57 protein-coding genes (1 of these 57 only partly in view) are annotated in these 55,419 nt (G+C 69.9%); 26 read left to right on the top strand and 31 right to left on the bottom strand.

Features of this window, described 5'->3' with window-relative positions; translation table 11 throughout:
- Positions 1–596, bottom strand: partial view of a glycoside hydrolase family 16 protein gene (locus BC793_RS35625; protein WP_146246599.1) — the 5' end (the start) only. Its footprint begins 742 nt before the window's first position; 596 of the gene's 1,338 nt are visible here — the first part of the coding sequence; it begins with the start codon at positions 594–596; its stop codon lies off the left edge, out of view.
- A gap of 190 nt (positions 597–786) precedes the next feature.
- Between BC793_RS35625 and BC793_RS35620 the strand changes: the two genes are divergently transcribed.
- Positions 787–2,631 carry an AfsR/SARP family transcriptional regulator gene (locus tag BC793_RS35620; RefSeq protein WP_158319475.1) on the top strand — a complete coding sequence of 615 codons (1,845 nt, stop codon included), beginning with the start codon at positions 787–789 and terminating at the stop codon, positions 2,629–2,631.
- Between the two features lie 22 nt (positions 2,632–2,653).
- Here BC793_RS35620 and BC793_RS35615 read toward each other — a convergent pair whose 3' ends face one another.
- Positions 2,654–3,298 (bottom strand): SDR family oxidoreductase, encoded by a 645-nt coding sequence (locus tag BC793_RS35615; protein WP_109600642.1) that lies wholly within the window; start codon positions 3,296–3,298, stop codon positions 2,654–2,656.
- A gap of 199 nt (positions 3,299–3,497) precedes the next feature.
- On the opposite strand from BC793_RS35615, the gene BC793_RS35610 reads away from it, so the two are divergent.
- On the top strand, positions 3,498–3,740 hold the full coding sequence (locus BC793_RS35610) for a DUF5708 family protein (RefSeq protein WP_109600640.1): 243 nt from the start codon (positions 3,498–3,500) through the stop codon (positions 3,738–3,740).
- A gap of 19 nt (positions 3,741–3,759) precedes the next feature.
- On the opposite strand, the gene BC793_RS35605 is transcribed toward BC793_RS35610, so the two are convergent.
- From BC793_RS35605 to BC793_RS35585, 5 genes are all read right to left on the bottom strand, one after another.
- The gene (locus BC793_RS35605; RefSeq protein ID WP_146246598.1) at positions 3,760–4,113 is read right to left on the bottom strand and encodes a hypothetical protein; all 354 of its coding nucleotides are present in this window, start codon (positions 4,111–4,113) and stop codon (positions 3,760–3,762) included.
- A gap of 69 nt (positions 4,114–4,182) precedes the next feature.
- Positions 4,183–5,001 (bottom strand): nitroreductase family protein, encoded by an 819-nt coding sequence (locus BC793_RS35600; RefSeq protein ID WP_109600818.1) that lies wholly within the window; start codon positions 4,999–5,001, stop codon positions 4,183–4,185.
- Positions 5,001–5,354, bottom strand: a complete 354-nt coding sequence (locus tag BC793_RS35595) for a hypothetical protein (RefSeq protein ID WP_109600636.1) — start codon at positions 5,352–5,354, stop codon at positions 5,001–5,003. Before BC793_RS35595 ends, BC793_RS35600 begins: the two co-directional genes overlap by 1 nt.
- Positions 5,351–6,055 (bottom strand): class I SAM-dependent methyltransferase, encoded by a 705-nt coding sequence (locus tag BC793_RS35590; RefSeq protein ID WP_109600816.1) that lies wholly within the window; start codon positions 6,053–6,055, stop codon positions 5,351–5,353. Before BC793_RS35590 ends, BC793_RS35595 begins: the two co-directional genes overlap by 4 nt.
- 135 nt (positions 6,056–6,190) lie before the next feature.
- Complete coding sequence (locus tag BC793_RS35585; RefSeq protein WP_109600634.1) at positions 6,191–6,451, bottom strand: hypothetical protein; 261 nt, start codon at positions 6,449–6,451, stop codon at positions 6,191–6,193.
- Positions 6,452–6,599: 148 nt separating this feature from the next.
- Between BC793_RS35585 and BC793_RS35580 the strand changes: the two genes are divergently transcribed.
- From BC793_RS35580 to BC793_RS35570, 3 genes are all read left to right on the top strand, one after another.
- Positions 6,600–7,148 carry a M57 family metalloprotease gene (locus BC793_RS35580; protein WP_109600632.1) on the top strand — a complete coding sequence of 183 codons (549 nt, stop codon included), beginning with the start codon at positions 6,600–6,602 and terminating at the stop codon, positions 7,146–7,148.
- Positions 7,149–7,251: 103 nt separating this feature from the next.
- On the top strand, positions 7,252–7,608 hold the full coding sequence (locus tag BC793_RS35575) for a DUF1330 domain-containing protein (protein WP_109600630.1): 357 nt from the start codon (positions 7,252–7,254) through the stop codon (positions 7,606–7,608).
- 86 nt (positions 7,609–7,694) lie between these two features.
- Positions 7,695–8,828 carry a chymotrypsin family serine protease gene (locus BC793_RS35570; RefSeq protein ID WP_146246597.1) on the top strand — a complete coding sequence of 378 codons (1,134 nt, stop codon included), beginning with the start codon at positions 7,695–7,697 and terminating at the stop codon, positions 8,826–8,828.
- A 75-nt stretch (positions 8,829–8,903) separates the two neighbouring features.
- On the opposite strand, the gene BC793_RS49140 is transcribed toward BC793_RS35570, so the two are convergent.
- On the bottom strand, positions 8,904–9,095 hold the full coding sequence (locus BC793_RS49140) for a hypothetical protein (RefSeq protein WP_146246596.1): 192 nt from the start codon (positions 9,093–9,095) through the stop codon (positions 8,904–8,906).
- A 2-nt stretch (positions 9,096–9,097) separates the two neighbouring features.
- Positions 9,098–9,292, bottom strand: a complete 195-nt coding sequence (locus BC793_RS50770; RefSeq protein WP_211340656.1) for a hypothetical protein — start codon at positions 9,290–9,292, stop codon at positions 9,098–9,100.
- A gap of 220 nt (positions 9,293–9,512) precedes the next feature.
- On the opposite strand from BC793_RS50770, the gene BC793_RS35565 reads away from it, so the two are divergent.
- The 3 genes from BC793_RS35565 (at position 9,513) to BC793_RS35555 (ending at position 14,064) form a co-directional block, all read left to right on the top strand.
- Positions 9,513–12,800: a CHAT domain-containing protein gene (locus BC793_RS35565; RefSeq protein ID WP_158319473.1), complete on the top strand. Its 3,288-nt coding sequence runs from the start codon at positions 9,513–9,515 to the stop codon at positions 12,798–12,800.
- Between the two features lie 78 nt (positions 12,801–12,878).
- A complete protein-coding gene (locus BC793_RS35560; protein WP_109600624.1) occupies positions 12,879–13,484 on the top strand; it encodes an RNA polymerase sigma factor in 606 nt (201 codons plus the stop codon).
- 13 nt (positions 13,485–13,497) lie between these two features.
- Positions 13,498–14,064 carry a hypothetical protein gene (locus tag BC793_RS35555; protein WP_109600622.1) on the top strand — a complete coding sequence of 189 codons (567 nt, stop codon included), beginning with the start codon at positions 13,498–13,500 and terminating at the stop codon, positions 14,062–14,064.
- Between the two features lie 43 nt (positions 14,065–14,107).
- Here the strand turns inward: BC793_RS35555 and BC793_RS52495 are convergent, their stop codons facing one another.
- A complete protein-coding gene (locus BC793_RS52495) occupies positions 14,108–14,242 on the bottom strand; it encodes a hypothetical protein (protein ID WP_275416274.1) in 135 nt (44 codons plus the stop codon).
- A 236-nt stretch (positions 14,243–14,478) separates the two neighbouring features.
- On the opposite strand from BC793_RS52495, the gene BC793_RS35550 reads away from it, so the two are divergent.
- From BC793_RS35550 to BC793_RS35530, 5 genes are all read left to right on the top strand, one after another.
- Complete coding sequence (locus BC793_RS35550; RefSeq protein ID WP_109600620.1) at positions 14,479–16,092, top strand: pectate lyase family protein; 1,614 nt, start codon at positions 14,479–14,481, stop codon at positions 16,090–16,092.
- Positions 16,093–16,299: 207 nt separating this feature from the next.
- Positions 16,300–16,674 (top strand): hypothetical protein, encoded by a 375-nt coding sequence (locus BC793_RS35545; protein ID WP_109600618.1) that lies wholly within the window; start codon positions 16,300–16,302, stop codon positions 16,672–16,674.
- Positions 16,671–16,916, top strand: a complete 246-nt coding sequence (locus BC793_RS35540) for a hypothetical protein (RefSeq protein ID WP_109600616.1) — start codon at positions 16,671–16,673, stop codon at positions 16,914–16,916. Before BC793_RS35545 ends, BC793_RS35540 begins: the two co-directional genes overlap by 4 nt.
- Before the next feature lie 9 nt (positions 16,917–16,925).
- Positions 16,926–18,428 carry a sensor histidine kinase gene (locus tag BC793_RS35535; RefSeq protein ID WP_109600614.1) on the top strand — a complete coding sequence of 501 codons (1,503 nt, stop codon included), beginning with the start codon at positions 16,926–16,928 and terminating at the stop codon, positions 18,426–18,428.
- Entirely contained in the window at positions 18,425–19,087 is a 663-nt protein-coding gene (locus BC793_RS35530) for a response regulator (RefSeq protein WP_373871276.1), read from the top strand. Before BC793_RS35535 ends, BC793_RS35530 begins: the two co-directional genes overlap by 4 nt.
- Here BC793_RS35530 and BC793_RS35525 read toward each other — a convergent pair.
- A complete protein-coding gene (locus tag BC793_RS35525; RefSeq protein ID WP_203896473.1) occupies positions 19,011–20,183 on the bottom strand; it encodes an NYN domain-containing protein in 1,173 nt (390 codons plus the stop codon). The two genes, BC793_RS35530 and BC793_RS35525, sit on opposite strands and share 77 nt — an antisense overlap.
- A 160-nt stretch (positions 20,184–20,343) precedes the next feature.
- Between BC793_RS35525 and BC793_RS35520 the strand changes: the two genes are divergently transcribed.
- The 4 genes from BC793_RS35520 to BC793_RS35505 all read left to right on the top strand — a co-directional run bounded on the left by BC793_RS35520 (position 20,344) and on the right by BC793_RS35505 (position 23,585).
- Positions 20,344–21,324 (top strand): sensor histidine kinase, encoded by a 981-nt coding sequence (locus BC793_RS35520; RefSeq protein WP_158319472.1) that lies wholly within the window; start codon positions 20,344–20,346, stop codon positions 21,322–21,324.
- Positions 21,321–21,965, top strand: a complete 645-nt coding sequence (locus BC793_RS35515; RefSeq protein WP_109600610.1) for a response regulator — start codon at positions 21,321–21,323, stop codon at positions 21,963–21,965. The genes BC793_RS35520 and BC793_RS35515 overlap by 4 nt, the downstream gene beginning before the upstream one ends.
- Positions 21,966–22,556: 591 nt before the next feature.
- On the top strand, positions 22,557–22,748 hold the full coding sequence (locus tag BC793_RS35510) for a hypothetical protein (protein ID WP_109600609.1): 192 nt from the start codon (positions 22,557–22,559) through the stop codon (positions 22,746–22,748).
- A 192-nt stretch (positions 22,749–22,940) separates the two neighbouring features.
- Positions 22,941–23,585 carry a dihydrofolate reductase family protein gene (locus tag BC793_RS35505; protein WP_109600607.1) on the top strand — a complete coding sequence of 215 codons (645 nt, stop codon included), beginning with the start codon at positions 22,941–22,943 and terminating at the stop codon, positions 23,583–23,585.
- 7 nt (positions 23,586–23,592) lie between these two features.
- Here BC793_RS35505 and BC793_RS35500 read toward each other — a convergent pair whose 3' ends face one another.
- The 6 genes from BC793_RS35500 to BC793_RS35475 form a co-directional block, all read right to left on the bottom strand.
- Entirely contained in the window at positions 23,593–23,877 is a 285-nt protein-coding gene (locus tag BC793_RS35500) for a hypothetical protein (RefSeq protein WP_239170457.1), read from the bottom strand.
- 77 nt (positions 23,878–23,954) lie between these two features.
- Positions 23,955–24,710 (bottom strand): enoyl-CoA hydratase family protein, encoded by a 756-nt coding sequence (locus BC793_RS35495; RefSeq protein WP_109600605.1) that lies wholly within the window; start codon positions 24,708–24,710, stop codon positions 23,955–23,957.
- A 14-nt stretch (positions 24,711–24,724) separates the two neighbouring features.
- Entirely contained in the window at positions 24,725–25,885 is a 1,161-nt protein-coding gene (locus BC793_RS35490) for an acyl-CoA dehydrogenase family protein (protein ID WP_109600603.1), read from the bottom strand.
- A complete protein-coding gene (locus BC793_RS35485) occupies positions 25,882–27,822 on the bottom strand; it encodes an acetyl/propionyl/methylcrotonyl-CoA carboxylase subunit alpha (RefSeq protein ID WP_109600601.1) in 1,941 nt (646 codons plus the stop codon). The genes BC793_RS35490 and BC793_RS35485 overlap by 4 nt, the downstream gene beginning before the upstream one ends.
- A 37-nt stretch (positions 27,823–27,859) precedes the next feature.
- Positions 27,860–29,395 (bottom strand): acyl-CoA carboxylase subunit beta, encoded by a 1,536-nt coding sequence (locus BC793_RS35480; RefSeq protein ID WP_109600812.1) that lies wholly within the window; start codon positions 29,393–29,395, stop codon positions 27,860–27,862.
- 50 nt (positions 29,396–29,445) lie between these two features.
- Entirely contained in the window at positions 29,446–31,158 is a 1,713-nt protein-coding gene (locus BC793_RS35475) for an acyclic terpene utilization AtuA family protein (protein ID WP_109600600.1), read from the bottom strand.
- Between the two features lie 119 nt (positions 31,159–31,277).
- Here BC793_RS35475 and BC793_RS35470 point away from each other — a divergent pair, with 119 nt between their 5' ends.
- Positions 31,278–31,928 carry a TetR/AcrR family transcriptional regulator gene (locus BC793_RS35470; RefSeq protein WP_109600598.1) on the top strand — a complete coding sequence of 217 codons (651 nt, stop codon included), beginning with the start codon at positions 31,278–31,280 and terminating at the stop codon, positions 31,926–31,928.
- A gap of 27 nt (positions 31,929–31,955) precedes the next feature.
- On the opposite strand, the gene BC793_RS35465 is transcribed toward BC793_RS35470, so the two are convergent.
- Entirely contained in the window at positions 31,956–32,393 is a 438-nt protein-coding gene (locus BC793_RS35465) for a MarR family winged helix-turn-helix transcriptional regulator (protein ID WP_203896474.1), read from the bottom strand.
- 70 nt (positions 32,394–32,463) lie between these two features.
- Between BC793_RS35465 and BC793_RS35460 the strand changes: the two genes are divergently transcribed.
- Positions 32,464–33,408: an NAD-dependent epimerase/dehydratase family protein gene (locus BC793_RS35460; RefSeq protein WP_109600594.1), complete on the top strand. Its 945-nt coding sequence runs from the start codon at positions 32,464–32,466 to the stop codon at positions 33,406–33,408.
- Positions 33,409–33,624: 216 nt separating this feature from the next.
- A complete protein-coding gene (locus BC793_RS35455) occupies positions 33,625–34,173 on the top strand; it encodes an RICIN domain-containing protein (protein ID WP_158319471.1) in 549 nt (182 codons plus the stop codon).
- 214 nt (positions 34,174–34,387) lie between these two features.
- Here BC793_RS35455 and BC793_RS35450 read toward each other — a convergent pair whose 3' ends face one another.
- The gene (locus BC793_RS35450; protein ID WP_109600590.1) at positions 34,388–35,740 is read right to left on the bottom strand and encodes a glycoside hydrolase family 6 protein; all 1,353 of its coding nucleotides are present in this window, start codon (positions 35,738–35,740) and stop codon (positions 34,388–34,390) included.
- Between the two features lie 275 nt (positions 35,741–36,015).
- Here BC793_RS35450 and BC793_RS35445 point away from each other — a divergent pair, with 275 nt between their 5' ends.
- Positions 36,016–36,789, top strand: coding sequence for a P-loop NTPase (locus BC793_RS35445; RefSeq protein WP_158319470.1), 774 nt, complete (start codon positions 36,016–36,018; stop codon positions 36,787–36,789).
- Between the two features lie 138 nt (positions 36,790–36,927).
- Here the strand turns inward: BC793_RS35445 and BC793_RS35440 are convergent, their stop codons facing one another.
- From BC793_RS35440 to BC793_RS35420, 5 genes are all read right to left on the bottom strand, one after another.
- Complete coding sequence (locus BC793_RS35440) at positions 36,928–37,926, bottom strand: HupE/UreJ family protein (protein ID WP_158319469.1); 999 nt, start codon at positions 37,924–37,926, stop codon at positions 36,928–36,930.
- A 53-nt stretch (positions 37,927–37,979) separates the two neighbouring features.
- A complete protein-coding gene (locus tag BC793_RS35435; RefSeq protein WP_109600584.1) occupies positions 37,980–38,360 on the bottom strand; it encodes a hypothetical protein in 381 nt (126 codons plus the stop codon).
- A gap of 84 nt (positions 38,361–38,444) precedes the next feature.
- Complete coding sequence (locus BC793_RS35430) at positions 38,445–39,068, bottom strand: hypothetical protein (protein ID WP_109600582.1); 624 nt, start codon at positions 39,066–39,068, stop codon at positions 38,445–38,447.
- 72 nt (positions 39,069–39,140) lie between these two features.
- Positions 39,141–39,713, bottom strand: coding sequence for an alpha/beta fold hydrolase (locus BC793_RS35425; RefSeq protein ID WP_109600581.1), 573 nt, complete (start codon positions 39,711–39,713; stop codon positions 39,141–39,143).
- A gap of 168 nt (positions 39,714–39,881) precedes the next feature.
- The gene (locus BC793_RS35420; protein WP_109600579.1) at positions 39,882–40,280 is read right to left on the bottom strand and encodes a hypothetical protein; all 399 of its coding nucleotides are present in this window, start codon (positions 40,278–40,280) and stop codon (positions 39,882–39,884) included.
- A 152-nt stretch (positions 40,281–40,432) separates the two neighbouring features.
- Here BC793_RS35420 and BC793_RS35415 point away from each other — a divergent pair, with 152 nt between their 5' ends.
- Positions 40,433–41,305, top strand: a complete 873-nt coding sequence (locus tag BC793_RS35415) for a HupE/UreJ family protein (RefSeq protein WP_109600577.1) — start codon at positions 40,433–40,435, stop codon at positions 41,303–41,305.
- A 54-nt stretch (positions 41,306–41,359) separates the two neighbouring features.
- On the opposite strand, the gene BC793_RS35410 is transcribed toward BC793_RS35415, so the two are convergent.
- Both BC793_RS35410 and BC793_RS35405 read right to left on the bottom strand, forming a co-directional pair.
- Positions 41,360–42,748 (bottom strand): sensor histidine kinase, encoded by a 1,389-nt coding sequence (locus BC793_RS35410; RefSeq protein WP_109600575.1) that lies wholly within the window; start codon positions 42,746–42,748, stop codon positions 41,360–41,362.
- Complete coding sequence (locus BC793_RS35405) at positions 42,745–43,437, bottom strand: response regulator transcription factor (protein ID WP_239170458.1); 693 nt, start codon at positions 43,435–43,437, stop codon at positions 42,745–42,747. The genes BC793_RS35410 and BC793_RS35405 overlap by 4 nt, the downstream gene beginning before the upstream one ends.
- Before the next feature lie 112 nt (positions 43,438–43,549).
- Here BC793_RS35405 and BC793_RS35400 point away from each other — a divergent pair, with 112 nt between their 5' ends.
- From BC793_RS35400 to BC793_RS35390, 3 genes are all read left to right on the top strand, one after another.
- A complete protein-coding gene (locus BC793_RS35400) occupies positions 43,550–44,248 on the top strand; it encodes an ABC transporter ATP-binding protein (RefSeq protein WP_109600810.1) in 699 nt (232 codons plus the stop codon).
- Positions 44,245–46,605: an ABC transporter permease gene (locus BC793_RS35395; protein ID WP_109600571.1), complete on the top strand. Its 2,361-nt coding sequence runs from the start codon at positions 44,245–44,247 to the stop codon at positions 46,603–46,605. The genes BC793_RS35400 and BC793_RS35395 overlap by 4 nt, the downstream gene beginning before the upstream one ends.
- Before the next feature lie 151 nt (positions 46,606–46,756).
- Complete coding sequence (locus BC793_RS35390) at positions 46,757–47,896, top strand: hypothetical protein (protein ID WP_109600569.1); 1,140 nt, start codon at positions 46,757–46,759, stop codon at positions 47,894–47,896.
- A gap of 161 nt (positions 47,897–48,057) precedes the next feature.
- Here the strand turns inward: BC793_RS35390 and cspE are convergent, their stop codons facing one another.
- From cspE to BC793_RS49890, 5 genes are all read right to left on the bottom strand, one after another.
- On the bottom strand, positions 48,058–48,261 hold the full coding sequence (gene cspE, locus BC793_RS35385; protein WP_109600809.1) for a transcription antiterminator/RNA stability regulator CspE: 204 nt from the start codon (positions 48,259–48,261) through the stop codon (positions 48,058–48,060).
- Positions 48,262–48,573: 312 nt separating this feature from the next.
- Positions 48,574–49,101 carry a flavodoxin family protein gene (locus BC793_RS35380; RefSeq protein WP_109600567.1) on the bottom strand — a complete coding sequence of 176 codons (528 nt, stop codon included), beginning with the start codon at positions 49,099–49,101 and terminating at the stop codon, positions 48,574–48,576.
- A 10-nt stretch (positions 49,102–49,111) separates the two neighbouring features.
- Positions 49,112–51,634: a GNAT family N-acetyltransferase gene (locus BC793_RS35375; RefSeq protein WP_239170459.1), complete on the bottom strand. Its 2,523-nt coding sequence runs from the start codon at positions 51,632–51,634 to the stop codon at positions 49,112–49,114.
- Positions 51,631–52,509 carry a universal stress protein gene (locus BC793_RS35370; RefSeq protein ID WP_109600564.1) on the bottom strand — a complete coding sequence of 293 codons (879 nt, stop codon included), beginning with the start codon at positions 52,507–52,509 and terminating at the stop codon, positions 51,631–51,633. Before BC793_RS35370 ends, BC793_RS35375 begins: the two co-directional genes overlap by 4 nt.
- Positions 52,510–52,683: 174 nt before the next feature.
- Positions 52,684–53,136: a universal stress protein gene (locus BC793_RS49890; protein WP_158319468.1), complete on the bottom strand. Its 453-nt coding sequence runs from the start codon at positions 53,134–53,136 to the stop codon at positions 52,684–52,686.
- A gap of 633 nt (positions 53,137–53,769) precedes the next feature.
- Here BC793_RS49890 and BC793_RS35360 point away from each other — a divergent pair.
- Complete coding sequence (locus tag BC793_RS35360; RefSeq protein ID WP_158319467.1) at positions 53,770–54,906, top strand: Gmad2 immunoglobulin-like domain-containing protein; 1,137 nt, start codon at positions 53,770–53,772, stop codon at positions 54,904–54,906.
- Positions 54,907–55,419: the final 513 nt, after the last annotated feature.

Below are 55,419 nucleotides of genomic sequence, written 5' to 3'. Positions count from 1 at the left end.
TTCTGCCCGCCCTCGCCGGCCGGCCGGTAGTCACAGGCGGTCGCGGCCCACGTCAGACCGGCCGGACCGGCGAGCCGGGCCGTCACGTTCGCACGCGTCGCACCGGTCGGTGCGGTGAAGTCGCCGGCGACCCTGGTCCACTGCTCGGCCGCGGTGACCGGCACCGGCGACTCCGCCCCGTTGACATGCCCGAGATAGCCGCCCGCGGCGTTGTACCAGTCGACCTGCATGCGGGCCTGCACCGTGGCGGTGCTGCCGGACACCCAGGTGTCCATCGCGAAGCGCCACTGCTCACCGGCCGCCACGTCCTTCTGCGGCAGGTACATCTCCGGGTTGGCGCCGTTCGCCGCCGGCTGCACGTACGCGTGGTCGGCCACCACGTGCGCTCCCACCGCGACGCGGGAACCGGCGGCGCCGGTGTTGTGCCGGCCCCACCCGGTGACGTCCCGTTCCAGCACGGGGTTGGCGCACGTTCCGATCACCGTGCCGGTGCGGGCCGCCATGGTGCCGGCCGCCACCGCCGCGGTCGCGGCGCCCACGGCGAACGCGGCGGCTGCCGCGCAGGTGGCGGTCGCCCGCCGATTCCAAGATCTCATCGCTGCTCCTGTCGTTCGTCCGGCTCCTTCTCGGTTGTAGGGGCGGCACCCGACCCGGCGCACGACCCCTGATCAGGGACGCCCCCGTCGGATTCGGGTCACCGGCCGGTCAACGCCCGGTGAAGTGGCAGGTAGGGCCGCGGTTCCGGCGCTCTAGGATTATCGACGGACGCCGATGCTAGGGGGAGATGTGGCACAGGATGAACCGGTCTTCGCGGCTCTGGGGCCGCTGACCGTGCTCGGTCCCGAGGGGACGTCGGACCTGGTGCCGCCCGGTAAACGCCGGAGCCTGCTGGCCGCGCTGCTCCGCCACCGCAACACCTGGGTGTCGAGCGACGAACTGGCCGCCGCGCTCTGGGACCGGACCGCCTATCCCAGCTCGATCAGTGGCAGCCTCAAGACCTATGTGCATCAACTGCGCAAACTGCTCCCGGACGACTCCGGCGGTGAGCGGCTGGCCGGCGGCCGGGGTGCCTACCGGCTCACCGTCCGTCCCGGCGAACTCGACATCGACCTGTTCGAGTGCCTGGTGACCGAGGGTGCCGAGGCCCTCGCCGACGGCCGTCCCGGCGACGCCGTCGCCCGGCAGCGGCGGGCCCTCGCGCTGTGGCGTGGCCTGCCCGACGACGACATCGTCGACGTCGTCGCCGCCCGGCACCTCGAGGAGACGCGGTGGACCGCCCGGTACTGCCTGGCCGACGCCCTCATCGAGCAGGGCGACCCGGGCGAGGCGATCGTCGTGCTGCGCGCGGCCCTCGGCGACGACCCGCTGCGCGAACCGGTCTGGGAGCGGCTGATGCTGGCCCAGCGCGCGGCCGGCTGGCAGGTCGACGCGCTCGCCAGCTATGAGCAGGCCCGCACCACCCTGCTGGAGAAGTTCGGCGCCGAACCCGGCCGCCGGCTCCAGGAGATCTACCGGATGCTGCTCTCCGACACCGCCGCGGCGCCGCGCGCGCCGAGGACCGCTCCGGCGGTGCCCACCGGCGAACCCGATGTCGTACGCCCGGCGCCGGCCATCCCCGCGCGACCACGGCGTACGTGGTCTCATGCCGTGTTCGCCGGCCTGCTGGTGGTGCTGCTGACTTCGCTGAGCGGATCGACGGTGCCGAGACCCGGTCCGGGCGTGCCCACGGCGACCACGACGAGCCGGCCGCGCGTGCTGTTCGGGCTGGGCCCGAACGTGATCGCGGCGGAGCGCTCACCGCTGGTGTCCTCCGGCATCGGCATGATGACCACCTGGTATCACGGCCCGAATCAGCTGAACCAGTACGAAGGCTGGCGCCAGGACGTCATCCCCCGGATCTACCGTTCCGGGCGTGCGATGCACGTCGTGGTCGCCACCTGGGAGGACGGCACCTCGATCGAGACCCCGCGCGGCCGCGCCTGCGGGCAGCCGTACCCGTTGTCGCCGGAGTTCCTCACCGACATGCGCCGTCTGGCGCGGGCCTTCGCCGGGCGGGCGGACGGGCCGCCGCTCTACATCTCGATGTTCCACGGGCTCCAGAAGCTGGCGTGCGCGAACACCGGCTACCTGGCGGACCCGGCCACCACCCTCTACTACCAGGCGCTGAAGGACCGGTACTTCGAGGTTCTGGAGCTGTTCCACGACGAGGCCCCGAACGCCAAGGTGGCGCTGAACTGGGACGGCTGGACCGCGTCGTACGACGAGCCGGACATCGGCGCCGGCCTGTCGATGTTCCAGTACTTCGTGGAGGCCATGAGCGCCTCGGACTTCCAGAGCTTCAACGCCTTCGAGAAGAAGGGCAACGCCGAGGACATCCGGCAGATGGTCGAGGTGCTCGGCGCGTACGGCCCGGTGATGTGCGCCTACTTCGGACCGCACGAGGACCGGGTCGAGGTGTACGAGACCGACCTGGAGACCACCTTCACCCCGGAGGTGCTGTCCGAGCTGGTCGCCGACGGGCTGTTCGCGTTCAGCTTCCGTGACGACGACCTGCTGCGCGCCTCACCACCCACGATGACGATGGCCGCCCAGGTGATCCGCGACTACGGCCACCAGCCGCCCCGCAGTTGACGCCGCCCGTGCCCGGCCTGCCTCATCCGTCCCGCCACTCGCCGGACGGCAGGTGTGAACCGGCCTGCGGGCCCATCAGCAGCATCCCGCCGTCCACCACGTACGACGCGCCGGTGACGTAGGCCGCGGCCGGGCCGGCGAGCATCGCGACCACCGCGGCCACCTCGTCGGCGTGGCCCGGCCGGCCCACCGGGATCCCGGGCCGGGCCACGGTGTGCGGGTCGACGTCCTCGTTGCCGGTCATCGCGGTGGCGATCTCGCCCGGTGCGACCGCGTTCACCGTGATCCCGGCCGCGGCCAGTTCCTGGGCCATCACCTTGGTGAGCAGCCCCAGTCCGCCCTTGGCCGCGCAGTACGCCCCGGATCCGACGCGCGGGGCGTGCTCGTGCACGCTGGTGATGTTGATGATGCGGCCACCGCGGCCGGCGGCCAGCATCCGGCGGGCGGCCCGCGGCAGGTCGGTCAGGTCCAGCGCGCGTACGTCGCATCGCCGCCCCGCCGCGCGTACCTTCTCGGCCGTGCTCTCCGCACCGGCCCTGTCCGACCGGTAGGTCACGCCGACGTCGAATCCGGCCTCGGCCAGCGTGATCGCGATCGCCTCGCCGATCCCCGAGTCCGAGCCGGTGACCACGGCGACCCGGTCGTAGCCGGTGTAGGGCTGGGTCATCCTCGTTCTCCTCTCGTCCGGCGGCCGCATACCCCGTCCCGGCCGAAGCACACCCGGTGCCGAACCGTTCGGACCGGCTCGGCGCCTGCTACGTCCTGATGGGGAGCCCGCCGTACATCCTTCGATGGACTCGTCCCGCCCTTCACTTTCCTTACGCTCTGTACGGCCTTGTCACCGGGAGTCCGCCAGGAGGGCATCGATGAGTTCCGCGAGGAAGTACGGCATCTCCGGGATCGGCATGATCATCGTCGGCGCGCTGCTCTGGCAGTTCGCCGGCGACATCGAGACGCCGGTCATCACCCTCCAGAAGGTCGGCCGGATTCTGGTGGTGGTCGGCGCCATCGAGCTGGTGCACGCGATCTACCTGGGCATGCGGGGCGAGAAAGCCCATGCCGGTCCGGAGGCCACAACGGACCCCTCCGGACCGCCGCCGACCGATTGACCCGCACGGGGAACAGCAGTCAGACAGGTCGGCGGGCCGGCTTCCCCCGGCGGCCGGAGGCCGGGGCAGCCGCCAGGGCGACCGCGATGGCCGTGTCGACCAGGGCGGCGGCTCGCCAGCGTGGGGAGACGACAGCGAGAGTCAACTGCTGAACCGCGTGCAGCGCGTCCACGACCGCGCCGAAGGCCACCACCCGAGGCGTCGGGGCCGCCATGGTCACCGCGGCCTGCAACAGGTGGCGCGCACCCAGAACGCGGGCGACGGTGATCGCCGCTCGCGAAGCGTCACGTCCGGCACCGGCACGGAGAAGGGCCTGTGGGGCGATCAGCAGCGCGCCGCCCCACACCACCCGTGCTGTCGTCGAGATACGCATCGTTCACCGAACCTCTCATCCCGCCGTCGGATACCCGGGCCCGGCCGCCCGAACCGCCTCGACGGGACATCACCCGGCTCCGCGGGCAGCGCCGCCGGACTGGTCCCAGCCCTCCTGCGGGGTGTCGCAGGTGCCGCGGAAGACGTACTGCGAGGGCAGCCGGCGCTGCTCGCTGGTCCAGTCGATGGGTGGCCGCCGCTGCTCCGCCGGCAGGTAGCCGAGGCGGTAGACGGCCATCAGCTCGAGTTCGTCCGGCACCCGCAGCAGGCGGGCGATCTCCTCCCAGCGTCCCGGGACCTCCATCGGGAAGGAGATGAACTGGATGCCCATGCCGAGCTCGACCGTGGTGAGCCAGACGTTCTCCATCGCCGCGCCCATGCTGAACACCGAGTAGAAGGACGACAGTTCGCCCGGCCGGTACTCGGAGCGGTCGAGCATCACGCCGAGCAGGAGCGGGGAACCGGCGACGAGTCTGCGGTTCTCCTGGCCGAGGGTCTGCGGCACGCGCATGGCGTTCATCAGCTTCTGCCCGCGTGCGGTGAACACCTGGCTGGTGAACGGGCGCAGCGGTGCGGGCAGGCGGTCGAACAGCATGCCGTCGCGACGGCGTTCCATCTCCTCCTTACTGAACCGGAAGTACGGTTTGTAACGCTCGAAGAAGGTGCCGTTGGACATCGCCTCGGTCATGCTCTCGCCGCTGATCTGCGCGATGGCCTCGATCGTCGGGCGTTCCTCCACGATGACGAATCGCCACGGCTGGCTGTTCAGCTGCGACGGGGCGCGTCCCGCGACCTCCATCAGGAGGCGCTGATGTTCCTCGGAGACCGGATCGGGCAGGAACGCACCGTTGGTGGTCCGGCGACGGCGTACCACGTCGAGAAATTCCATCAGCGACTCCTCCAAGCCAGAACCAGGGCGGTGACGTACGACGGCGCGGCTGAACCGGCGACGGTGGCATGCCGGCGCAGCTGCCCGCCGGCGTAGGGCAGTGCGGCGAGGGGGACCAGAGCCGACAGCAGCGCGAAGCCCGCCGTGCGACGTTCGACCGCGCAGGCCGCGATCCCGGCCGTGGTCAGCGATGCGGTCATCACGTACAGGGCATGGTGTACCCAGCGGATGCGGCCGTTGTCGATGGCGCCCGTGGCGACTGCCGCTCCGAAGGCGGCGTTGCCCGCATAGCTCACCGCAGCGGCGGTGACCAGGGGGACGGCCCATCGCGCGCCCGTGCGGCGGTCGCTCATCGGTGTGTGCCTTCGTGGACGAGCAGCAGGCGTTGAGGAAACATCGATTTGACCCGCCACCCCGGCGGTACGACCGCCTCCAGCTCCGGACGCCGGTAGCTGCGCCGGATGGAGAGCAGCCCGTCCTGGTGGATGAAGGACCGGCGGGCGAACGGCAGGGTGGCGACGGCATAGAGGCCGTAGCCCGCACGGCCCCGCGACAGGTCATTGTGGACGACCAGCCGGCGCGACAGCGCCTCACTGTCCGACAGCAGGGCGGCAAGAGCCCCCGCGTCCAGGTGGTGCAGAAGATGGTTGGAGACCACCACGTCGTAGTGTTCGCCGCGGGCGACCAGATCCGCGCTCGACGCCTGCTCGAAGCGGACGCCGGCCGTCGGGAGCCCGCGCACATGGCGGAGCGCCCGCTCGTCCGGGTCGATGGCCGTGACCTGCAGCATCAGCCCGTCTCGGGTGGCCCACCTCGCCAGGGCGCGGGAGATGTCGCCGCCACCGAAGCCGATGTCGAGCAGCGTGGTGGGCCGGTGGGTGTCCAGGCACGGCCGGATCCACTGCCGGTAGATGCGCCGCCAGCCCGAGACGAGCCCGTTGACGGTCCGGAACTGCCGGTAGGTGCGTTCCAGCCGGTCGGGGTCGCAGTCGGCGGCGTCCATGAACTCCTGCGCGTCGGTGTCTCGCCGGGCGAACCCCGTGCGGCTCAGCATCACCACCACCGTCGTACCTTCACGAGATGACGGCATACCCGCAATGATCAATGCGCTAACCGGCTCTCCGCTGTTCGATGATCCCGATGTGGGCCACGGCGCGGACGGCAGCGCCGAGACGAAGGAGCGCGCGGTTCACATGCGGTCGTGGGTCGGGTCGCCGTCGCCGTAGTCGATGATCCCCGAGTGCTCGTAGCCGCCCAGCCGGGTGCCGCCGCCGCGGGTCTCGAACGCGGGCGTGAACGCCGGCCCGCTGCCGCCGGACGTCGGGTGAGACCGTAAGGCGAGCAGCGCATGGACGTGAGCGCGGGCGATCAGCCGGTCGGCGTGATGGTCGTCGCTGGTGGCCTGGTCGAGGAGAGTTTCAGCGCGGGCCGCATGCTCATCAGGTGTCATCGATAGATGTTGACATCTCGGCCCGGTGTTCGCAGGCTTCGCCGCGGTGGAGGTTCCGACCGACTCCGATGTGGATGGCATGCGGTTGCGTTGATCACCGGCGGGGTATCGACCGGGCCTACCCCGACCCGGAAGGCCGTCCCCTCACGTGAAAACGCGCTCGATTCGGTACGCCAGTCTGGCGATCACGCAGGTCCTGTCCGTCGCTGCGGTGACGCTGACCGCTCCCTCCACCCCCGCCGCGGCAGCGGGTTTCGACTGGACCAGCCCACCTCGCCAGCCCCGTTCCAGTGTCGTCTACGTCGAGGAGCACGTCGGTGCGCGCTTCGACTCGGCGCTGCGCTCGTCGATCACGTTCGTCGACCGCTACACCGGTTCGGACATGCGGCTCGGTAGATGCCGCACCGGATACCGGTGCATCCGGGTCGTCGAGAGCAACGCCACCCGCGGGCACGGAGGGTGGACCACCTCGACGGCGGGGCGCGCGACGTCGGAGATCCGCCTGTCCGCGACCCTGGCCCGGAAGAACTGGAACACGCGGCGGTCCATCATCGATCACGAGCTCGGTCATGCCAACGGTGCACGGCACAACCCGAAGTGCACCTCGCGGATGTGGCCCGATTACCGGTGCCGGAACGGGCGCCTCCCGGCTCGTACGTTCACCAGGGCCGAACGGGCGGTCCTCGCCACGTGGTGAGGTGCGGCCCCGCCGCCGGTCGATGGGCTTTACCCGGCAGGTAATCGTCTCCGCCGTGCGGGGGCGGCACGATGGGGCGCACCACCGAACCGGAAGGATCGAGATGCCCGCCTACGCCGTCGCCCACCTGCACACCCCGTCGGACCACGAGGACGTGCTGCGTTATATCGAGCTGATCCAGGACACCATGGAGCCGTACGGCGGCCGTTTCCTCGTCCACGGCTCGCCCGTCGAGGTCGTGGAGGGGGAGTGGCCGGGAGCCCTGGTGATGCTGTCCTTTCCGGACACGGAGGCGGCCCATGACTGGTACGCGTCCCCGGCGTACCGGGAGATCCTGCCGCTGCGGACCGGCCACATCACCGGCGACGTGGTCCTCGTCGAAGGCGTGGGACCGGGCTACGACGCGCGGAGGACCGCCGCCGCGATGCGTACGGGGCACGGACGCCCGGCGATCAGCTGACTTCAGGAAGGTTTCCTTATAGACTGTTGTCGATTCGTCAGCGCGGCGTCTGCGGATCACCCGTCCCACCGTGGAGAGGTAACCGCATGAACCACAACAGGCGTCTGGCCGCTGCTCTCGGCATGGCCGTCGCGGTGATCATCACCGGCACCCCCGCCGCCGCCGAGCCGGCCGCCCCACCGGCGGCGCCGCAGAGGTTCGAGTTCCCCGCCGAGGCCCGCCGGCAGATCCCCCTGGTACAGGCGGCCGGAACGATCCGCCGAGCCCTCGACCAGGGCGCGAACCCCGGTTATGCCGGGATCGAGCTGCAGGACGACCGGGTCGTCCTCTGGTGGAAGGGCGCGGTGCCCGCCCCGGTCCGGCGGGCGGTCGAAACGGCCCGCCGCACCGCACCGGTCCAGATCTCGACCGCCACCCATTCGCTGCGTGAGCTGCGCGCCGCGGGTGCCAGGCTGCGCACCTCCCTGGCCGCCCAGAAGCCGCGCGTCAAGTACGCGGTGGACGGCAGCCGGGTGGTCGTCGACATCGAGGGCACCGGCTTCACCACGGCGCGGGTCCCCGAGGTGGGGGTGCCGGTCGAGGTCGTCGACCAGGGAGCCAAGGTGCTGACCAGCCGCCGCGACGACTGGCCGCAGTGGAAGGGCGGCGCCGACCAGATCAACGGCAACTCCCGCTGCACCACCGGCTTCCCGGTGCGTAACTCCTCCGCGGAGTTCATCCTGACCGCCGGGCACTGCGGCAGCAACGGCGATCAGATCCGGGACGGCGTCGGCGAGTTCATGGGTACGTTCACCGCCGACAACGACGGCCACGACATCGCGCTGGTCCACACCCCGAGCGGTGCCGACAACCTGATGTACGTGGGCGGCCTGGACAGCAACGTGGTCACCACCGTCGAAGGCTGGGACTGGGTGTTCCCGGGTGAGTACCTGTGTCAGTCCGGTGGTTCCTCGGCACGCGACACCGGCGGCCCGGTCTGCGGGCTGCGGGTCGAGAAGTTCAACACCGACTCCGGAGACGCCGTCGAGGCCCGGCAGGTCGACGGCCGTCCGGCGGTACGCGGCGGTGACAGCGGCGGCCCCGTCTTCGGCCCGTCGGCCAGCGGCAACGTCATCGCCAAGGGCATCAACAACTACACGTACGTCGGCAACAACACGATCCTGGGCTTCCAGGACTTCGGCACCGCGACCCGCGACTACGGCATCTGGATCACCGACTGAGCCGGAACAGACGGAAAGCGGCGACCCGTGTTCGCGCCTTGCGCGAACACGGGTCGCCGCCGTGACCGGAGACGGTTACGGGCCGAGCACCCCGTGCAGGACCGGGATGGCCGCGCCGGCCGTCGCCAGAGCCGCGAGGAGGGTGGCGGGCCAGCTGCCGGTTTCCATGAAGGTCAGCATCCCGACCAACATGGCGAGCATCATGGCGATCATGAGGATCATCGCCCAGCGGGTCGGCAGCGGTGCGCCGGATGACGGGGAAGCCATTCTCACGGCTCCTTTCGGGACAGAGCAGCCGCAGCCGCAAGGATGTGGGTGCGCGTAGGGCCCAGGTCGCGTGCCGCTCCAACCGTCAGCCACCTGGCTTCGGGGTGGCGCTCGTCGGCGTCGCATGCCTGACCGCTCGCCGGTGTCTTGACCCGGTACGGCATGCCGAAGGGGATCTTGCCGCGCTTCAGACTCATCGTGGGAACTGTCGTGAATGGCGCATTCATCGGCGAACCTCCTACCCGGACGACATCGTCGTCACCATCACTGTTCGGTGATAGGAAGGATGAGATCCGCACGCCCAGGGTTCGCTGACACGAAGGACGGCTCTCCACCATGACGTCCAGCACGCGCATGCCCGAGCCGACGGACTTGCCACCACCGTTGGTGGTTCAGTGCCGGGTGGCGGTGGGACGCATGGAGACGTACAAGCTCTGGGTGGCGGAACAGCCGCCACAGGCGATCGTCGATGTGTACCGCTGGGCGACCGCCCATGACCCGGTATTACTTCGAGCCATGCAGCGCCGCCAACCTACCCGCGACGCCATGATGCTGGCGGCCGAGGACGCACTGCTGCGGCACGGTGAGCCGTCCGAGACCGTCATCGGTCTGATCGTCATGGCAGCCACCTCCGGCGACCCGATAGCCATGACCTTCGGTTTCCCCACGAGCGTGACCCGGCTGCTCGGGTCGATCAGGGACGATCGTCGGCGCGCGCGGATGTACACCGATCTGGTACATGAGTTGGCGCCCTCGTTCGGGGGCGAGGCGAACCGACATGTCCGCCGGGGCGGGTGGCCCTACCTGCTCTGCACTGCCGGCTCCAACGCGTTCATCGCGCGCGACCCGGTGGCCGCCGTCCAGCACTCCGACGAAGCCTGGCGGTACGCCGAGGAGCTACCCGAAGACGTCAGGTCAGCAGGCGGGATCGTCCAGATCGTCCGCCTGTACGTCTCCGCGCTCTGCCATTGGCCGGAGCCGCGAGGGCCGGAGTGGGTCGACACCATGAACATCGCGCTGGACCGCGTCACTGTGGCCCGCGAGATGATCTCCCGGTTCGGTCCATCGGCCGGCGTCGCACGGGGGCTGGCCGAACTCGGCATCTCCGAGGCACACCTCTGGTATGTCCTACGTCGCAAGCACGTCGTCCCCTTTCATCTTGCTGAGCGGCGGCGCCTCGACGCACTGGACCAAGCCCTGACCGACCTGGACATCTGGCTTCCCGAGGACGAAGCCGAAGCCGACACGCCGACGAACAGCCGGCTGCCGTCGGGCCGCCCGATTCCGCAGCAGTTGCGCGCCGTGGTCGCCCATGTCCTGGACAAGATCGCCACGGTCACCGCCGAGCTCGGCCTCTCCCAACGTAGTGAAGAGGCGGTGAAACTCGCGATCGAGCTGTGTGAAACACCCACGCAGCTGGCGGACAGCCTGCTCAACGGCATCCGCGCAGATGTCAATGTCGAGCAGCGCATCCACCGCTTCGAATTGCTCTTCCGCCACCTCGACGCCGGCCATTTCGACGAATTGAACTCCCGGCAACGGGACCGCCTGTCGGTGCGACTGGCGAGTGCCTGTCTCGACCTCAGCAAGGTCCTCTATCGCACCAAGCGGCCCACCGCCGCCTGGTTCTGGGAGCGGCAGGCCGACGCGTTGAGGCGGGTCGACGCTTTGCGGCCGGATTCAGCGGTGACTGCCGCTTCGCCGGTGCCGCAGCGCGCGCCCCAGTGGGATCCCCCCGCCGCCGAGGACGAGCTGGATGACGACGAGCTCGATCTTTCCGAGACCGCGGTCATCGATGACCTGACCACGGGCGTGGACGAGCCCAAGTCCGAACAGGCGGTCGCTCACTCCGCAGTCGATCCGAGAGAACGACTCGCCGATGCGGTGCGCCGGCAGCACGTCGTGGCCATCGTTCTCAACCTCATGCACCTGCCCAAGAGCGGGTCACCCCTGACCGAGGTCATCGAGACGCTTACTGCGGTGGAGAACTGGCATCCACCGGAGCGGGTCTCCCGAACCGGCCGGCTCAAACCCACCGAATGTTCCACCCCGGACGAGGTGGAACGGGCTGCTCTCGAGCTTGCTGACGAGTTCGCCGTCAACTACGCCAGTTGGCTTCGGCCGCAGCTGCTCAACAATCTCGCCCGCAGCGCTGAGGTGATCAAGGCCGGCACAGCGCGTCCGGCGGCACAGGAGGCGTTCGTCTCCGCGATACGGACCGGTCGATGGAACGAGGCTGTACGGGCACAGCAGTTCTTGTTGGCGGACGCCCGGCAGCGTGGTGACGGCGTGGCCATGGCCGATGCGGTTCGGGCGATGTCGGACCTGGTCCAGTCCGCGATCATCTCCGCTCGTGGTACTGCCGACCTCATCGACATCGCTCGCGCCATGACCAAGGCCTCGACATCGATGGCCTGCTCCCTGGCCAAGTGGGGGCAGCCGAATCTGGCGTTCAACACGGCGATCTCCAGCCTGGGCGCCCTCAACCGCATCTTCCTCGACACTCCCGGCCTGGCGGAGGAGTTCGAACTCGCCGAGCAGTTCTCGCAACGACAGCCGACCGCCGACGAGCAGTTGCTGTTCCTGATGCGTAAACGTCTGACCCGGCCACTACCCCCAGTCGCGCAGGAACCGGCGGAGACGGCCGAGATGGCGGCCGCCTTCGGGCCTTCGACGTCGTTCGTCCAACTCCTCGGAACCGCGCAGGGCGGCTACTGGGCACTGGGGCACTCCGTCACCCCCGAGGGCATACGTTCCTGGTCGGTGTCGTTGGCGGTGACCTCCCAATATCTCGATCAACTCAGGAGGGCGGTCTGGTTCGAGCTTCGGCCCACGCGCCGCAACGCCAGATCGGTCAACGCCCTCCGCAAGCTGTACGAAGTCGTCGTCGAACCGCTCCAGCCGCACCTGGGAGACACCGACGACATCGTCGTCATCCCGCACCAGGGCTTCGCCGGCCTCCCCGTGCATGCGGCGCTGGGACCGGAAGGCCACCTCATCGAGCGGCATCGGGTCTCGTACATGCCGAACCTGGCGAAGCCGGCGGCCGCACCCGCCGGGCTCCGTCGAGCGCTCGTGGCCGGTTGGGACCCCGAGATCAGCGCAGGCGTGGAGGCGTATGCCGTCACCCGGCAGTTGAAGGCGCTGGGCTTCGAGGTTGCCAAGCCGGACAAGGCGGCCCGCGGACGACGAGAGCTCCTGGAGCCCGACCAGCGGTGGCATGTCGTTCACATCGCGGCGCATGGTGACTTCCAATCCTGGCCGGCATCGATGGCGTCGCGACTACGGCTGTCCCCGAGCGTGGCGGTCACCGCGGGCGAGTGGTTACGGTCCGGGTGCCGGGCGACCTTCGCCTTCACGAACGCCTGTAGCGTCGGGCGACACACACCGCACGCGGGCGACCTGAACGGGTTCCCGCTCGCGCTACGCGCCCGGGGCGTCGTTTCGGAGATCTCGGCGCTGGCACCGGTGCCAGCCGTCGGCGGGAAACAGTTCGCACACCTCTTCTACGGCGGGTGGGCCGGCCAAGACAGCCTGACGGCATATCAGCAGGCCTGCCTGGCGACGATCGCCGCCGGTGGACGTCCCTGCGACTGGGCGCCCTACGTGCACGGAGGGACTCCGCTACCCCTGGACGCCCGCTCGGCGCGGCCCCCACACCGACGCGACGGCGCCCGGGCCGGTCGGCGCTGGAGAAAAAAGTAGCCGTACGGCAAACCCTCGAGCGTCCGGCCGCATCGGTACGGATGACACATCGAGCATCCGAGTGGGAGAGGAGGGGTCATGGAGGATCCCTCAGCGGAAACCGGGGATCACCAAGCCGACAGTGCCGGCAGCCCCATGCACCGCTTTCAAGACCTCGTCGGTATGACCTTCGACGACGCTGTAGAGGTGATCTATCGCAGGGCCCGTTGGCTCAGCAAGGGTGATGTCCCGGCCGCCCAGGAACTCGCTCAGGACTCATGGCAGCACATATACGAACTCCTCTCCGAAGGGCGGCTCACCGAGCCGATCCAATCGCCCACGGCCTGGCTACGGCGGCTCGTCCAGAATGTGATGCTGGAGCGAATCCGCCGGGAGACGGCCTGGAAACGGGGTGGGCAGTACACGACCGAATCCCTCGACCAGCGCGTCGAGGGCGGCGCCGAGCCCCAGGCTGAGGATGAGGGCCCGGAGAGCCTCGCCGTTCGCGAGGACATGTCGGCACGCCTGCTGGCCGCCGTCGAAAACCTGCCCGAGCACCTTCGATCAGTGACCGAACTGATCCTCAAAGGACACACACATAAAGAGATTGCCGAACTCATCGGTATACCGGTCAATACTTCAAAGACCCGGCTGCGGGCAGCCGTCGAGCTTCTGCGAGGCGTCGGAAGCCTCGTGGCGAAATGAGAAGGGACCTCGCATGTCACGGTTCAAGGAGTCGGAGACGGGCGGAGAGGGCGTGAACGACCACGTCACGCTACTCGGCCTGATCTCTGAACTTGACGCGAGCGACGAGCATGAGGACGCCACCATTCCCGAGTCCGAGATGACGGAGGCGCAGCGGCGTGCGCTGTCGGTGCTGAACCGATCGGCGACGACAGTCTCCGCGGAGGATTCACTGGACTCCGTCGCCACCATCACCCTCGCCGAGATCGAGGAGTGGCTGCGGCAAGCGCCGCAGGAAGCCGTACTCGCCAGGGGCTCGATGTCGGTTCCGTTGATCAACAAGGTAGTCGGCAACGTCGCCGATTACGGGTACGCACCCGAAGCCGAGATAGAGGGTGACATCGACAGTGAGGCCGGCACGGCCGAGATCACGGTGGTGCTGTATGCCGTCCGGGAGGACCCGGTGCCGGTGAGAGTGGTTCTGACACTGGCCGACCAGTCGACTCGCACGGCGTCGGTCGACGAGTTCGGGCTGGCGATGTTTCCCGATGTCCCACTGAAGCCGTTCACCGTTCATGTCGTTCCACGGCAGGAGCGGTAGATCGAGGCGCCTTTCGGCTGACCGGGCGGTCTCGACCACCCGTTCAGCCCGTCGCCGTGATGACGACGGCGACGACGGCGCTGGAGGCGGCGATCGCGACCGCCGTCCGGGCCACCGCCGTACTCACCGCGGACGCGCCCCAGTCGCCCCGTTCCAGCTCTTCAGCGCGCTTGATCACCGGTGTCGACCAGCCGGTCGACGACGTCGTCCCACAGCCCTCCGCCGCCCGACGACGCGGAAAAAGACCTGCCGCATCCGGGCAACCAAAACCTGTTCCGCCGCCACTAAGTGATGATCGGCTTGCCGGTCGCTCTCAGTAGTCAGCTCGATCGGACGGCGGCGGCCATCCCCCCGAACAGGCCGCCGCTCATCCCCGCACGCGCATCTGATGCGCGGGAACAGGTGAGACGAAAGATGAAGAGATCAGTCGTGCTGCGACTCTCCGCAGTGCTCGGCGTCGCCGGTGTGGCCGGAGCGATCGCCTTCGGTGTGCCACAGCTCCAGGCCAACGCCGACGCGGTGCTTGCCGCCGACGGGTTCGCCGGCCAGAACGGCGGCACCACCGGCGGCTCCGGCGGCACCACGGTCAAGGCGACCACCGGCACGCAGATCCACCAGGCGCTGTGCGGGCGCGCCGCCTCCGACACCCCGATCATCATCGAGGTGGAGGGCACGATCAACCACGGCAACACCACCAAGGTGTCCGGCGACAGCTGCAACACCGCCGCCGACCGGATCGAGCTCAAGGAGATCAGCAACGTCACCATCATCGGTGTCGGCGCCGGAGCCACCTTCGACCAGCTGGGCATCCACCTCCGCGACTCCAGCAACATCATCGTGCGCAACGTGACGGTGCAGAACGTCAAGAAGTCCGGCTCCCCGCTGTCCAACGGCGGCGACGCGATCAGCATGGAGAGCACGGTCCGCAACGTCTGGGTCGACCACGCCACCCTGATCGCCTCCGGTGGCGAGTCGGCCGGTTACGACGGGCTGTTCGACATGAAGGACGACACCGAGTTCGTCACTCTGTCCTACAGCATCCTGCGCAACTCCGGCCGCGGCGGCCTGATCGGCTCCAGCGAGACCGACACCGGCAACACCGCCATCACGTTCCACCACAACAGGTACGAGAACCTCGACTCGCGGGTGCCGCTGCTGCGCGGCGGTGTCGCCCACATGTACAACAACCACTACCTGAAGCTGAACGAATCGGGCATCAACTCGCGGGCCGGAGCCAAGGCCAGGGTGGACAGTAACTACTTCGAGGACTCCAAGGACGTTCTCGGCACCTTCTACACCGACGCGGCCGGCTTCTGGCAGGTGTCGAACAACATCTTCGACAACGTCACCTGGTCGGCGAAGGGCACCGAGAACAACCCGGCCGGCCCGAACGTCACCTCCAACACCAGCGTGAGCATCCCGTACGCGTTCACGCCCGACGGCGCCTCGTGCGTGCCGGCGATCGTCGCCGCGACCGCGGGCGCCGGCACCGGCCTGAAGGTCTCGGACGGCAAGTGCAGCGCCACCGCAGCCCCGGTGCCCTCGGCCACCGCCACCGCCACCGCATCACCGTCGGCGTCGGCGTCGGCGACCACGACCGCGTCACCGACCGCGACCTCCTCGGCGACCGCGTCCGCGTCGGCCACCGCCTCGCCGGCGGCGCCTAGCGGCGTCAACCTGAGCCTCGGCGCCGGAGCCGATGGATCCAGCAAGGCGAGCGGCACCAGCTACGGCAACGTCAAGGACGGCAAGCCCGCCACCTTCTGGGCCCCCAACGGCGCCACCGGCGACGTCTCGATCAAGTGGCCGGCCGCCACCAAGGTCTCCCGCGTCGTCATCGTCGAGGCCTCCGGTTCGACCCTCGGCGCCTACCAGGTGATCAACGGCGCCACCGGTGCGGTCCTGGCCTCCGGCACGGGCGGCGGCACGATCAGCTTCCCGGCGGTCTCCACGACCAAACTGACCCTCAAGATCACCAACTCCACGGGTACGCCGCGGATCGCCGAGTTGCAGACCTTCGCCTCCTGACCGCCACGCCGGGCCGGGGGGAGACTCCCGGCCCGGCCGCAGTCGTCATACCGGGGAGCCTGCTCGCGTTTCGTCTGTCGTACGACTGAACCGGGCCTCTGACTTTCGTTGACACCCGCAGCACCGGCGTTCCCACGATGTACTGACGATTCGCCCCTCGATTCCCGGGATTGTTCATGGCATCCCACCACCCCCGGAGGAATCGACATGCGCAAGATCGTCATCGTCGTCGCCATCGTTCTCACCATCATGTGCGGCGGCCTCGGCTGGGTCGCCTACCAGTGGATCGGTCTCGGCGTCGAGCTGAGCAGATCCAGCCTCACCCGCGAACAGTTCGACGCGCAGAAGGAGGGCACCGCGCAGAGCCGGGTGCTGGCCGCGCTGCCGGCCCCGCTGACCGACCTCACGGACCAGGACCTCTACCCGGGAGATCCGGGACGCAAGGGCGCGCCCGCGGGGGCGTCCTGTGTCTACTACGGCATCAGCCCCGTGACGGCGGACGGCCCGGAGTTGTGGCGCTTCTGCTTCGTCGACGGCAAGCTGGCCGAGAAGAGCGCCGTCACCATCGGTGCGGCCCGATGACCCCGCTGGTGGCCACCGGCCTCGTCCTCGCCGCAGCCGGCCTGGTGATGCTGATCGCCGCGCAGCTGCTGGGGCACCGCGCGGTGACCGAACCCGACCCGGAAGCCCTGCGCGCGGACGTCCGGGACACCCTTGACCGCGAGGGCTTGATCGCATCGGTCAGGATCTACCGCGAGCGGACCGGTGCAGGCCTGCCCGAAGCAGTCGACGCGGTCCGCCGGATCGCCCGCGAAGGCCGATGAGAGGTGTCGATGACCGTCGCCCGATGGCGCGAGCGGATCGCCGGAGCCGGCATCCGGCGCCTGGCCTACGAGGCCGGCCTGGTGACTCTGGTGACCGCCGCCGCCACGGTGGCGGCCGCCGCGGCGAGCTGGTATCCGCTCGCGCCGTGGCTGGTCGGCCTCACCACACCGGTCCTGATGGTGCTGCGGCTGATCAACCCGCTCGGTGCCTACGTCGCGGCGGCGCTGATCGGTCTCGGTACCGGCGGGCAGGGCATGGTGGTGATGGCGGTGCTCAGCGCGTCGCTGAGTTACCGCGCCGCCCGGGTGTGGCAGGTCCTGACGGGCCTGGCGGTCGGCTGGGTCTGCTTCGTACTCTCGATCCTCTGGGAGACGTCGCTGACGGTGGAGTGGGCCGTGCTCGTCTCGGCCATGTTCGCCCTGCTGGCCTGTGCACCGGCCGGCGTGGCCCGGCTGGTGCGCCGCCGGCGGACCCTGCTCGCCGCCATGCACCAGCGCAACGTCCAGCTGCACAGCGGGCAGGCCGAGGTCGCCCGGCAGGCCCAGATGCGGGAACGGGCCCGCATCGCCCGCGATCTGCACGACTCCCTGGGCAACCGGCTGACGCTGATCTCCCTCTACGCGGGGATGATGCACACCGGCGAAGCCGATCTCGTCCGGCAGACGGCGTCGGCGGCGATGACCGAACTGCGGCAGATCCTCGGCCTGCTCGGCCAGGACGGGACCCAGTCGACGGTACGGCCACTGACCGGCCTGGACGAGCTCGTCGAACAGGCGCGGGCCTCCGGTGCCCGGGTGGAGATCCTGCGGGAGGGCGAGCCACGCCCGCTGGCGGCACTCACCGAGCACGCCGCCTACCGGGTGATCCAGGAAGGTCTCACCAACGCGCTGCGGCATGCGCACGGCGGTTCCATCACGCTCCTTCTCCGGTACGAACCGGACGCGCTGATCGCCCGGGTGACCAACACGCCCGGCCGGCGGGTCGCGCTGGACACCTCCGGGCAGGGACTGTTCGGCCTGGCCGAACGTGTCCGGGTCGCCAACGGTGTGCTCTTCCACGGGCCGACACCCGACGGCGGGTTCCGGCTGGCGGCCACCCTCGCCTACAGCGGCGACGAACCGCCGCCGCCACCGGCTGTCGTCACCACCGGACCGGACTTCGCCACCCTGATCGAGCGGCAGGGGCGCCGCTCCCGGATCGTCCTCACCACCACCGCGGTCTCCATCGCCGGTCTGCTGGTGCTGTGCGCCGCCGGGATCTGGCTGACGACCGCGATGGTGGCGGTCGACCGGGACACCTACGACGCGATCCGGGTCGGTCAGCCGGAGGCCGCCGTCCGTGCGGAACTGCCCGACACCGACGCGGCCGTCGCCGGTGCTCCGACCGGTTGTGTGGACTATCCGGCGGCCCTGCTCGACCAGCTCGGTTCCGAGTCGGGTGAGATGATCTACCGATTCTGTTTCCGGGACGGGGTGCTGGTGGACAAGCAGACGCGGGAAGGGACACCGTGACGGGAATCCTGCGGGTGGTGCTGGCCGACGACGACTCGCTGATCCGGACGGCGATCGACGCGATTCTGCGGCCGGTGGACGACATCGAACTCGTCGCCCAGGCCGCCGACGGCCGGGCCGCGGTCGAGCTGACCGTCCGGCACCGGCCGGACGTGGCCCTGCTGGACATCCAGATGCCGGTCATGGACGGTCTGGCCGCGTTACGGGAGATCCGCCGGGCCGCTCCGGCGGTGCGGGTCGTCGTGCTCACCACGTTCGGCGAGGACGAGTACGTCACGCAGGCGCTCTCCGGCGGGGCGGCCGGTTTCCTGCTCAAAGAGTCGGCCGCCGAGGAACTGGCGTACGCGATCCGTGCCGCGGCCGCCGGGAACGCCTACCTCTCCCCGAGGATCACCCGGCAGGTGCTGGATCGGATGCCGGCCACCACCGTACGACCGGGCCCGGATCAGACCCTGGTGGAGGGGCTCAGCAGCCGCGAACGGGAGGTGCTGATCCTGCTCGCCCAGGGTCTGTCCAACGCCGAGATCGCCCAGCAGATCTTCGTCTCCGAAGGCACCGTCAAGACCCACGTCTACCGTGTCTTCACCAAGCTGAACTGCGAGAACCGCGTCCAGGCCGCGATGCTCGCCCAGCGCTCCGGCCTGCTGGACCCACCCTGACCGAACCGGCGTCGTCGGCCGGTCCGCAGTGCCGGCAGGCGCCCCGCCGGCGCAGGTGGTAGGTGACGGTGGCGACGCCGAGGGCCGCGCCCCAGAGCACCCACGGCACGCTGGGCAGCCGCAGCCCCCAGCCGTCGCTGACCGCTGGATCCCACAGCATCATCAGCCCGGCCGGAATGAGGACGACCGCCACGACGGAGGCCGGGATCGTGGCGAGTGCCGGTGGTACCGGTCGTCCCGCCTTGAACCAGATCCACCGGGGATAGATCTCGCCCCACCGGCTGACCAGACCGTGGGTGAGCACGCCACCCAGCACCGACGCGAGGGCGCAGCCCAGTCCGATCTCGAGCATGCCGGGCGTCTGCTGCATCATGGTCAGGAACTCCCGGCTGATGCCCAGCGGGTGCCCGAGATACCACGCGACTCTGGTGACCTCGTAGGGCAGTGGCGCGAGGCAGGCGACCACGACCGCCCAGCGGCCCCACCTCAGGAGCGTCTGCCGGGACCGCCCGTCGCCGTCCGTCCCGTGCCGGCGGCCGCAGTGCCGGCAGGCCGCACGCCTGCGCCGCTGATGGGCCAGGGTGGCCGCGGCCCACAGCAGACCGCCCACGAACAGGATGATCAGATTGGTCCGGTGCCAGTACAGGATGTCGCCGATGCCGTCCTGGGGCCCGGGCACCCCGGTGAAGGTGAACACCAGCAGCAGCGGGGCGAACGCGACCAGGGCGATCAACGTGTAGTCGGGGATGATCAGGGTCAGGACGGCCGCCGTGACCCAGCCGAAGGCGATCATCGCCGCCGACCGGCCGCGGGACGCGGTGCCCCGGGCCATCGCCAGCGCCACGACCGTCGCGAGCAGGCCGAGCACCGCGATGATCGGTGCGCCGACCTCGGCCGCAGTGCCCTCCAGGATCGAACCCGACCGGCGGTCCTCGTGGATCGGCGCGAAGGGGAATCCGTCCCCGCCGGCCGTCCAGAACAGCCCCAGCATCGCGTACATCAGCGACCAGCCGGCCGCCGCGTACCCGGCCCAGTCCGGCCAGCGACGCCACCACCTGATCGCGCCCCTGACCGGCGTTTCGACTCCTTGAGACATGACACTCCCTGATGCGGGCGCGGCGTCCGCTCGCCGCTGCCCCATCAGCCTCGGCGGTGCCGGGGGTGCGCCACCATCTGCCGATGGGGCGAGGCCGGCCGGGCCGCCGGTGGGGTCCTCTACCGATCGGCGTACGGCGATGCCCGCCTACGATCAGGCGATGACGCGTCGCTACCTCGGCTGGATCAGCATGACGGCCGGCGTCGCCACGCTGGGGGTGGCGTTCGGGATCGGCCTGGACCGTCCGCCGTACCTGTTCGTCGTGGTGATGGCCGCCCTGGCCGTGCTGTCGGCCGTCGCGGTGCGCTGGGGCCCGCAACGGCACATCGCCCCCGTCGCCGGGTCGGCGGCCGCGGTGATGGCGCTGGTCCTCTGGTCGTTCACCGACGGCATGCCCACCGTGCAACGGATCGCTGCGGCGGCGGTCTGGACGGCACCGGCCGTGGCCGCGCTGGTCGTCGGCGGCTATCCGCGGCTGATGCTGCACCGGCGTGCGGTGGCCGTCGAGCAGGCCCGGCAGGCGCAGCGCCTCCAGGTGGCGCGTGACCTGCACGATTTCGTGGCCCACGACATCAGCGGCATCGTGGCGCAGGCCCAGGCGGCCCGTTTCGTCGCCGGCAGCCGGCCGGAGGCGGCCGGTCCGGCGCTGGCCCGTATCGAGGCCGCCGGCCTGGCCGCCCTGGACACGATGGACCGGATGGTCGGCATGCTGCACGAGCCGGACTCCGCCACGGTACGTCCGCTGCCGGCCCTGGACGCCCTGCCCGACCTGGTCGAACGGTTCCGTGCCGCCGGTGGTCCGGACATCCGGCTCGTCCAGGGCCCTCGGATCGGTGCGGTGCCCCGCGACGGCGCCGCCGTGGCGTACCGGATCGTGGTCGAGGCTCTGACGAACGTCCGCAGGCATGCGCCGACCGCCGGCCGGGTCGACGTGTCGGTCACCGGTGACGCCGGCGGTGTCGAGGTGCGCGTCCGCAACGACACCGCGCAGCCGCCGCCCCGGCAGCGGGCCGGCGGACGCGGCGGGCGCGGCCTGTCCGGTCTGCGGGAGCAGGTCGCCGCGCGCGGCGGCACCCTCACAGCCGGACCGTGTGAGCGCGGCTGGGAAGTCGTCGCGGTCCTCCCGGCGGTGGCGGCGTGAACCCCACCCGGGTCCTGCTAGCCGACGACCACCCGGACGTGCGCAGCGGCTTCCGTCTGGTCCTGGACTCCCAGCCCGACATCACGGTGGCCGGTGAGGCCGCCGACGGGACCGCGGCCCTGGCACTGGCCCGCAGGCTCCGGCCGGACGTCGTGCTCACCGACATCCGGATGCCCGGCATCGACGGACTGGAACTCACCCGCCTGCTCACCGAAGCCGGCGTGCGGGTGGTCGTGGTCACCACCTTCGACCTCGACGAGTATGTGGACGCCGCGCTGCGTAACGGCGCCTGCGGATTCCTGCTCAAACGGTCCGGTCCGGCGCTGCTCGTCGAGGGTGTCCGTGCGGCGATGGCGGGCGACGCGCTGATCAGCCCGCAGATCACCGTCCGGCTGCTGCGCGCGATGACGAAGACCGGCCGGCCCGCGGTCGCCAACCCCCTGACACATCGGGAGACCGAGATCGTACGGCTGGTCGCCCGCGGCCTGACCAACGCGCAGATCGGCGCCGAGCTGTTCATCTCCGCCGGCACCGCCAAGACCCACATCGCGAACATCCAGGCGAAGCTGGAACTCGGCAACCGGGTGGGCATCGCGGCCTGGGCCTGGCGTGCCGGTCTCGCCGACCCGCACGCCGAGTAGGCATCGTTACTCTGCGCCGCCAGGGAGATGTCGCGCTCAGCTACTGATCCAGTGCAGGCGGGTATTGCAGGATAACGACTTGGCCAACAGTGGCTTAGGCCACGCTGTTCTCTTTGCCCGCCCGGTATCGGTGCCAATCGGGCGTCATTAGTAAAGTCGAGCGACGCGCCGTTAATTGCGCCCATGGATGCGGCAAATGACAGCGATAGGGATTAGTCTGGGGCGCGCAGGTGTGCGTGGGTAGCCGCGCCACCGCGTGTGCGGGCCTCATGCTGTCCCGGATACGCGGTAGCCCCCGGCGGGAACCGGGGGCTACCAGCACGCCTGCAACACCCGAAACCTGTTGAGAGTTAGAGAGGTTGTATCCGTGCTGTGCCTAAACCATACCCGTCAGAACCTTAAGTTGACTCGTCGACACTCGATCAGTCCCAAAGGGTTCTCGAGCTTTGATTCCTCGAATACCTTTCCCGGTATCTTGGTGACGGTCACCTTTTCAGCGTTTAACTTTTTGAAATCTGATTCGACGAAGCAGTCCGCATCTACAACAAGTTCACTCCAGAGTGGCAGGAAGATGTCTCCGGCGGTGTCGGCATGAACGCAAACCGCCGGTTGGTGGTCGCGCTGATCGTGATGTCCGCCGTGTTGTGCGGGGTCGTCGCCGGGAATGTCGCCTGGGCGCTGGGGGCCGTGCCCTTCGCCGTGGTCAGCACCGGGTTCGCGGTGTTCACGGGCATCGTGCCACTGGCGCTGACCCTCTACAAGTTCCTGCGCTCCGAGCCCTGACCGGGTCAAGGGTGGGATGTGTGCGGGAGCACCGAGGTGCTCCCGCACACTGGGCCGGCAGACTCAGCGCAACCGCTCTGCTGGACGGGTGACTGATGCGTCGGGCAGCGCCGGTCGTACTCGGTGACCAGCCGGCGGGGGACGCGAGTGTCGAGCATCAGCCGCTCCGGGGCACGGGCCTAGAGTCCGGGCATGTCGAAAGTACGGGTACACAACCTCGCTGTCTCTCTCGACGGGTTCGCCACGGGGGAGGGGCAGAGCCTGGAAGCGCCGTTCGGGCACGCCGGCGGGCGGCTCATGGAGTGGTTCTTCCCGACACGCACGTTCCAGTCGATGCAGGGCGGGGACGGCGGGGGCGAGGGCGTCGACAACGCGTTCGCCGCGGCGTGGGGACCGGGTATCGGCGCCGAGATCATGGGCCGCAACAAGTTCGGTCCGCAGCGTGGCCCGTGGCAGGACGAGGACTGGAAGGGCTGGTGGGGTGACAACCCGCCGTTCCACACTCCGGTGTTCGTGCTGACCCGTCATCCGCGGCCGACCCTGGAGATGGCGGGCGGCAACACCTTCCACTTCATCGACGCGAGTCCGGCCGAGGCTCTGGCGCAGGCGCGTGAGGCGGCCGGCGGCCTGGACGTACGCATCGGCGGCGGCCCCAGCACCGTCCGGCAGTTCCTGGCGGCGGACCTGGTCGACCACCTGCACGTCGTCGTGGTCCCGATCATCCTCGGCCGGGGTGTGCGCCTCTGGGACGGTCTGGAGAACCTGGAGAGCCGTTTCACGGTGGAGTCGGTGACGGCCCCGAGCGGTGTCACCCACGTGACCTTCATCCGGAGATAAACAGCCGCTAGTACGTCGGTTCGCCGTCGCCGTAGGGAGGCCGGTCGCCGTCGGGGGTCGCGTGGCCGTAGCCGGGCACGTAGGACGGCGCCAGTTGCGCCAGCACGGCGTGGGCCTGGGCCAGTTGGGTGGTCGCGGTCAGCATCGCGAGGTCGGCGCCGGGGACGTACGGTTCCTCCGAGTGGTCGTCCTCGTTGATGTTGGTCTCGTAGTCGACCAGGCAGATCTGGTAGAGCCGCTCGGCTTCGGCGATGAGTTCGGCCGCGCGGGCGGCGTGTTCGGCTGGCGTCATGCCGATCATGATTTCATCCCGGCCCGGTGCCGTCCGTGCGCCTCGTCGGGCGCGGTCCGTTTCCTGATCGTGTGCACCTATGCCGTCTTCCGCCGGGTCAGGAACGCCTGCATCGCCTGCTGAGCCTCCGGGCTGGCGAACAGTGCGGCCGAACGTTGCGCGGCCTGTTCACCGTCCCGGTCGATGCGGCTGACGAGGTCGCCGGTGAGTAGCCGTTTGGTCTCGGCGAGCCCCTGTGGACTGCCCTTGACGAGTTCGGCGAGGGTGTCGGCGACCGTGGCCGCCAGTTCGCCGTCCGGTACGCAGCGGGTGATCAAACCGATGGCGGCGGCCTCGGGCGCGCCGAACGTCCGGCCGGACAGGAAGACGTCGGCCGCGGCCCGGGGCGTCAGCCGTGGCAGCAGGCTCAGCGAGATCGCGGAGGGGGCGAGCCCGAGGCGGACCTCGGTGAGCGCGAACGTGACCGAGTCGGCCGCGATCACGATGTCGGCGGCGCCGACCAGGCCGAGACCCCCGGCGCGTACCTGGCCGGCCAGTTCGACGACGACCGGCTTGGGCAGGGTGGCGATCTGCCGCTGGAGACCGACGATCGCTCGTGGCCCGTCACCGGCCAGACCCTGTTGTGCCTCGCTGAGATCGGCACCCGAGCAGAACACCCTCCCGCCGGAGCGCAGAAGTACGGCGCGGACCTCGGCATCCTGCTCGGCGGCCGTGAGCCGTTCGCCGAGTTCGGTCATCAACTGCCTGCTCAGCGCGTTGCGGTTGTGCGGGCTGTCCAGGGTGATCGTGGCGATGCCGCCGGCGACGGTCAGGTGGACGAGTTCCGTGGTCATACGCGGGGTCCCTGTCAGTACGAGCGGGGCAGCTTGAGGGAGAACTGTGCGATGAAGTTGAGCGCCATCTCGCGGCTGACCGGCGCGATCCGGGACAGCCGTACGTTGGCGAGGGCCTGAACGAGGCCGTACTCGACGGCCAGCCCGTTGCCGCCGTGGGTCTGGATCGCCTGGTCGACGGCTTTGCAGGCGACCTCCGCGGCGGCGTACTTGGCCATGTTCGCCGCCTCCCCGGCGGCGAGCAGGTCACCGGCGGCGTCGAGTGCGGCGGCCTTCTGGGTCAGCAGGCGTGCCGCCTCGATCTCGACGTGGATCTGGGCCAGCGGGTGGGCGATCGCCTGGTGTGTGCCGATGGGGCCACCCCAGACCTCCCGCTGTCTCGCGTAGTCGACGGCTTTGCGCAGCGCCCACCGTGCGGTGCCGGTGGCCTGCGACGCCGCCATGATGCGTTCCGGGTTGAGACCGGCGAACAGTTGGTCGAGGCCGGCGTCCTCCCTGCCCACGAGGGCGTCGGCGGGGAGCCGGACGTCGTCGAAGAAGAGGCTGAACTGCTTCTCCGGTGAGACCAGGCCGGTCTCGATCTGCTGGCGGACGAACCCCGGCGCGTCGGTGGGCACCATGAACAGAGCGGGTTTGAGTTTGCCGGTACGCGCGTCCTCGGTCCGGCCGACGACGAGGACGTGGCCGGCCTCGTCGACCCCGCTGATGTAGGTCTTGCGGCCGGTCAGCAGCCAGTCGTCGCCGTCCCGGCGGGCCCGGGTGGTGATCTGGTGGGAGTTCGAGCCGGCGTCCGGTTCGGTGATGCCGAAGGCGTAGCGCGACTCACCGCTGGCGAGGCCGGGCAGCCACCGCCGTTTCTGTTCCTCGGTGCCGGAGCGGGCGATGATCGTGCCGACGATGGCGGGCGAGACGACCAGCAGCAGCAGGGGGCAGCCGGCGGTGGCCAGCTCTTCCACGACGGCGGCGAGGTCACCGATGTCGCCGCCGCCTCCGCCGTACTCCTCGGGGATCGAGACTCCCAGGTAGCCGGCCCGGGCGGCCTCGTCCCAGAGTTCGGTGGTCTTGGCGCCGCGGGCCGCGGCGCCGTAGAAGTAGGACTCGCCGTACTTGATGCCGAGCTGGTAGACCGCTGCTCGTAGGTCACGGCGCTCGTCGGACTCGACGAAACTGGTCAACGGTTCTCCTCGATGACGGCGAGTACGGCGCCCGCGACGACCTGCCGGCCCACGCTCGCGGTGAGTGCGGTGACGGTTCCGTCGGTGGGCGCGGTGACGGTGTGCTGCATCTTCATGGCTTCCAGCACGACGATGGGGTCGCCTTTGCCGACCACGGTGCCCACCTCGACGGCGACCGCGGTGATCGCCGCCGGCATCGGCGCGAGCAGGGAGCCCTGGGCGATCGTCTCGGCCGGGTCGACGAAGGTGGGGACCGGTTCGAGGCTGACGGAGCCGTCCGGGCCGTCGACGTCGACCGACGTGCCCGCGACGGTGACCCGGTAGGTTTCCCGGATCGGGCCGTCACTGAGAACGACCTGGTCACCCCGTACGTCGATGACGCTGACCCCGGGTACGAAGTCGGACACCAGTCGATGGCCTGTCGACGTGTAGGTCACGGCGTACTGCTGCGCTCCGTGCCGGTAGACGCGCTGCCGGGGCCCGCTGGGGGCGTTGCGCCACGCGGCGGGGATGCGGCTGAGCACCGGCGCCGCGGCGGCGGCCTGGGTGGCCTGTCCGATGGCGGCGGCGAGCGCGGCCTTGGCGAGGCGACGGGGATCGCCGCCGCCGGTCCAGAGGGGGAGGCGTTCGTCGAGCAGGGTGGTGTGCATCCGCCCGGCGGTGAACTCCTCGTCGGCGATCACGGCTCGCAGCAGGCCGAGGTTGGTGGTGACGCCGTGCAGCCGTCCCCGGCGCAGGGCGCCGTCGAGCATCCGGATCGCGGTGTCACGATCGTCGGCGTAGGCGATGACCTTGGCGAGCATGGCGTCGTAGTGGACGCCGACCTCGCTGCCGTCCTCGATCGCCGAGTCGACCCGTACCCCGGAGCGGTCCGGAACTTCGAAGGCGGCGCCCGGGAAGTCGAACGTGCGGATGCGGCCGGTCTGCGGCGCGAATCCGGCGGCCGGGTCCTCGGCGTAGAGCCGCACCTCGATCGCGTGGCCGGAGACGGCGGGCGCCCGGCCGGGCAGGGGCTCGCCTTCGGCGACGGCGATCTGGCAGGCGACCAGGTCGAGGCCCGTGACGCATTCGGTGACCGGGTGTTCGACCTGGAGACGGGTGTTCATCTCGAGGAAGAAGATCCGGTCGCGGTCGACGAGGAACTCGACCGTCCCGGCTCCGCGGTATCCGACCGCCTGCGCGGCGGCCCGGGCGGCGGCATGCAACGCGGTACGGGTCTGATCCGGCAGGTGCGGTGCGGGCGCCTCCTCGACCACCTTCTGATGGCGGCGCTGGATGGAGCAGTCGCGGTCGCCCAGCACCCAGACGGTGCCGTGGGTGTCGGCGAGTACCTGCACCTCGACGTGCCGTGCCGTCGGCAGGTAGGGCTCGACGAAGACGGTGCCGTCACCGAACGCGGAGGCCGCCTCGGCCTCGGCGTGCCCGATCTGTTCGGCGAGCCGGTCGAGTGACTCCACGATCCGCATGCCCCGGCCGCCCCCGCCTGCCGACGCCTTGACCAGCAACGGCAGGTCCGACGCGGTGACGGTGGTGAGGTCGACGTCCAGGACCGGCACCCCGGCGGCGGCCATGATCCGTTTGGCGCCGATCTTGCTGCCCATCGCCTCGATGGACTCGGGTGCCGGGCCGATCCAGGTGAGGCCGGCCGACTCGACGGAGCGGGCGAAGGCGGCGTTCTCGGAGAGGAAGCCGTATCCGGGGTGGACGGCGTCGGCGCCCGCCGCGCGTGCCGCCTCGATGATCAGGTCCCCGCGCAGGTAGGTCTCGGCGGGCGCGCTGCCGGGCAGCCGGATCGCCGTGTCGGCGTCGGTGACGAACGGGGCTCCGGCGTCGGCGTCGGAGTGGACGGCGACGGTGGCGATGCCGAGAGCGCGACAGGTGCGGAACACCCGGCGGGCGATCTCTCCGCGGTTGGCGACCAGAATCCTGCGAATCATCGGATCTCCTGCGGGGGACGGGTCGGACGGATCGGCTTCACAGGCGGAAGACGCCGTAGCCACGGGCGCCGGCCACCGGCGCGCTGTGAATCGCCGACAGGCAGATGCCGAGGATCGTGCGGGTGTCCCGCGGGTCGATGACCCCGTCGTCATAACCCAGGCCGGAGGTGAAGTAGGCCAGGGACTGTTCCTCGACCTGTTTCTCGACGAGGGCGCGCATCGCGGCGTCACCCTGTTCGTCGAACGGCATCCCCCGGGCCGCGGCCGCCTGCCGGGAGACGATGGAGATGACTCCGGCGAGCTGTGCCGGCCCCATCACCGCCGACTTGGCGCCGGCCCAGCTGAACAGGAACCGCGGGTCGTAGGCGCGGCCGCTCATGCCGTAGTTGCCGGCCCCGTACGAGGCACCCATCACCACCGACAGATGCGGGACGGTGGAGTTGGACACCGCGTTGATCATCTGGGCGCCGTGTTTGATGATGCCGCCCTGTTCGTATTCGGCGCCGACCATGTATCCGGTGGTGTTGTGCAGGAACAGCAGCGGGGTGTCGCTCTGGTTGGCCAGCTGGATGAACTGGGCGGCCTTCTGTGCCTCCTGGCTGAACAGCACACCCTGGGCGTTGGCGAGGATACCGACGGGATAGCCGTGCAGCTGCGCCCAGCCGGTCACCAGCGACGCGCCGTAGAGCGGTTTGAACTCGTCGAAGTCGCTGCCGTCGACGATGCGGCCGATGACCTCGCGGGGGTCGAACGGGACCTTGAGGTCGGCCGGCACGATGCCGAGCAGTTCCTCGGTGGCCAGCAGCGGTTCGGCGTAGTCCGTCCGTGGGGTGGGCCCGGCCTTGCGCCAGTTGAGGCGGCGCACGATGGATCGCCCGATCCGCAGCGCGTCGCGTTCGTCGACGGCCAGATAGTCGGCGAGGCCGGACGTACGCGCGTGCATCTCCGCCCCGCCGAGCGACTCGTCGTCGGACTCCTCGCCGGTGGCCATCTTGACCAGCGGCGGCCCGCCGAGGAAGACCTTGGCCCCGTCCTTAACCATGACGGTGTAGTCGCTCATGCCCGGCACGTAGGCGCCGCCGGCCGTGGAGTTGCCGAACACCAGGGCGATCGTGGGCCTGCGGTCGGCGCTGGCGACGGTGAGGTTGCGGAACACCGCGCCGCCGGGGATGAAGATGTCCTTCTGGGTCTGCAGGTCCGCGCCGCCGGACTCGACCAGGGTGACGGTGGGCAGGCGGTTCTGCGCGGCGATCTGGTTGGCGCGGAAGATCTTGCGTACCGTCACCGGGTTGGACGCGCCGCCCTTCACCGTGGGGTCATGGGCGATGATCATGCATTCCACGCCCTCGATCACGCCCAGTCCGGTGACGACGGAGCCGCCGACGGTGAAATCGGTTCCCCAGCCGGCCAGGACGCCGAGTTCGAGGAACGGCGAGTCGGGATCGACGAGCAGTTCGATGCGCTCGCGGGCGGTCAGTTTCCCGCGCCGGTGGTGCCGCTCGACGGCCTTGGGGCCGCCGCCGGCCAGGGCCACGGCCTGCTGTGCGGCGAGGTCGGCGACGCGTTCCAGCATCACCTCCCGGTTGGCGGTGTAGGCGGGCGCGGTGGAATCGACGCTGGTTCTCACGGAAGAAGCTCCTTGGGCAGGTTCACGACACGCGCGCGCAGCCACTCGCCGACCGCCTTGGCCTGCGGGTCGAAACGCGTGGAGGAGGCGACACCGTCACCGAGAAGTCCGTCGATCACGATGTTGACGGCGCGGAGGTTCGGCAGCGGGAACACGTCGATGCCGAGTCCCGCCGATTCCGGGAGCAGCCGGGCGACGACGGCCGGCGTCAGCCAGTCGCGCAGCCACGCGTACGCCTCGGCTCGCCGGGGATGCCCGGCCGGGATCCAGACCCCCACGTTGGCGGTTCCGCCCTTGTCACCGGACCGGGCGAAGACCAGACGGCCCAACGGCAGAGCCACTGCCAACCCCTCGGGGGTACGGCCGGAGCCGGCCCGCGGGGGAGCCGGAACCGGGTCGGCGGTCACCGGCGGCGGCGCGATCTCCACCGAGGTGCCGTCGGGCCGGATCACGACGTGCGGCACCAGTTCCTGCGGCAGGTACCCGGCGCGGTAGATCCCGAACGGGGTACCCGGACCGGGTGGCGCGGTCACGTGGAAACCCGGGTACGACGCGAGCGCCAGCTCGACGGCGGCACTGCTGAACGCGCGGCCGACCACGGCCGGATCAGGGTCCTTGACGTGACAGCGCAGCACCGCGGAGGCCGCTGCCTCGCTGGTGGGGTCGGTGTGGTCGGTGCGGGCCAGGTCCCACACGATCTCCGCCGGTGGGCGGGCACTGAGCGCCCGGGTCATCTGCCGGCGTACCCACTGCTGTTTCTCCTCGATGTCCAGGCCGGTCAGGACGAACTCGACGGTGTTGCGCCACCCGCCGACGCTGTTGAGGGCGATCTTCGTCGTCGGGGGAGGGGCGACACCCCGTACCGAGGTGACCCGTACCCGGTCGGGACCGGCCTGCTCCAGCTCGACGGTGTCCAGGCACGCGGTCACGTCCGGATTGGCATAGCGCGGTCCGGCCACCTCGTACACCAGTTGTGCGGTGACCGTGTCGACGGTGACCGCCCCGCCGGTGCCGGGGTGCTTGGTGACGACGGCTGTCCCGTCCGCGCTGAGCTCGGCCAGCGGAAAGCCCAGCGGGCGTGTGGTGTCGACCGTGGTGAAGCCGGAGAAGTTGCCACCGGTGGCCTGCGTGCCGCATTCGAGGATGTGACCGGCGACGACGCCGGCTGCCAGGCGGTCGAAGTCGGTGCGTCCCCAGCCGAACTCCGCGATCGCCGGCCCCAGTGTCAGCGCCGCGTCGGTGACGCGACCGGTGACGACGATGTCGGCGCCGGCGTCGAGCGCCGCGGCGATCCCGAAGGCGCCGAGGTAGGCGTTGGCGGTCAGTGCCCCCGGCCAGCCGTGTTCGGTGGCCCGGCCGGTCAGGTCGTCGCCCTGCACGTGGGCGACGGCGACCTCGACGCCCTGCTCCCGCGCCAGGGCCCGGACGGCGTGCGCGAGCCCGGCCGGGTTGAGCCCACCCGCGTTGGTCACGATCCGCACCCCGCACTGCCGGGCCAGGGCGAGGCAGCCGCCGAGTTGCCGCAGGAAGGTCTTGGCGTAGCCGAGCGACGGGTCCTTCTGGCGGTCCCTGCCGAGGATGAGCATGGTCAGCTCGGCCAGGTAGTCGCCGGTCAGATAGTCCAGCGGCCCGCCCTCGAGCATCTCGGACATCGCCGAGAAACGGTCACCGTAGAAGCCCGAGCAGTTCCCGATGCGAATCGTACGCATTGTCCGGCTCAACACCTCGATGATCCGGGCACCCGGGCGGCAGCCGGGCGCGACGAGCGGTTGGTGACCGCCACACTAGACTTTCTGACAAAGTAGTCAAGTAACGAGAGGGGTGTCCGATGGGACGGGCCCGAACGAACCCCGCGCCGACGGCACCGACCACCGCCAGGGGCCGGCGGACCCACGACGCGCTGATCGTCGCCGGTCGGCAGGTCATCGAGGAGCACGGTTGGGCGGGATTCACCCCCGAGGCCGTCACCCAGACGGCGGGCGTGTCCTACGGGACCTTCTACACCTACTTCGAATCCAAGGACGACCTGCTGCGCCGGATCGTCCAGGCGGCGGCCGACGAGATGATCACCGAGAGCCTGGTGCCGGACACCCTCGACGACCCGTACGCGCGCATCGTCGAGGCGAACCGCCGGTATCTGGCCGCCACCGGCAAGGCCGCCAAGGTGCTCCGGATGGTCGAGCACGGCGCCTATCTGGACGACAACCTCCGCGGCCTGCTCCTGGAGATCCGCGAGTTCTACGTCGGCCGCGGCGCCGACGGCATCCGGCGCCTCCAGGAGGCCGGACTCGCCGACCCCGACCTGGACCCGCGGCTGACGGCGATCGCGCTCGGCGGCATGGTCGAGCAGGTGGCGGTGGTCATCAACGAACTACGCGAACCCCTCGACACCGAGAAGATGGTCGACCATCTCTCCCGGCTCTGGGCGTCGGCCATCGGTCTGCGGGCCCCCGGCGCCGGCCGGCGGATTCCGGCCTGACCCCGGGTCCCCGACGGTACGGCCGGGTCAGTTCTCCACGAGGGTGCGCAGTGTCTGGCGGAGCTGATCCGTCGCGTTCGGACTGATCGCGGCAAGGAATGCGCTCTCGGCCCGGCCGTGCGCCACCTGGGCCGCGTCGAAGGTCTGCATCCCCTGTTCGGTGAGCTGCACGACGTTTCTGCGCCGGTCGGTGGGGTCGGGCCGCCGCGTGATGATGCCCTTGCGCTCGAGCACGTCCAGCAGCGCCACCATCGTGGTGCGGTCGATGCCGAGCGTCTGCGCCACCTGCAGCTGCGACGCCGGCTCCCGGTGGGCCAGGACCCGGAGCGCCCCGAAGTCCTTGCTGTCAATCCCCAGCGGCTCCAGCGCCGCGTCCGTCAACGCCGTGAGCTTCAGGGTCGCGTGCTTGAGGAGGTACCCCAGGACTTCGTGCGGATCGGCGGTGGCGCTCGGCTCGGTGGACACGGGTCCCATCTTAGGCTTAGCCTGATCGTCAGTAGTACTGACGATCAGTTCTGCTGCGAAAGGCGTCACCATGATCCTCGTGACCGGAGGCCTCGGCTTCATCGGCTCCCACACCGTCCGCGCCCTCACCGACGCCGGCGAGGAGTGCGTTCTGCTCCAGCGCCGCACCCCGCAGGTCCCCCCGCACCTGGCCGGCCTGCCCGTCCACGTCGTCCAGGCCGACGTCGCCGACCTCGGCGCCCTGCTCGCCGTCGGCCGGCGGTACCCGATCACCGGGATCGTGCACCTCGCCGTCGCTCTGCCGTGGCCGGTGACCGACACCGACCCGATCGAGGCCACGCGGGGAGCACTGGATGCGTTCCTCAACATCGTCCGCGCCGCGCAGGCCTGGGGCGTGCGCCGTGTCGTGACCGCGAGCACCATCGGCGTCTACGGCTTCGCCTCCGCGGGCGCGCTGACCGAGGACGTGCCGATCCCCCTGGCGCACTTCCATGCCATCCCGACGTTCAAGAAGGTCACCGAACTTCTTGCCGGCCACCTCTCGGACGTGACCGACGTGGACATCGTCAACGCACGCATCTCCGGCACGTGGGGCCCCGGTGGTCACCTGCCCGACCCGTTCTTCGCCGCCCCCTCCCTTGCTCATGCCGCGGCTCGGCGCAGCGAGCCCGACCTGTCCGGACTCATCGCACCGCCACACGCCGAAGATGCTCTCGACCTCCTCTACGTCAAGGACACCGGTCGCGCGGTCGCGCTGCTGCAAATCGCCGGGAAGCTGAACCACTCCACCTACAACGTCGCCTCCGGCCGCGCCACGAGCAACGCCGACGTCGTCACCGCGATCACCTCCGTCGAGCGCGACTTCCAGTGCGAACTCCCCTCGGCCGGAGACCGCCCGGTGAGCTGGCTCGACATCACACGCCTGCGCGAGGACACCGGATTCGAGCCCCGGTACGACACCGTCGCGGCCGCCGCTGACTACATCGCCTGGCTGCGCGCGGGAAACCAGCGGTAACCCCCGCAGCCGCCTCTGCCGTCGTCACGCAGATCGATCAGGAAGAGAATCAGTGAACGTTAACATTCGTCATCGGTTTAGCTTTCGTGAAGTGAAAACCGACCTCGCACGAGAATGAGGGCGGCGAAACGTTTCGACGAACCCTGTCAACGGAGATCGAATAGTTATCGCTAACATCGGTGCTCGCTTATGTAATCGATCACCGAGGAGAACTCTGTGCGCTCGTTCCGTCGTGTACTGACCGCGCTGCTCGCCACTGCGGGGCTCACCGCCGCGCCGCTCGCCTCTCCCGCGCACGCCGCCGCGGACGACCCCGTCTGCTACCGGGGACCGAGCCCGTCCGCCTACTACAAGATCACCAACGTCCGGACCGGTAAGTCGCTGAACGTCGCCCGCAGGTCGAAGGCGGCGGGTGGCCCGATCATCGAATGGCCGTACGCCGGCGCGACGAACGAGCAGTGGCGGGCGCTCTGCGTCGCCCCGTTCCAGTACAAGCTCGTCGCCCGGCACAGCGGCCAGGTCCTGGACCTGGCCGGGGGCGGAACCGCAGCCGACGCGGCCGTGATCCAGAACCCTTACACCGCGACGCCGACGCAGAAGTGGGGCATCTGGCGGGTCGGGCAGTCGGGCGCCCTCGCCACCTTCCAGCTCTACAACCAGGGCACCGGCAGGGTCGTCGAGGGCGGCACAGTCCTGAGGCAGGCCGCCATCGAGGAGGGCGACGACAGTCAGGCGTGGACTTTTGAGGAGGTCGCCCCGGTCTGACCGGGTTGTGGACGGTCGTCACCGGCGGCGCTGGTCGGTGGAACGGCGAGACCGGAGGGCGCGGTGGTCCACGTGGGTCCGGGTTGGGGTCCGGGTCGCTGACACGGCGCCGTAGGTCACCGATCGCGGCCGCGGCCGGCCGCCTCACCGACCGCGGCCGCGATCGGTGAGGCGGCCGGCCGGGGCGCGTGCGGGCGCGGCCCCGGCCGCCGCGTCAGGGGGAGGTGCAGGTGAGCGCCGGCGTCCCGGGTGTGCCCGAGGCGATGAACCCGAAGGTGGCAGAGCCGTCGGCGGGCAGGTTGCCGTTCCACGAGACGTTGCGGACGCTGACCGTGGAACCGGACGAGGTCAGCGTGCCGTTCCACACCTGGCTGACCACGGAGCCGGCCGGCAGCGTCCAGGAGACCGTCCACCCGGCGGGCGTACCGCTGCCGGCCTGGACCTTGACCTCACCCTGGTATCCACCGTTCCAGGTGCTCGCCGCCCGCAGCGTCGCACCGCAGGCGCCGACCGGCAACGACGGCGACGACGACGGTGAGGACGAGGGTGACGAGGACGGTGACGACGAGGGGGAGGACGAGGTCGGCGACGGTGACGGCGGGTTGGTGGCGCTGCTCGCCAGGCTGTACGCGAGATCCGGCTGGAACGATCCGGCCGCGTACCGGCAGCCGTCGGCCTCGCCCGGCGGCTTGATCCACAGGTACGCGTCGATGTTCGCGTCCCCGGTGTTCACCGTCGGGTACTGACCGATCCGGCGGTCGGTGTTGTCGTCACCGCACCAGTCACCACTGGCGCCGCCGTTGCGGCTGGTGTCGATCACCTGCCGTTTCCCGCTGACGCCCTGCCCGTTCAGTGCGGCGATGATCGAGCGCCCGTACGCCGACTCCGCGCTGGTCGGCTGGAAGTTGGAGGCGTTGGTGTAGAAGCCGTCCGCGGCGGCGATCCCGGCAGCGGCGAGGCGGGACGCCTGCTCGCCGGCACTGTTCCATGCGGAGTGCCCGCCGTCGAGGTAGACCTTGGCGTTCGGGTTGCCGGCCTTCAGCGTCTGCGTCGCGGTCCGCAGCGCCTGGTTACGGGCTGCGATCTCACTGCTGTTCAGGCAGGTGAGCAGAGCGATCGAGTCGGGCTCCAGATTGAGGACGACGGTCCGGTCGCCCAGGTTGCGGGCGATGTTGCCGATCCACGTCTGGTACTGGTTGAGGTCGGGGGCACCACCGGAGCTGGCGCCGCCGCAGTCCCGGTTGGTGATGCCGTAGACGGTCAGGGCGGGAATCTGCCCGGCCGCGTTGGCGGCGCCGATGTAGGTGGCGACCTCCGCACCGACGGTGGAGATGTTGAAGTTCGACAGCCAACGGGTGGCCGGCTGGCTGGCGACCCGGTCGCGGATCACGGTGGCCCGCGAGTCGCCGGGGTTGGCCTCCAGCCAGCGGGCGACGGCGGTGTTCGGGTCTCGGTAGAGGGTTCCGGAGATCGTGCCGGCCGAGGCGGAGCCGGTGGCGACCAGAACGCTTGCCGCCGCCACGGTGGTGCAGGCGGCGGCGACGGCGAAGACGCGGGATCGGGACATGGGCGCTCTCCTGGGGACGGGGGGTGGGAGCGCTCCCAAGTTAATCGTATCGATGTCTGTAGGCAACATCTGGGCAAAGTTCGGCGTCCCCGCGCCCAAACGGATGCCCGGTGCGTCCCCCGGACCGGCCGCGCCGCCCACCGGGGACCGGCGGGCTGCGCACCTGCACGACCCCTTCGGAACGCCGGGCCGTCCTCGACGACCCGGCCTCCGGGATCACCGCATCGGCGTGGCAGATGAACGCTGCACAGGTCCCTCGTCGGTACGGTTGCGGCATGGACGCATCCGGTTCCGCCCGGCAAGCACCGGCGCCACTACCGATCATCGCCGTCGCCAGCGGCAAGGGCGGAGTGGGTAAGTCGAGCGTCGCGGTGGCGATCGGACGTCAACTGGTCGGTCGCGGCCGTAGGGTCGGGCTGGTCGATGCGGATATCGCCGGGCCCGACGTGCCGCGCATGCTGGGCCTGCGCCGCGACGTGCCGGCCCGGTCGATCACCCTCGCCCGGTGGGGACGCGCCGGTCAGGGCGGCTCGGACCTGGAGGCCATGGAGGTGGACGGCCTCAAGGTCGCCTCTGCGGGCTTCCTGATGGCCGGCCACCAGGGGCTCGCACTCGGCTCGGATCTGGGTGACCTGATACTCGGCCGGCTGATCAGGGAAACAGCCTGGGGTGACGTCGAAGCCCTCGTCGTGGATCTGCCGCCCGGCATCAACTTCACCCAGCAGGGGGTGCTGTCCGGCGCCGGGAGGGTGACCACGATCCTGGTGGTGACGCCGGCCGAGGTCGCCCACCTGGATACGAGCCGGTCCCTCGGCACGCTCCGGCAGGTCCGGACGCCCGTGCTGGGCGGGGTGGAGAACATGGCGTACTTCGCATGCCCGTGCTGCGGCGAGAAGACCGACCTGCACGAGCCGGCTCCCGAGGAGCGCACGATCTGGGCCGGCGGTGTCGAACGGCTCGCGCGGCTCCCGTTCCGTCCCGGCGCGGTGATCGACCCCGTCGATCTCGCTCCCGTTGTCGATGCGGTGGAGACGCACATCGCCGGGTGATCCACTCCCGATCCTCGTCCGACCCGTATGTCAGCGATGCCGAAGGCGTTGATCAGCGTCGTAGGCACGGCCCTGCCATGGCGTCCCCTACCCCCGGGTGCCGCCCCACCGTCTGGTGGCGCGGTACCCGGGGCGGCATCACTGCGAGCGCGGGTCGTTGAACCAGTTGTCGCTGAACTGGCGCAGCGCGGCCAGGTCGAACGACTCACACGTCAGCGTCTCGAACGCGGTGAGCGCCCGGACCGGCTGCTTCTGATCCGGAGCCGGGCCACCGACGATTCGGGTGCCTTCCGGGCTGATGACGTACGCCCGGAGCTGGTCGAGTTCGACGGCCGGCAGGGACGGCTGGTACTGCACGATGACGAAGCCGTCGCCGAGCACGTGACCGAAGTCGTCGCTCGGGGTGGCCTCGGTCGTCTCGTAGAAGTCCTTCTCCGGATGTCCGGCGTCCGCCGCGTTCGGGAACGTCTCCGTCCTGGCGGCCACCGTGCAGGCGCCGAGCGCGGTGCCGCGGTCCTCCTCGGGCGCGGTCACCGCCAGCACCGACAGGACCGAGGCCGCGATCAGGCCGGTGACGGCCAGGGCCGCGTACGCCGGCCGGCGGGCATTCGACGCCGCGGCCAGCCGGGTGACGGCCTTGCCGATCAGCAGCATCACCAGGATGCCGAGCAGCTGCCCGATCTCCACGCCGACGTTGAACGCGATGACCCGGGCCAGTAGCCCCTCCTCGGGCAGGCCGAGGTCCTGCAGCCGGGTCGACAGGCCGACACCGTGGATCAGGCCGAAGATCAGGACCCCGGCCCCGAACAACCGCCACCTGTCGCGCGGTCCGAACCAGCCGACGACACCGACGAAGACCAGACTCAACGCGATCACCACATCGACGGCGGTGGCGTTGACCTGCCAGCCGGCCAGCGTCGCGATGATCAGGGTGGTGCTGTGCCCGGCCACGAACACCGAGATGAGCTTCGCCGCCCGCCGCCACTCGCCGGCGAGCAGCACGATACCGGCGATGAACAGCAGGTGATCCCAGCCGAGCAGCATGTGCTCGATGCCGAGCGGGATGAACTCCCACACGGTTTTGTCCGCGGCTGAGCCGCCGATGCCGTGCGCCCATGCCGTGGCGGGGGAGACCACGACTCCGATGATGCCGAGTATCAGAGCCGTCAGGATCCGGGTACGCCCGGCGGTCACTGCGGCGGAGCCGTTTCCTGCGCGGCGACGACGTAGTCCTTGCCGTCGACGGTGACGTACGTGATCTCGAAGCCGATGTCGGTCAGCCCGGCGTGCGAGGCCAGGTGCCGGATGCCCAGCCGCGGGGCGTCCTCCGGGCGGACCAGGAACGTACGGGCGTTGCCGTCGGGCAGGTTGATCACCACCTGCTTCTCATCGGCCGACACCAACAGCCCGACGATGTTCGAGTACGCGGCCGCGGTTGCCGCGGGTGCCGCGGTGGACGGAGCCGTACCGGGTGCCGGCGTGCTGGTGGCCGTGGTGTCGTCGCCGCAGCCGGTCAGCAGGACGGCGAGAAGCAGCACGGCGGGAACGCCGCGCGGAACACTGATGCGCACGATAAGTCCTTGTCAGAAGGCATGAAGGATCGCCCGACATCGAGGCCGGGCGCGAGAAGACGGGGAGAGGTATGCCGCTACGGCTCAGCCGCGGGCGGAGGCGGTCGGCGGCGCCCGCCCGGCCATTGCCAGCGCCTGCCACGTCCGGCGCAATGCCACCGGGCGCCGAACGACGGCCGGAGGCTTGTGGGCGTTGCGGTAGGAGGCGGTCCGCCGGATCCGGGCCGCGAGACCGAGCACCTGCTCGAGACAGTGCCGCCACACCAGAGCGCAGGCCGCACTGATCAGGGCGTGCACCGCGCAGCCCAGCAGGAGGACCCCGGCCGGCGGTACGTCGTGCGCGCCGGCAGCGGCGTGTTCGCCGAACTCCGCCGCGACGAACGCCGTGGTGCTGAGCAGGCTCGACCGGTGCGCGACGGAACTCATCGGCCGGTGGCGGCGCGGGCCGGCGCGAACACGGCCGGCCATCGCGGCCATGAACACGGCCAGCACCGAGCCGGCGGCCAGGCACGCCGTGAGCAGGATCGCGGCAGACAGATGAAGGTGACCGTGAGCACCTGGATTCCCGTGGTGGTGCCCGGCATGCGCGAGTAGCCAGTCGGTGCATGCATGGGCGATCAGCCAGCCGAGCACGCCGGCGGACAGCGCCGACACGACCGTCAGAAGACGGCCGCCGCGCTGCCCGGGAAGTGGTGTCGGTTTCGTCATGTCCTCGGGGTCATTCACGCCGGATGTCCGGTCTGCCGGTCATGCTAGAGCGAAGTAGCGGCCGGTGGCCTGTCAGCGCAGGCTCCGTAGCATCTCGGCGAACGCGCAGGGATCACGCAGGTGCGGGAAACGGTCGGCGCCGAGGTGCGGCTGCGGCGTCTCGCCTGCGTGGACCCGGGCCGGCGCGGGCGTCGAGGTCCGGGTCCGGGCGGGCGGCCAGGTCAACGATTCGAGGTACGCCGCCCGCAGCCCCCGATCCTCACGGGGGACGGCGAACTGCCGGTACGGCTCCGGCACCGCCGCCAGATCGTCGCCGGTGACAGCCGTTGTTCCCACGCCGAGCACGGCATGGGTGGCGTAGTGGTCGGCGAACGTCTCCGCGATCATGGTGGCCTCGGCGTGGGCGACCAGAATCGGTGCGCGCCGCAGGTCGAGGCGGCTGATCATCATGGCCAGGTCGTGGGTGAGCTGGTCGAGGTGGTAGTGCTCGCGGGGCGCGGAGTCGCCGTGGCCGGGCAGGTCGACCGCGATGGCGGTGCAGGAGTCACCGAGGTCGGCGGCCACCGGCCACCACATGGTGCGGTCGGACAGCAGGCCGTGCAGCAGGACGATCGGGCGGCCGTAGGCGCCCCATCGGTCGTACACGAGAAGATTCTTCGGGGTTCCGTAGGCATGGGTGGTCCGGCGTCGGGGTTGCGGGTACACGTCGATCGTCTCTCTGGTCTGCGGGACGCGAAGCAGGCGCCGTCCGCGACGCGCATGGCGTGGCGGGAGCGAAATGGTGCCTGAGATGGGTGCGAAGGCGCAGGCCTCCTACACCCGCAGCACGCCCAGCAGATGGAGATCGACGTCAGGTGGCACCGGAGGCGCGGCACGGGACGGGGGAACCGGGGAGTCCGTCGCACTGCCGCACGCGACCGCGAGGGCGACGACGACGTCCGGTGCGGTGAGGCGGGAACGCGGCGTCAGGTTCGACACGACATCGGCCTCGTGGCGGTGCCCGTGTTCGGGTATCGGCGCACCGATGTGGTGATGCTGCGTCACGCACGCCGCACCCGACACGTGGTCGTGCTCCGCGACGGTGTAGTGGTGCTCGTGGTCGACCGGGAACATCGCGATCGCGGCGAGAAGCAGCAGAAGCATGACCACCGCGGCACCCGCACCCGGGCGCGGGCGTCCGGGCCGGCGCGTCCGGTACGGGTCCGCGGTCATGTCGTCCAGTTAACCAGCTGCCGCGGTCGGACGGTCCCTCCGGTCGTGTGACAGTTCACGGTGGTGGCCGTCGGCGTCGTCCGGGTGTGCCTGCGGAGAGGATGCCGTGAGGTGAGTCCTCTCCAACCGGTGTGGAACTTCTCAGCTGCGCGATGCGACCAATACACGATGCCGCGAAGCGGGCGGCCACGTTCATCAGCCTGTTCGCCCTCGGGCACAGCATCACCCTGATCGTCGCGACATTGGCCGGGTGGCGGGTCAACGCGACCCTGGTCGACATCGCGGTCGCGTTCAGCCTGGTCTTCGTCGGTGTCGTGGGGGTCGTCGGCAGGCCGGCGGACTGGCGCTGGTTCGGTGCGGCCGTGTTCGGGTTCGGCCTCGTACACGGCATCGGCCTGGCACCCCGGCTACAGGACCTGGACCTGCCCGCCGACGGCGTGCTGTCGCGGGTGTTGTTCTTCAACCTCGGTGTCGAACTGGGCCAGCTCGCCGCCCTGCTGCTGATGGCCGGCGCGGTGCGGCTGCTCGGCAGGGTCCGCCCGTCACCACAGCGGATCCGGCTGGCATACGGCGCCCTGATCGCCGCCGGCATCGTCGCCGCCGGAGTCCTCACCGTTCTCGAGGTCACCGCGAAGGAGGAACCGGCCGAGGCGGTGAGCGCGAGCTGTCAGGTCCGGGAACGCACCGGCACCTACCCCGGTGGTGGCGGCCACCCGCCGAAGGACTTCTACGAACCCGGTGAACAAGCACCGGCGAAGGCGTTCGGGCACGTCGTCGGTGACGGGTTCGTCATCGTGCGCTACCGCCCGGACCTGCCCGCCGACCAGCTCGCCCAGCTGCGGGCCTACGTCAACGACAAGTCGTCCGGCAAGGTCGTCGGCGGCCCCGACCCGGCCCAGACCGAACCGGTCAAGGCGGTGCACGCCTACCGTACGGAGTTGGTGTGCTCGGCCTTCGATCTGCCTGCCGTGCAGGAGTTTAGCAAGGCCTGGTTCGCCGACCCACGGTCGAAGTCCGCCGGCTGACGATCCGGCCGCGTCGGACCGGCGAACCCGATCCGTCCGTGAGGGATACGGCGATCACCGGGCGGATGCGGGTCGAGCGGCGGGCAGGCTGATCCGTACGGTGAACCCGTCGCCGGGTTCGGCGCGGATGTCACCGCCGTGGTCGGCCACGATCGCCGCGACGATGGACAGGCCGAGCCCGGCGCCGCTGCTGTCGCGATGCGCTCGTGCCGGGTCGACGCGGAAGAACCGGTCGAACACCCTGTCGCGCACCTCCGCCGGCACGCCGGGCCCGTCGTCGGCGACCCGCAACACGATGCGGTCGCCGCCGGCGACCTGCCGTTGCAGGTGCAGGCGGGCGGCTGTGCCGGGCGGGGTGTGCGCCCGGACGTTGGCGAGCAGGTTGGCGACGACCTGGTGCAGGGCCATGGCGTCGCCGCGGACCAGGCCGGTGCCGGTGGGCGGCAGGTCGGCGGTGATCGGCCGGTCGGCGTCGACCGCGCGGGCGTCGAGTACGGCATCGCGGACGATCTCGGCGAGGTCGACGGTCCGGCGGGTTTCCTGTCGGCCGGGTCCGCCGGTGGGCTGGTCGAGGCTGGCGAGTTGCAGCAGTTGGTCGACCAGGGAGCCGACCCGTTCGGTCTCCTGGCGGATGCGGCGCATCGCGGTGGGGATCTCACTGTCGGGGATGGCGCCGCGCCGGTAGAGGTCGGCCCAGCCACGGATGGCGGTCACCGGTGTCCGCAGTTCGTGGCCGGCGTCGTCGACGAACCTGCGCAGCCGCTCGTCGGCCTGTTGCCGCTCGTGCAGGGCGGTCTGCACGCGGTCGAGCATGCCGTTGACGGCGGCGGCGAGTTGTCCGATCTCGTCCGAGGTTGCGGCCGGCAGCCGGCGGGTCAGGTCACCGGCGTGAATGCGGGTGGCCTCGTCGGCGACGGCGGTGAGGGGGCGTAGCCCGTACCGGATGAGGTGTCTTGTCAGGCCGGCGGTCACCAGCAGGATGACCAGGACGGTGCCGCACCAGATGAGCGCGAGGCGGTCGTGCAGGCGGCGTTCGCCGTCGATGGGCTGGCCGGCGAGCAGCCACGTGCCGTCCGGCTGCGGGCGGGCGGCCAGCCGCCACGCGCCGTCCGGGCCGGTCACGGTGATCGGGTGTGCGGCCTGGACGGCCGCTGCCGCGGCCTCGGCGGTGGGTGCGGCCGGGCCGCCGCGGCCCTGGATCTGCAAGATCGATCGGGTACGACCGGACGAGTCGACGATCTGCAGGGTCACGTCGGTGTATTCGCCGGTGGTGGCGAGCGCGGCGGTGAGCCGTTCGTCGCGTTCGCCGGACAGCAGCTGGAAGATCAGGGTCATGAACGCCACGACGGTGATCAGCAGGATCGTGGTGACGACGGTGACCATGAGCATGATGAGCCGGTGCCGCAGCGGCCGCCGGTGATGTGTGGCGGCGATACCGGTCATACCGCGCCCGGTCGGGGGCTGCGCAGCTGGTATCCGACGCCGCGGACGGTGCGGATCAGTGGCGGGTCGCCGAGTTTGCGGCGCAGGTAGGAGATGTAGTTCTCGACCACGCCGACCTCGCCGGCGAAGTCGTACTGCCACACCTGGTCGCGGATCTGTTCCTTGGAGACGACCCGGCCGGTGTTGAGCATCAGGTAGTTCAGGAGCCGGAACTCGGTCGGCGACAGCGAGAGTGGCCGGTCGTCGCGGTTGACGTCGTAGGTGTCCTGGTCCAGGACGAGATCGGCGACGTGCAGCCGCCTCGGGCGGGCGACCGCGCCTCGCCGCAGCACCAGCGCCACCCGGGCGATCAGCTCGTCGAGGTCGAACGGCTTGCGGATGTACTCGTCGCCGCCGGCGTCGGTGAGTCCGGTGACGGCGTCGGCGGCCTGGTTGCGTGCCGTCAGGAACACCACCCGGATCTGCGGCAGCAGCCCGCGCAGCCGGTGGCACACCTGGAAGCCGTCCAGATCGGGCAGCATCACATCCAGGACCACCAGGTCCGGCCGGAACGACTCGGCGACGGCCAGGGCCTGCCCGGCGTCCCCGGCGGTACGCACGTCGTAGCCGACGAAACGCAGCGCGGTCCCCAGCAGTTCGCTGATGTTGGGTTCGTCGTCGACCACCAGGACTCGTTCGGTGTTGCTCACCGGGCCAGTCAATCAGCCGTCGCCGCGTACCCGAACCGCCGCAGCGGTTCTCATGGGGAACTCAGAGGAAACCGGGAAGCCCTGGGGAGGATGCACCACTGTGCTGTCCGGCATGACGAGAGAAACCGCAACCGATCCGGACGTGGTCGTGGACGTCGAGAAGATCGTGAAGACCTACCGGTCCGCCTCGGCGGAGTTCCGGGCACTCGACGGCATCGACCTGCAAGCACGCCGCGGCGAGTTCGTGGCGGTCGTGGGCCGGTCCGGCTCCGGCAAGTCGACCCTGATGAACCTCATCGCCGGTCTCGACCAGCCGACCTCCGGACGTCTGCGGGTGGCCGGCACCGATCTGGAGGGGCTGAGCGAGAATCGGCTGGCTGCATGGCGTGGCCGTGCCGTCGGTGTGGTCTTCCAGTTCTTCCAGCTGCTGCCCACGCTGACGGTGGCCGAGAATGTCGTGCTGCCGATGGAACTGAGCCGCACCGTCGGCGTCCGGCAGCGCCGGGACCGCGCCCTCGACATGCTGAACCGGGTGGGCCTGCGCGCCCACGCCGACAAGTTGCCCGCCACGCTCTCCGGCGGCGAGCAGCAGCGGGCAGCGATCGCCCGGGCTCTGGTGAACGAGCCGCCGGTGCTGGTCGCCGACGAGCCGACCGGCAACCTGGACACGCACACCGGCGATGCCGTGCTGGACCTGCTCGGTGAGGTCGCCGCCGCCGGAACCTGTGTCCTGATGGTCACCCATGAACGGGACATCACCCGCTGGGTGCACCGGACCGTCACCCTTGCCGACGGCCGGGTCGCGGCATGACCGGGGTCCGTTCCCGCAAGGTGGCCCGCGACCTGCGCCGCAGATGGGGCCGCACGACCGTCGTGGTGGCCGCGATGGGTCTCGCCGTGCTCGCCGTGACCGCGGTGTCGACCAGCTATGCCGTCGCCCGGTCCCAGCAGCGGACCGGCTACCTCGCCACCGATCCGCCGTCGGCGACGATCAGCGCCCGCGGTGTCACTCCGGCCGCGGCCGAGCAGGTTCGCGCCGTGCCGGGGGTGGCCGCGGCGGACACCAGTCGGACGCTCACCGCACGGATCCGGCAGCCGGGGGCCCGGCAGTGGGAGCCGTTGCGGTTGACGGTCCGCGACTCGTACGCGGGCAACCGGATCGCCCGGCTGACACCACGCGACGGTGCCTGGCCGCCGGTGGACGGGCAGATCGTGCTGGAGCAGTCCGGGCTGCGGTTGCTCGACGATATCGGCAGCGGCGAACACGTCGAGGTCGAGCTGCCCGGGTTACCGGTCCGGACGGTGCCGATCGCCGGGACCGCCAGTGATCCCGGCCTGCCGCCCAGCTGGGTCGAGGGCATGGTGTACGGCTACGTCACCCCGCAGACCGTGGCGGGCTTCGGCTTCGCGGCCACCCCGGCCGAGGTCCGCATCCTCGTCGACGGGGACCGCACGGACGCTGCTCACATCAGGTCGGTCGCCGACGCGGTGGCGCAGCGGCTCACCGCGGCCGGCGTTTCGGTGACCACCGTCGACGTCCCGGAGCCCGGGGCCCATCCGCATCAGGAGATCATGAACGGCATGCTGCGGCTGGAGCTGCTGTTCGGGGCGCTGGCGCTGCTGCTGAGCGTGCTGCTGATCGTCACCGTGGTGTCCGGGTTGCTCGCCGGGCAGGTCCGTGAGATCGGCACGATGAAAGCCGTCGGTGCGACCTGGCAACAGATCGCCGGCGGTTATCTCGCCGGCACCACAGTGCTGGCGGTGGCGGCGTGCCTGATCGGATGGCCGCTGGGGCGGCTGGCCGGGCTCGGTTTCGTCGGGTTCATCGCCGAGTTCATGAACTTCGAGGTCACCGACGACTCGATGCCGTGGTGGCTGATCATCGCCCAGCTGACCGCCGGGATCGTGGTGCCGCTGCTGGTGGCCGCGGTCCTGCTGATCCGCGCCTGCCGGGTGGCGCCGGTGGCGGCGATGCGCGACCACGGGGTGACCGCGCCTCGCATCGCCGGTGGTGGGCGCCTGGCCCGCGGCACCCGGCTGCCGCGCCTGCCGCTGCTGGGCGTCCGTAACGCCGTGCGCCGTCGCGGCCGGCTCGTGCTCGCCAGCGCCGCCCTGGCCGTGGGCGGGGCGATGTTCATGGCCGCCTTCAACGTGTCCGACGGGCTCGCCGACACGTTCGTCGAGCAGACCATCGCGGCCGAGCCGTACGACCTGACCGTCATGCTGGACCGGCCGTACCCGGTCGACCGGCTCGAACGGGCGGTCACCGCGGTACCCGGCATCGCCCGCGCCGAGATCTGGACCTCGGCGCCGGCGACGTTCCCCGCCGGGCGGACCGGGCAGATCAGCGGTGTCCCGTCCGCGAGCCTGGACCTGCGACTGAAACTGACCGCCGGACGATGGCTGCAACCCGGAGAGCAGCGGGCCATGGTGCTCAGCGCCGACTATGCGCAGGAGAATCCCGGAGCCACCGTCGGATCGACGCTGACCACCCGTACCGGTGATCAGGAGACCGGCTGGACCATCGTCGGTGTCGCCGTCCAGGTCGGCTCCCCGTCCGCCTGGGTCGACCGCGACGAACTGGCTGCCGCCAGCGGGACCGCGGGCACCGCCGACACGATCCGGCTGATCAGCCAGGCGGTCGATCCGGCGCCGCTACGACAGGACCTCGAGAAGGCTCTGACCGGTGGTGGGATGGCGGTCGCCGGGGTACGCACCCAGGACGACATCCGTAAGGTCCTGGTCGCCCATCAGATCATCTTCGTGGTGTTCCTGAACCTGGTCACCGTGATCAGCGTCGTGGTGGGTGGTCTGGGACTGGCGACCATCCTCACGGTGTCGATCACCGAACGGACCCGGGAGATCGGCGTCCTGCGGTCGCTCGGGGCCACCGATCGTGCCGTGCGCGGTCTGATCCTGGCCGAAGCCGTCACCATCGGTGTCGTGAGCTGGCTGGTCGCGGCGGTGGTGCTGGCTGTCCCGGCGACTCTGGCCTTCGGCTCGATCTTCGGTGATCTCCTGCTCAACACACCGCTGGCCGTGACGGCCAACGGCTTCGCGGTGGTCGGCTGGCTGCTGCTGGTCTGCGGGATCTGCGTGGTGGCGGCCCTGCTGCCCGCACGCCGGGCCGCCCGGATGACGGTCCGGCAGGCACTCGCCTACGAATAGGGCACTGGGGCGTCTCTCACCAGTCTCCCGGTGACTACCGACCCCGGGAACGTGAGCGTGCTGCCATCGGCGCCACCCTGTCGAGGAATTGACACGCCGATCCGGAGGTCCGTCGCGTACCAAAGAAGGGAAGGACTGCGGAAGGGGAGGCGTGCGACGCTGGAGCTTGCTGGGGCTTCTCGGCGTGCTGATCGTGGCCGGCGCGGTGTTCGCCGTCCGGAGTGTCCAGGACGAGCCCGAGGTGACGGCTACCGCTTCGGCTCCCACACCGTCAGCGACGTCGCAGGGGCCGGCCTCGGTGTTGCCGGTCAGCCACTGGGAGGCGAAGTACCTCGACGGGTGGGAGTTCGAGCGCGAGAACGGGCTGCCCGCGAGCCGGTCCGGCGACAGCTGGAACCACTACAGCCTGTCCTACGACGTCGACGCGAACACCGCGATGTTCCAGGCCACCGGTCAGACCCGCTACCTCGACCGGGCCTTGGAGTACGTCGAGAACGTGACAGCCTCCGCGAAGGCGTCGTCGTCGCTGCCGACCAGCCAGTACCGCGACCGGTTCCTCGGCTGGGTCTCCAACCGTGAGGATTTGCAGCCGAACGGCGTGGAGGTGCCCCTCTACGAGAGTTATTTCTGGCGGCACGCCACCACCCTGTTGCGGGTCGTGCGGCAGACGCCCGGGGTTCACGACGATCCCCGCTACCGCCAGCGCTACGAGAGACTGCTCGGTTTCGCCGAAGAGCACGTCTTCACCAAATGGCAGACCCGGGGCGAGAAGGACAACATCTACCGCGACCGTACGCACATGGCCGCCCACTGGGCCGCGATCAGCCTCAACCTGTCGCTGATCACCACCGACGACGGCCGCCGGGCCCGCTACCGGACCGTCGTGGACACCATCGACCAGCGACTGCGTGCCCAGTTGCGCCCGAACCCGGCCGACGCGACGGCGTACTTCTGGAACGACCAGTGGGGCTCCGAGCAGCGACCCGGCCAGGACGTCAGCCACGCCAACGGGGTCCTGTCATATCTGGTCGAAGCCAAGGACCACGGCAACTTCTGGACCGAAGCCGACATGGCCGCCTTCGGCGTCCTGCTCACCCGGGTGGTGTGGCCGGACGGCACAAGATACGCCGCCTACGTCGATGGCACCGGCAGCGAGAACGGCTGGTTCTCCGACGGATTCGCCAAACTCGGCCGGTACGAAGCGGCCGTTCAGCAGCGGCTGGAAAAGCACGAAGTCGCCAACCTGCACTTCGCCGCGAACATGGCCCTCAACGCCAGCCGGCTGAGCTGACCTGACCGCACAAGGACAGGGGTTTCTGAAACGACATGGATTTCTGAAACGCCGACGGAGAAGTCCGCTGCGGAGGCTCCCGTCGGGGACTCGTCGCCCTGTCGGGAACGCAAAACGGCGGCCCGCTGAAAAAGCCGGGCCGCCGAATCGTTAAGCGACGATCAGAGCGGGCGGATGTTCTCCGCCTGCGGGCCCTTCTGGCCCTGGGTCACGTCGAACTCCACCTTCTGGTTCTCGTCGAGGCTGCGGAAGCCACTCGTCGCGATCGCAGAGAAGTGGGCGAAGACGTCGGCGCCGCCGTCGTCGGGGGTGATGAAGCCGAAGCCCTTGTCAGCGTTGAACCACTTCACGGTGCCTGTAGTCATAATCTGCTCCTTCGCAGGTCGCTGGAGGCCGCACCTTACGGTCTCGCGAGCCGCTGCGTTGATCACCCGCGTCGGAACCGACTTAAAAACGAAAGGCGCCTGGACGGGTTCACGTAACCCAAAGAGGCGCCATAAGCGTCTACGGAAATCAAAACTGCAACGAAGTAAGCGTAGCACGGTGCCGAGGTCGCCGTGCGGATACTCCCGTTTTCAGGAGTTCGCCCAGCTCAACAGCGATCAGTCGTCGTCGGACTCGGCTGAGGACACTCCGGTGATCGAGCAGGTCCCTGACGGGGCCGGGGGAGGAGATGCTCACGCGGCCGGTGTCGTGCGCCGGGCGGTGAGCACTGTGGCGGTGATCGCGTCGGCCCATCGGCGGGCCTGGTCCGGCTCGCCGTCGATGAGTGGCTCGGTGATGCCTACGACGTGAAATGACTTCGGTGGGGCAACCATGTGGCAGCCGAGCGCATGCAGCCGGCGGTAGGCCTTGCAGGCTGCTGATCCGGGCAACAAGGGTTTTCTCATCCTGGTGTCGAACGCTGCCGCATACATGCCGGTCAGCCAGGGTGTGTAATCGAGGTACTCGCGGATGCCGATGCCGGGTACGCCGGCTCCCACCGTCGTGCCGTGCCGGATCGCGTCCGCGCGGGTCCGAGGGCGGCTCATGCTGAACGCGTGCGTCGGAGCGCCGACGATGAGCAGATCTGCGTCGCCGACCGGCGGCATGACGCGTACGTCGGCAAGGGTGACGTCGAAGCTGGCCTTCAGGCGTTCGGCGACAACGTGGGCGATCGCCTCGGTGTTGCCGAACATCGACTCGTAGACGATGAGTGCTTTCATGGCGGCCTCCCTACATCAAAGGGTGCTCCTTCAGGATCTGCCGGGGCTGGGATTCCTTGTCGGCGGGTGACAGGCGGCGAAGCAGGGGGTCGGTCTCGGCGCGGACGGGAGCGAGACGTAGTTCGGCGTCAACCACCGTCAGACCGTTCGTCCCGGCGAGTACCAGGTTCAGGGTCAGCTCGGCGATCTCCGGGTGATCCTCGGCGAGCCGGTCCAGCCGCAGCATCAGGTTCTCCAGAGCCGCGGTGTCGTCCGGTCGTGTGCTCAGCAGCGATGCGCAGGCAAGAGATCGCCACATCTGCCTCGGGTCCGCCTCGGTCATCGGCGCCGGCCGCACCGCCCATCCATCGAACGTGTCACCGTGCGCTCCGCTGGGGCCGAGCAACACCAGCGACCCGAACAGCGGGTCGCGGATCACCGTGGCCACCAGTTCGACCGGGGATGGGGGGTGATGTCGCACCGGCATCCCGAATGCGATCGGCGTGAGGATCGTGATCCCGTATGCGGCGAGGATCCGCGCGGTCAGCTGACGGGGTTGCCGGCCTGTCCGCGTGGCGATCGCCTCGCTGACCGTGGCGCCGGCTCCATCTTTGTCTATGCCGGGCAGGTCGGCGTGCCGAACGTGGGGGTGACGCAGCCAATCGGCATACCCGGCGGCATGGGCCAAGGCCCGGACCGCACGTTCCGGATCGTGGTAGATCGGCGCGTGCCGTTTCCCCAGGCCTGGACCGACGTCACCGGTGTACCCGCTGAGCACTATCGCTATGGGTAGGTCGGAGTATCGGTCGACGACTGGTCCGAGTGCGGCCAGGATCAGGTCCGGCCGGTTTGCCCGAGTGCAGGCGACGGCGATCAGCAACATGTCCGCGGAGCCGCTGTCGGCTACGGCGGAGGCGGCGGACGCGAAGGTGACGGGTATCGCGTCGCCGCTGAGATCGATCGGGTTGTCCATACTTGTTGCCTGCGACGTCACACGGGCCACCTGCCGCCGGGTGCAGGCGCGCGTTGCCGGTAGCCGCAGTCGGACCGCTTCGGCGGTGTCGGCGGCGAGCCGGCACAGGTCGCTGGAGTTGCTCAGGATCGCGAGGCGTGTCCCGCTTGGGAGTGGCTGGTCGGTGAGTATCCGGGCCGTGTCCAGTGACTCGTCGATGGTTCTCGGGCGGACGACTCCGGCTTGGCCGAGCATGGCATCGAGCGCGGCGGTGTGCAGCCCGTCGTCCCGCCCGCCCGGTGGGCGGTCTCCTGCGATGGCAAGCACCGGCTTGCGTAGTGACAGGGAACTTACGGTACGGGCGAACTTGCGAGGGTTGCCGTACGACTCCAGGAACAGCGCGACGGCGCGGGTGGCTGGGTCGTCGTACCAGTACGCGAGCAGGTCGTTGCCGCTGACGTCGGCCTTGTCGCCGAGTGCCACCAGCGTCGAGACTCCGGTGCCGGTGCAGACGGCGGCTTCCAGGACCTTGGCGGCCACCGCCGGGGATTGTGCCGCCACGCTCAGTCCGCCGGCCCGAGGCGACGCCGGTACGGTACTGGCGTCCAGGCGTACCCGCGGATCGGTGTTGACGACACCGAGGCTGTTCGGGCCGACCAGCCGGATCCCGTGAGATCGAGCCAGCCGCAGCACGTCAGCGAGCCGATGGCGGCCGGCCTCCGTGTCCTCGAAGCCTGCACTCAGCAGAATCGCCGCGCGGGCGCCGGCTGCCGCGCCGTCGGTCAGTGCGGCCGCGACCTGGTCTGCAGGAACCGCGATGACCAGTAGATCCACCGGTTCCGGAACGTCGCGCAGGCTGCGGCGCACCACCAGCCCGTCGACGACGGTGCCGGCCGGATCGATCGGGTAGAGACGACCGGTGAAACCGTACTCACGCAGGGTCTGCAATGCCTCTCGGCCGGTACTGTGCCCGGCGTCAATGACGGCGACCGAGCGCGGGTTGAATAGCGGCTGCAGGGACGCCCGCTCGGCGGTACGGTCCCGTTCGTCTATCGCCTGCCGGGTCTGCTCGTCATCGCCGGTGTGCAGGCTGACGTCTACGATTCCGCGGTCGAAATGGGTCATGGTGCGGGAACTCAGATCGTGGGCGACGCGTAGCATGCCCCGGTTGGCGGGTAACACCTCACCGACGAACTCGGTGATGCCCAGGCGACGACCGCGGGCCGTCAGGTGCTCCAGAAGCAATGTGCCGATACCCCGGCCGTGATCGTGGTCGGCGATGAAGACGGCGAACTCCGCACGTGGCCCGTCGCCCATCCGTTCGCAGGACGCCACCCCGACCAAGCGGTCGCCTTCGCATGCCAGCAGCGCCAGGAACCGATCCGAGGCCGGACGGCATAGCCGGTCGACCTCGGCGGCCAGTGTGGCGGAGCCCGGACGGGCGAAGAACCGTAGGCGCAGATTGTCCGGTGACGCGTCGGCGTACAGCGCACTGATGGCCCGGCGGTCCCGCGCGGTGATCGGCCGGATCGAAACGATCCCACCGTCGACGGTCAGGGCATCGGCGATTTCGGAGACTGCCGGGCGGTGGTGGGTGGTCACCGGTGTTCCTGGCGCGGGCGGTCCACGTAGACGGGGCAGTCGGCGTGGTGCAGCAGCTGCAGCCCGGTGGAGCCGAGCAGCGTGCCGACGATCACGCCGTGGCCGCGGCTGCCGACCACGACCAACTGCGTGCCGTGCGAAACACCGACCAGAACTGCGGCAGCGCTGTCGTGCGACACCAGAGTCTCGACCGCGACGTTCGGATACTTGCCACGCCACGGCGCGAGCTGCTCCTGCAACCGGGCACGCTCGGCGGTGTCCTGCTCAGGAGTGGCGATGGTGGCCGCCGGAACGGCATAGCTGTAGTACAGCGGTACGGCCGGCAAGTAGGTGCGGATCGCGACCAGCCCGCTGCCGCGGTCGGCCGCGGCGGCGAACGCCGTGGACAGTACGTGCTCGGCCGCGGCGGAGTCGTCCACACCGACGGCGATCGGTCCCTCGGTGGCTTCGGTGCGTCCGCGCACCACGACCACCGGGCAGGAGGCGTGCGTCGCGACCCGCTGGCTGACCCCGCCGAGCAACAGGTCGGCGAATCCGCCGTGCCCGCGGCTGCCGATCACCAGCAGATCCGCCCCGTCGGCTGCGTCGAGCAGCTGCGCGGCCGGACTGCCGATCAGGGTCACTTCCATGACGTTGACCGACGGGGCGACGGTGCGGGCTTCCGCCGCTGCGGTTGCGGTCACGGTTTCGGCGAGTTCGCGGGCCATCTCGAAGTTGTCGGCGCCGAAGTCGTAGCGTGAGGTGTTCCAGTCCCAGTCCAGGACGTGCACGACGCGCAGACTCACGCGCCGGCGTGCGGCCTCGCGGGCCGCCCACCGTACTGTCGCCGATGTTGCGGCGCCGTCGGTGGCGACGACGATGGTGGGAGTTCGCATGGCTCCTCCTTCTCCAGCACTCCCCTTCATCGTGATCGCCGTCGATGCCAGGTGTGCAGGGCGACACGTCATGCCCGGCCGTGCCGAAAGGCCTGCACCACACTCATAGCCGTGCCGATTCGTGCTGGTCCATGGGCACGACGGCGACCGGGCAGGATGCCCCGGTCGCCACGGTCAGCGGCACGTCTCCGGTGCTGGCTCGGCCGAGGACACCGCGTCGCTTGTCACCGACCACGAGAAGCTCCCGGCGAACGTGCCGTGCCCACGACTGCCGAGCACGAGCAGTCGCGCGCCAGTCGCGGCCTTCAGCAATGCCTCGACCGGGTGGCCCTGCACCACTCTCGGGATGACCGTGACAGGCGTCCCGGCGCCGTCGGCCACCTCGGCGATCGTGTCGTCGAGAACCTTCGTCATGTTCATGGCATAGGTGTCACCCTCGAACGCGACGCTGGTCCAGCCATAGGCCGTACCGTAAATAGCCGGATCCTGCCAAGCGGTCACGGCCTCGATGACGGCGCCGGTCAGCTTCGCCTGACCCATCGCCCAGGTCAGGGCGACCTTCGAACCGGGCGAGCCGTCGACTCCGACGACGATCCGGGCAGCGGTCTCGGTGACTTCAGCTGGCATGCCGGGCTCCCTGGCGGTCGGTGACGCGGTGGGTGCCGAGCGCTTGCCGGCCATCGGCGGGGCGTCATCCCGAGCGTGCACCTGATGGGATGGGGCAGGCAGGGCCGAAAGGCCCCCCAGGCGAGCACCCGCCTCGACATCGTCGTTGAGGTCTCCGCCGCGACTCAGGGACGATTGTCGACGGCGTACGCGATTCGACAAACGGGGGTAATGGACAATGGCAGATGGAAGGGATGGGGGGCTCGGAGAGCCGCACATGTCGGGTAGGTCCACTTCGCAGCATCGCGTCGCCGCCGGCGCCGGCGCCGGCGGAGGTTCCTGGCCCATTGCGACTCGCCGGCGAGCGCCACCATGCCTTATCCACAGCCTGCCGGGGGGCCGTCCTTCAACGAGCGTGCGTCCTCGGCGGAGCCGACCGCCCACCGGTCTCGCTGGTCCGTGCTCGGAGTCCCGCCGAGTCAGGTCTTGAAGCCCTGTGCCGTGGGCGCTGCGGAGTCGTAGGGTCGAGCGGTAGGAGTGGCGCCGATGTGAAGCGCTGGCTTACCTCCGCGTCCCGCGGGGGATACCCCCGATCGTTTCGCCTCTCCGAGATCTCAGGAGGCGACCATGAATGTCTCGACGAGAACTCGATGGATGACAGCCGCGGTCAGCGCGTTCGTCGCAGCCGCAATGGTGCTGAGTGGTATCTGGCTGGCGGTCCGCGACAACGCAACGGGCGGCACGGCGCCACCAGTCGCCGGCGCGCCGGCGATCCCGGGCCCGAGCGAGTCCCCCAGCTCGGAGCCGGGCACCGCGCCGACCATGATGACGGTCAAGGTCTACTTTCACCGCGGCCCGGCCGACGATCCCACCAAGGTGGTCGCGGTACGGCGCAGTGTGCCCCGCAGCCCGAAGGTCGCCACCGCGGCACTGACCCAGTTACTGGCAGGACCCACCCAGGCGGAGCGCGCCGCGGGCTACTGGTCGGTTTTCACCTCGGCGACCGCCGGAAAGCTGCGCAGCGTCCGCATCGCGGATGCGGTGGGCTACGCCGACTTCAACGATCTGCGGCCGGTCATGCCGACCGCCGGATCCAGTGCGGGAACGGCAGCGTTCCTGGCGGAGCTGGATACCACCTTCAAGCAGTTCGCCACCGTGCACCGGACGATCTACTCCCTCGACGGTGACGTCGCCACGTTCTACGAGTGGCTGCAGTTGTCTCCGCCGGAGAACACCATGCCGCCGCTGGCCGAGGCTCAACGGGTCGCCCGCGTCTGGCTGGCCCAGGTGGCTGGCATGCGGAACATCGCCGTCCAGGGTTCGCAGTGGCGCAGCGACTTCATCGCGACGGTGGACATCCGGACCCGGGTCGGCGAGGGCCGGTCCGTATCAGGCCCACTCAGCCGGGTGCTCCTGGGCAAGACGCGTACGTCGTTCACCGTGCTGGGCGTCATCACCGACACCATCGTCGTCGACCGGCCGGCTGCCGCCATCACGCTGAGTGACCTCGCGGTCGTCACCTCGCCGCTGACGATCAGCGGCCGGGCACTCGCCTTCGAGGGCAATATCAACATCCGCGTGGTGCAGATCCACAACGGCACCGTGCGGGAGCTCGCCGTCGGCCACGTCACGGGAGGCGGAGACGTGATGCGACCCTTCACCGGCCAGATCGCCTTCACAACACCGAGCACCGACACCGGTTGGGTGCTTGCCTCGGAGCCGTCCGCGTACAACGGTGCGGTCACCAAGGTGACTGCCGTCCGGGTGGCCTTCACCCACCTACCCGGATAGCCGTAGGGCCGGCTCACCTGGTCGGCACGAACCCGGCCGGGTCCCCGTCTGGCATCCTCCGCACGCGGGTTGCCAAGGGATGGACAGTGCTGGGCGATGGCGGAGTCCCGTCGCATCTGCGCGATCGTCCGGAGCCTTTGATGTGCACACGCAGGTGGTACATGTCCTGCCGGGACCTTGGCTCTGGCCCGTTCGGTTGTCGGGGGGCTGTGCTGGGAAGCAGGTGCACCCTCGTACGGGAGGACGGGATACAGATGAACGTACGCATCGTCGCCGCCGCGATCTTCGGCGCATCACTGCTGGTCCCATCGTCTGCGGTGTCCGCCGTCGACGGCTACACCAGCCGATTCCGTTGATCACCAGCCACAACAGGCCAACGATCGGCCACAGTCAGCCGTGATGATCCGTCAGATGCGCTCTAGGTGGCTGGTGTTAAACGCGGGTTGATCAGAGTTTCTGATCAACCCGCGTCGGTCTTTGTGGGCTGCTGCGGGTGAGAGACAGCGGCGGCCG

Source organism: Actinoplanes xinjiangensis, assembly GCF_003148685.1.
GTDB lineage: Bacteria > Actinomycetota > Actinomycetes > Mycobacteriales > Micromonosporaceae > Actinoplanes > Actinoplanes xinjiangensis.
This window is presented reverse-complemented; position numbering and strand designations above follow the sequence as displayed.

What these genes read in the sequence shown, in the direction of transcription:
- BC793_RS35475 (WP_109600600.1), bottom strand. Translation starts at nt 31,158, where the DNA reads ATGCGTACGATTCGCATCGGGAACTGCTCGGGCTTCTACGGTGACCGT.
- BC793_RS35505 (WP_109600607.1), top strand. Translation starts at nt 22,941, where the DNA reads ATGTCGAAAGTACGGGTACACAACCTCGCTGTCTCTCTCGACGGGTTC.
- BC793_RS35610 (WP_109600640.1), top strand. Translation starts at nt 3,498, where the DNA reads ATGAGTTCCGCGAGGAAGTACGGCATCTCCGGGATCGGCATGATCATC.
- BC793_RS35535 (WP_109600614.1), top strand. Translation starts at nt 16,926, where the DNA reads ATGACCGTCGCCCGATGGCGCGAGCGGATCGCCGGAGCCGGCATCCGG.
- BC793_RS35520 (WP_158319472.1), top strand. Translation starts at nt 20,344, where the DNA reads ATGACGCGTCGCTACCTCGGCTGGATCAGCATGACGGCCGGCGTCGCC.
- BC793_RS35400 (WP_109600810.1), top strand. Translation starts at nt 43,550, where the DNA reads ATGACGAGAGAAACCGCAACCGATCCGGACGTGGTCGTGGACGTCGAG.
- BC793_RS35460 (WP_109600594.1), top strand. Translation starts at nt 32,464, where the DNA reads ATGATCCTCGTGACCGGAGGCCTCGGCTTCATCGGCTCCCACACCGTC.
- BC793_RS35445 (WP_158319470.1), top strand. Translation starts at nt 36,016, where the DNA reads ATGGACGCATCCGGTTCCGCCCGGCAAGCACCGGCGCCACTACCGATC.
- BC793_RS35450 (WP_109600590.1), bottom strand. Translation starts at nt 35,740, where the DNA reads ATGTCCCGATCCCGCGTCTTCGCCGTCGCCGCCGCCTGCACCACCGTG.
- BC793_RS35615 (WP_109600642.1), bottom strand. Translation starts at nt 3,298, where the DNA reads ATGACCCAGCCCTACACCGGCTACGACCGGGTCGCCGTGGTCACCGGC.
- BC793_RS35550 (WP_109600620.1), top strand. Translation starts at nt 14,479, where the DNA reads ATGAAGAGATCAGTCGTGCTGCGACTCTCCGCAGTGCTCGGCGTCGCC.
- cspE (WP_109600809.1), bottom strand. Translation starts at nt 48,261, where the DNA reads ATGACTACAGGCACCGTGAAGTGGTTCAACGCTGACAAGGGCTTCGGC.
- BC793_RS35555 (WP_109600622.1), top strand. Translation starts at nt 13,498, where the DNA reads ATGTCACGGTTCAAGGAGTCGGAGACGGGCGGAGAGGGCGTGAACGAC.
- BC793_RS35510 (WP_109600609.1), top strand. Translation starts at nt 22,557, where the DNA reads ATGAACGCAAACCGCCGGTTGGTGGTCGCGCTGATCGTGATGTCCGCC.
- BC793_RS35570 (WP_146246597.1), top strand. Translation starts at nt 7,695, where the DNA reads ATGAACCACAACAGGCGTCTGGCCGCTGCTCTCGGCATGGCCGTCGCG.
- BC793_RS35560 (WP_109600624.1), top strand. Translation starts at nt 12,879, where the DNA reads ATGGAGGATCCCTCAGCGGAAACCGGGGATCACCAAGCCGACAGTGCC.
- BC793_RS35395 (WP_109600571.1), top strand. Translation starts at nt 44,245, where the DNA reads ATGACCGGGGTCCGTTCCCGCAAGGTGGCCCGCGACCTGCGCCGCAGA.
- BC793_RS35495 (WP_109600605.1), bottom strand. Translation starts at nt 24,710, where the DNA reads ATGACCACGGAACTCGTCCACCTGACCGTCGCCGGCGGCATCGCCACG.
- BC793_RS35500 (WP_239170457.1), bottom strand. Translation starts at nt 23,877, where the DNA reads ATGACGCCAGCCGAACACGCCGCCCGCGCGGCCGAACTCATCGCCGAA.
- BC793_RS35415 (WP_109600577.1), top strand. Translation starts at nt 40,433, where the DNA reads ATGCGACCAATACACGATGCCGCGAAGCGGGCGGCCACGTTCATCAGC.
- BC793_RS49890 (WP_158319468.1), bottom strand. Translation starts at nt 53,136, where the DNA reads ATGCCAGCTGAAGTCACCGAGACCGCTGCCCGGATCGTCGTCGGAGTC.
- BC793_RS35360 (WP_158319467.1), top strand. Translation starts at nt 53,770, where the DNA reads ATGACAGCCGCGGTCAGCGCGTTCGTCGCAGCCGCAATGGTGCTGAGT.
- BC793_RS35430 (WP_109600582.1), bottom strand. Translation starts at nt 39,068, where the DNA reads ATGACGAAACCGACACCACTTCCCGGGCAGCGCGGCGGCCGTCTTCTG.
- BC793_RS35575 (WP_109600630.1), top strand. Translation starts at nt 7,252, where the DNA reads ATGCCCGCCTACGCCGTCGCCCACCTGCACACCCCGTCGGACCACGAG.
- BC793_RS35380 (WP_109600567.1), bottom strand. Translation starts at nt 49,101, where the DNA reads ATGAAAGCACTCATCGTCTACGAGTCGATGTTCGGCAACACCGAGGCG.
- BC793_RS35485 (WP_109600601.1), bottom strand. Translation starts at nt 27,822, where the DNA reads ATGATTCGCAGGATTCTGGTCGCCAACCGCGGAGAGATCGCCCGCCGG.
- BC793_RS35410 (WP_109600575.1), bottom strand. Translation starts at nt 42,748, where the DNA reads ATGACCGGTATCGCCGCCACACATCACCGGCGGCCGCTGCGGCACCGG.
- BC793_RS35600 (WP_109600818.1), bottom strand. Translation starts at nt 5,001, where the DNA reads ATGGAATTTCTCGACGTGGTACGCCGTCGCCGGACCACCAACGGTGCG.
- BC793_RS35605 (WP_146246598.1), bottom strand. Translation starts at nt 4,113, where the DNA reads ATGCGTATCTCGACGACAGCACGGGTGGTGTGGGGCGGCGCGCTGCTG.
- BC793_RS35370 (WP_109600564.1), bottom strand. Translation starts at nt 52,509, where the DNA reads ATGCGAACTCCCACCATCGTCGTCGCCACCGACGGCGCCGCAACATCG.
- BC793_RS35525 (WP_203896473.1), bottom strand. Translation starts at nt 20,183, where the DNA reads ATGTCTCAAGGAGTCGAAACGCCGGTCAGGGGCGCGATCAGGTGGTGG.
- BC793_RS35545 (WP_109600618.1), top strand. Translation starts at nt 16,300, where the DNA reads ATGCGCAAGATCGTCATCGTCGTCGCCATCGTTCTCACCATCATGTGC.
- BC793_RS35540 (WP_109600616.1), top strand. Translation starts at nt 16,671, where the DNA reads ATGACCCCGCTGGTGGCCACCGGCCTCGTCCTCGCCGCAGCCGGCCTG.
- BC793_RS35585 (WP_109600634.1), bottom strand. Translation starts at nt 6,451, where the DNA reads ATGACACCTGATGAGCATGCGGCCCGCGCTGAAACTCTCCTCGACCAG.
- BC793_RS50770 (WP_211340656.1), bottom strand. Translation starts at nt 9,292, where the DNA reads ATGAGTCTGAAGCGCGGCAAGATCCCCTTCGGCATGCCGTACCGGGTC.
- BC793_RS35590 (WP_109600816.1), bottom strand. Translation starts at nt 6,055, where the DNA reads ATGCTGAGCCGCACGGGGTTCGCCCGGCGAGACACCGACGCGCAGGAG.
- BC793_RS35565 (WP_158319473.1), top strand. Translation starts at nt 9,513, where the DNA reads ATGGAGACGTACAAGCTCTGGGTGGCGGAACAGCCGCCACAGGCGATC.
- BC793_RS35480 (WP_109600812.1), bottom strand. Translation starts at nt 29,395, where the DNA reads ATGCTGGAACGCGTCGCCGACCTCGCCGCACAGCAGGCCGTGGCCCTG.
- BC793_RS35470 (WP_109600598.1), top strand. Translation starts at nt 31,278, where the DNA reads ATGGGACGGGCCCGAACGAACCCCGCGCCGACGGCACCGACCACCGCC.
- BC793_RS35595 (WP_109600636.1), bottom strand. Translation starts at nt 5,354, where the DNA reads ATGAGCGACCGCCGCACGGGCGCGCGATGGGCCGTCCCCCTGGTCACC.
- BC793_RS35420 (WP_109600579.1), bottom strand. Translation starts at nt 40,280, where the DNA reads ATGACCGCGGACCCGTACCGGACGCGCCGGCCCGGACGCCCGCGCCCG.
- BC793_RS49140 (WP_146246596.1), bottom strand. Translation starts at nt 9,095, where the DNA reads ATGGCTTCCCCGTCATCCGGCGCACCGCTGCCGACCCGCTGGGCGATG.